The following is a 44,751-nucleotide window of genomic DNA, read 5'->3' as shown; positions in this document are numbered from 1 at the left end:
ACTGCGACGACAAGTGGTTTAGCTCGACAGAGGACGAATCCAGCGAGGTAGCGATGGCACTTGCTGGTGCCATCGCGGGGTTTCGTGTGGCAGAGTTCGCCAGCGTCAGCGTGTGGACAACCGTGGTAATGGATATCGACGAAGTCGAGGCAGATGATCCTTGGGCCGGAGCCGAGGATCATCGCGGCTTGTCGAGCGAAGATGTCGTTGACGGCGGCTTCAAGGTGATCCGCTGGAACGGTGTGGAGCTGTTCGAGAGTGTAATCGTCGGAGTAGGTTCCACGAGTGGTTCGGTGACGGCTTTGATGGACTTCTGATCGACAGCGGCTTGCAGAATCGTTTGACGGATGATCCTAGAGTCGAAGCCGCAGCCTTTGACTCCGAGGATCGGAATCTCTGCGAGCAGATCAAGCGCTAAGGTTTCAAGGTCAGAGGCCGTAAGAACAGTGTCTGGATGGTATAGGAAGTTCACAACATCCATCCAGACGCTTTCTGCGAACGTAACCTCGTCAGTCGTGACTATCAGCTGACTCGATGGGAACTACCGACAGTGACAGACGGCGTTCCAGCACCATTAAATAACGGTGAGAGCAATCCACCGACGATCGATGGTCGAGTTGTCGACGTTGTTCACGCTCTCGCTCGTCGTCGGGACGCTCATCGTCGTACGGTCGCTGTACAGGGTGCTGGTACCGGCCGGTGCAGCGGGCGACGCGTACGGGCAGATGTTGCAGATCCAGGACATCAAGGATTCGGGTCACCGCCGTCCCGACGAACCCTCTCCGGTCGTGACGAGTGGTCACTACGCCTACCCGTACTTCGTTCTCTGGCTCCTCTCGTACCTTCCCCGCTCGCTGCTTGTTCGAACCGAACGGTACTTCAGCGCAATTATGGATCTCGTGTTCGTCGTGGTAATCGCGGCGCTGGTGCCGCTCGAACTGCTCTCTGTATCCCAGTTGTCGTTCGTCATCCTCTTGCTGGTCGCAACGCCTCAGTTTATGCGGCCAGACCTAGCGCACGGCCAGGGATTGAGTTCGAGAAAGCCCGGGCAAGTCCTCACTACTGCGAGCATCTTCGCCTTCGTCCTCTGGGTGGACACCGGATGGCTCGGTTGGCTCGCGACAAGCGTAGTGCTCGGCGGACTAATGTGTCTCTCTAGCAAGTTCAGTCTTCAAGCGTACCTGTTCGTCATCGTCGGCTTCTCGATCGTGCTCTCACCGATCGCACTCTTTCTTGTCCCGGGATCAATCCTGGTTGCCGCTGTCCTCTCCGGCGGCCGATATCTTCGGATCCTCCGTGGACACGCCGAGCACGTGTATGACTACGCGGTTCGAAAGCAGTACAAGATGTTCGATCACTCGTTCCCGGACCCCATCGGATGGTTCCGTAGAATCGTCGGTGTCCGATCAGGTGACGACGTGCTTGAACTGTTCAACGACAGTCGGTTCCTCAGACCGTTTATCGACAATCCGTTCGTGATCGCGGTCGTCGCTGCCCTGGTCGCAACGACGCTCTCGGATCCATCAATTACGACCCTGGACGGTGTCCGCGCGTGGATCGTCGCCTGCCTGTTCGCGTTCGTCCTGACGTCGCTCCCACATTTGCTCTTTTTCGGGCAGGCCGAACGCTATTTGGAGTACATCTTCCTACCGAGTGCGCTGCTCATCGTTGAGGGACTCTCGACGTTTGGGGCCTGGTACACGTGGCTGATCGGCGTGGTGATCGTCAGTGGCCTCGCGGTCGAAGCCGTCTATGTGTGGGCATACAAGAATATCTTCCACTCTCCCGACCGTCAGGAGAAACTGGACGGTGTAATCAAGTTCCTTAAAAGTCGGGACGCTGGTGTCGTCGTCGCACATCCGACTTACATCTCCCGCGAAGTCGCTTGGAGAACGCCACACAAGGTCGTCGAGTTCATCGGCGGCAATGCGACGACAACCGAGCGAAGCGTGGAGGAACTGAACCGGCTGTTCCCCGACCAGTTTAGTTTCGTCACAAACGATGTGGACTGGCTCGCGACGGCGTTCGACCCGGACTGGGTCGTCTTCGATCTAGAGAAACTGGCGGAAATGGACCGGCCGACTGACGACCTCGAACAGCCGTCGGCCGATCCGTCGTTCTCCAACGACCGCTTCGCAGTGTATCCGTTCGAGGTGCTCGTATCGGCCGCCGGGACGACGGCGACCAACGAGTGATCGCTTACGTATCGAAAACATATAGAGACGTCTGCGTCTTGTAAGGGAACAAAGAATGACTCGCCGCCCGAACGTCGTCTGGATAACGCTGGATAGCGTCCGTCAGGACCACACGTCGATGGCAGGATATCGGCGGGATACGACCCCCCACTTGGAACGTATCGGGAACGGGTCGGCGAGTCAGTCGTTCTCGAACGCTTTTTCGCAGGGAATCTGGACTCTCGCTTCGTCGGCTTCGATCCTGACCGGCACCTACCCCTCACACCACCGGGTCGGGTTCGACAGCGAACGTCTCGGGGACGAACTCCGGACTGTCGCAGAGCTGTTCAAAGACGAGGGATATCACACCGCTTGCCTCTCGCGGAATACGCATCTGAGCTCGGCGACGAATCTCGACCGTGGATTCGACGACTTCAAGTGGATCGCATCGTCGACGCTACTGCGTGAGGCCGGGTTTAAGACAACACTTAAGTACCTCCTGAATATCCGCCGTCATTCGGCCGGATTGACGCGGGATCCAGCGAAGCACGCGACGCCGTTCGTGATGAACGACCTCGCAAAGGATATGCTGGACCGCTACGGGTCGCAGTCCGAACCTTTCTTCTTCTATCTTCACTACAACGAACCCCACCGACCGTACTACCCACCGCTCCCGTTTCTCAACCGCTACACGGAGGACATCGAGATGTCGCCGAAGGAAGCAGCCGACTTCGCAATGTGGATGCACTACAATCTCCACGAGGCGGTCGCGAACGGCTGTGACTTCACCGACGAACAGTGGGAGGCTCTCTTTGCGATGTATGACGCGGAGATAGCGTACACTGACGAGTGCATCGGACGTCTGTACGACTATGTCCAGTCGCTCGACCTGGACCACACGATATTTGTCGTCACGGCGGATCACGGCGAACTGTTCGGAGAGGGCGGGATGCTCGCCCACAAAGTCCTCCTCGACGATGCGCTGATCAACGTACCGTTGATCGTTGACGGACTTGATCTCGATGCCGAGGACTTCGTGCAACACGTCGACATTATGCAGACTATCCTCGAACGGATCGGCGCCGACACAACGCAGTTGCAGGGCTTCAGTCTCGACTCGTCGACCCGTGACCACGTGATCACCCAGCGGGGGGCTGCAGAGTTCGACCCGTTCCTCGAAGCGAACCCAGACTTCGACGTGTCGCGCTATCACGAACCGCCGCTCAGTTGTCTGCGAACGAGGAAGTTCAAGTATCAACGGAGCGCTGACGGTGAGGATCTCTATCACCTTCCAGACGAATCGGCGGACGTCGCCGAGATGTATCCGGAAGTTCACGACGAACTACGGTCACGACTGGAGGTGTGGCTTGAGACTGATGGGGCGCCCGTGTCGACAGTCGCGGAAGCAGAGTTCACCGACGCGATGAAACGACAGCTCCGAGACCTCGGGTATGTCGAGTAACGATGCGCCTGGCGAAGACGACGGTCGCGTACTTCCTCGCACAGGTCGGTAAGTCGCTCGCTGGATTCGTCGCGACGCTCTACATCGCACGGGTCCTCGGCCCGACCCCGCTCGGACAGTATGCGGTCGTTCTGGCGCTCTCGTTCTGGCTGGCGCTTCCGGCCGGTGCGATATCGAGTGCGATCAAGAAGCGTGTCAGCGAGGGCACCGATCAGGCCGAGTACCTCTGGACAGGCGTCGCAATGAGCGTTACGATCGCGGTGCTGTTCGCCGTCGTCATCGTAGCGTTTCGTCCGTACGTCAACGACTACATCGGTACGGATGTCACCCTGCTATTGGGAGTACTGATCGTTTCGAAGTCGCTCTTCCAGACGACGTCTACGGGGCTCCACGGTCTCAAGATGGTCGCAAAAGGTGGATACTCCCAATTCATCGAGCGTCTCCTCCGGACGGGACTCCAGATCTTTCTCATCTGGTTGAGTTTCGAGGTGTTCGGTCTGGTCCTCGGTCACATACTGTCGCTCGCTGCAGCGACGGTCGTCGCAGTCCTCTGGTCAACCGTCGGGGTCTCCCTCCCGAGTGTCGATCACGCAAAGGACCTCTACTCGTACGCGAAGTACGCTTGGCTCAGTTCCCTCAAGGGACGCGCTTTCAGTTGGATCGACACGATCGTCCTCGCACTGTTCGTCTCGTCGTCGCTCATCGGGATCTACGAGGTCGCGTGGTCGCTGGCGTCGATGTTCGCACTCGTCAGCATCTCGATCCACCAGACCCTGTTCCCGGAGTTCAGCGACTTGGAGACGGACGGTAACTTCGACCAGATCCACCACTACCTGAACGAAGGGTTGGTCTTCATTGGCGTGTTCGCGATACCGGGATTGTTCGGCGGAACGGTCATTGGTTCACGAGTGCTCGAAATATACGGAAGCGAGTTCAGCAAGGGAAGTCTCGTGTTGGTAGTGTTGATCGCGGCCCGACTCCTCGCCGCGTACGAACAGCAGTTCCTGAGTGTTATCAACGCGATCGACCGGCCGGATGTCGCATTCCGTATCAACGGGCTGTTCGTCGTGGCTAACGTCTCGCTCAATCTCGGACTCGTATACCTCTACAGTTGGATAGGCGCTGCTGTCGCGACGCTCATCTCGGTCGTCATCACTACTGTCGCGGGCTATATCGCCCTTACCAAACTCATTGGCCGGCCGGACGTTCCATACCCAGAAATCGCACAAGAGATAATCGCGGCACTCGTGATGGTAGGAGCAGTTATCCTGATCGAACCGACAGCCCCAGAGTCGGTCGCAGGGACGGTCGCCCTTGTCTTGCTCGGTGCTGGAGTCTACGGAACTATACTCGTCGCGATCTCTTTTCGGATCCGGCAGAAGACCCGATCTGTCGTCGTTTCGCTCGTATAGGGCCTCATATGTAGCCGAGGTCCTCAAGTTGGTCTTTTACTCGCGCGGATTGTTTTGCGTCTCGCTCTCGGTTGATGTCCCGCGGTGCGGGTACGTGTCGGCCGTCCGAAAGTGCCGCTTCGATCGTCTCGCGTACATCAAGGACACTCTCAACACCATCTACGAGCGCCGGGTCGGTACTTGCCACCATCGCGGTGTCGGTGTGGAGGCCATCCTGAAGCCCATGGTCACTCACCAGTAGAAGTTCATCGTCATCATCGAGGTCTTCAACAAGATCCGCGACAACTCCGTCGACCACGTCGTACGCGGTTTCCTGTAATCCGGGCCAGTCGTAGGTGATATGACCGATCAGGTCAAGGCCACTTGTGTACCCGAAGACGAGTTCGTGCTGGCTCGAATAGTGCGCAGCCCTGGTACGAGCTGCCCGGACCATAATCATTTCTACGCACTGGTCGTAGAAGGTCAGCGGATCGGCCGAACTGTGGCCGCCGGTCGCGTCAGGGTCGCGTTCGAACAGGTCTCCCATCGACTTCCGCAACTCGTGTTCCCTGTCCGTCTCGTCGGTGTCTGTGACGTAGTTCGGAACACCGATGGCCGTGGCTTCGTGTCCGTCGAATACTGTTGAGAGGTTATGCTCGCCGTAGTACGTCGCGGGGGTCCGGAACGCATCTTGGTCAGTCGTGTTGAGTAGCCACATTCCGATCTTTGTGCGTACGGATTTCGGCAGGACACCCTCCGCAAGATCGCTCGCGAGGTTCAACCACTGATTGTCCCACGCGACGCCGTCTTCGATGACAAGTCCGTGCTCATCAGGATGAAGTCCAGTGATGATCGTTGGCCACAGCTCGTGCGTGTTTGGTTCACCAGATGCGCTGATGATCGTTTCAATCGGTCGATGACTATCCAGTGTGAGATGTGGGTGGCGATCTGGTTCGACGAGATCGGGGTCCATTGCGTCGATCCCGAAGACGATTAGAGTCATAGGAAAGTATAGACAAACCCTTCGTTTATCCGTTACGCAGCGTGTTCTTCCAGTGCTGCCAGTGCGTCAGCCGGAATCTGTACCTCTCCAAGTCTGAAATTGCCGGATTTCGGGCCGTGACAGTCGGAGCCACCGGTTTTCAAGAGGTCATACCGCTCGGCGAGTGCAGCAGCGTCCTCCTCTGTGATATCGGCATACTCATCACTCGTCTCAGATCCGTATGGGTACCAGACTTCAATCCCGTCAAGCCCAGCATTGGCGAGTGTCTCAACCATCTGCTCAACAGTGGAAGTATCGCTCCGGATCCGTCCCGGATGTGCGAGCGAACAGACTCCACCTGATCCGTGGATCGTCTCAACCACTTCCTTGTAACCGAGTCGTTCCATCGGAACGAATGCCTCGCCTTCCTTGGCTAAATACTGCTCAAACGCCTCACCAATCGAATCAACGACCCCGCGTTCGATGAGGACCTCTGCGAGATGGGGACGACCGAGATTCCCCTCAACCTCGGCGTTCAGTGCCTCGTAGCAGAGGTCAAGATCTGCAAAGGCCGAGAGATTCTTCACTAGTTTACGATTACGTTCAATTCGGAAACTACGGGCTCGTTCGAGCATCGTCTGAAGTTTCGGATCGTTTGGATCGACAAAATATCCAAGAATTTCGATCTTCGTATCGAAGAGGTCGGCGCGGACTTCGACACCAGTGATAACTTGGACGTTCTGCTGAGTCGTACTCCTTGTTTCGAACCACTCGTCAATGACATCGTGATCCGTAATCGCGATTGTTTCCAGTCCTCGGTCTGCTGCAATCGTAACGCGCTGATCCACACCGATCGTCCCATCTGAGGCGGGAGTGTGCATATGTAGATCAGCAGCTCCGTCGCTGTGACTCATTTGAATTTGGTTATAAGCGAATGATTTTAAATAGTGGCATTGAGCATCCACCCGTATGATCGAACCGCACGGAGGTCGATTGGTCGACAAGGTCGTCGGCGACAAGTATGCCGACCAGTTGCGGAACGAAGTGGGTAGTGGGCCTCGAATTGATCTGAGTGTGAGTCAATATCAAGACGCTATCAACATCGCGACCGGGCGGTTTAGTCCGATAGATGGTTACCTCACACAGAACGATTTCCTGAAGGTTGTTCACGATATGACGCTTGAGAATGGCGTCACGTGGCCCTTGCCGATCACGCTCGACGTGGACTCAACTGTTGCCGAAGATTTGACACCGGGAGAGAAGGCACTCCTTCGTAGTCCAGCAGAGGAACCGATTGGAGTTATTGCTGTCGAGGAGGTGTACAAGCATAATAAAGATGATACCGTTGAGTATGTGTTCGGGACTGCTGATCAGGATCATCCCGGCGTCGCCAATTATCTTAATCAAGAGGACTTTCTCGTCGGTGGTCCGATCTATCTTTTCGACGAGCACCGCTACAACAGCCGCGATCTTCTCCCCGCAGAATCCCGCGTCCTATTTAGTCACCGCGACTGGGAGACTGTCGCAGGATTTCAGACACGAAATGCACCACATCGAGCGCATGAATACATCCAAAAATCTGCACTCGAACAAGCTGACGGTCTCCTGATCCAGCCGAAACTCGGTGACAAGAAAGTCGACGATTATCGCGACGATACGATCCTCGGTGCGTACGAGACACTCATAGAAGAGTACTACCGAGAGGGTATGGTTGCGCTATCAGTGTTCCCTAGTCAGATGCGCTATGCGGGACCCCGTGAAGCGATCTTCGATGCAATCGTCCGCAAGAACCAAGGGTGTACGCACTTCGTGGTCGGTCGAGATCACGCTGGCGTCGGAGACTACTATCACGAATTCGGAGCACAGCGCATCTTCGATGATATCGCGGACATCGGTATCGAGCCACTATTCTACGACTATGCATTCTACTGTCACAGCTGTGATGGAATGACCTCCGAGAAGATTTGTCCCCATACGAGTGAAGAGCAAGTCCACCCGAGTGGGAGCAGGATCCGCTCACTTATTGGAGAGGGAGAACAACCATCGACAAAGATGATGCGCCCGGAAGTCGCGTCGTACGTGATGAATGTGGACGAGCCTTTCGTCACAGAGGATGCTCCGGTTGGAGGCGTACAATGACGTTCACGCTGTGGTTTATGGGTCGGCCCGCAGCCGGGAAGTCAACGCTTGCGAGTCGGACAGAGACATTCCTTCGCGACCAAGGCATCCAAGTTGAGAATCTCGACGGTGACGAGATTCGTAAGAACCTGCACCCAGACTTAGGATTCTCCCGTGAAGACCGCGAGATCAACAACCGTCGAACGGCGTTTATCGCCAAACTGCTGAACAGAAACGGGATTGCGACGGTGACGGGGATGATCACGCCATTCCGTGATTCACAAGCAATGGCGCGAGACATTGTAGAACCGGACGGAGATTTTGTTCTCATATACGTAAAGTGCTCTGTCGACGAAGCAGCACGGCGAGACCCAAAAAACCTCTACGAAGAGGCTAGAGCGGGCAAGATCAAGAAGTTCACCGGTATTAATCACCCATTTCAGGAACCGCACAATCCGGATATCATCGTCGATACAGAACAGAACACTGTCGATGAGAACCTTGCGCACATAAAACAGCAATTGCATAATCTGGGCCTTCTTGACGGTGATTCCGAAGGAGATTACGGCGTCGATATGGATCGACAACAAGAACAAGAGGTACTTGATCGGTTGCACTCCCTCGGCTACATCAAGGACAGCAGGGAGTAATCAGCACTCAGAGATAGTAAGTCGCGGTCAATACCGTCAAGTGCGAAGCCAAACTGTACTTCGAGTTCGACTCGGCCGTGGAAATCACTTTGTAAGGTCAATTCCCGTCAATACACAATCTATTGTCAGCGGTTGCAATCATAGCTCCAAGCATTTGCTGCCTACTTCAATCAGCTAATCTGAACAATGCCTCAAGAGGGCGTTCTCGTCAGATCTCCCAAGATGGATATCTATTCCCCACCCAAGGAGGAGACAACGACGTCTTAACAAAAGGCTTATTCGCGCTTTCCGAAACATTCCGTGCATAATGGGTTCGCGTAGCGAAACTGACGACGGAGGAGGTCAGTCCGTCCTCGACATCGTCGAAGACTGGTATCAGGTCCCTGCTCTCCTCCTCGTGGTAGTCGTAATGTTCGCCTGGCGGATGCAGTCGTATTCGAACTTCATCCGCAACGGCGAGGTTTACTTCTCCGGCAACGACGCGTGGTACCACTTCCGGGAAGTGATGTACACAGTCAAGCATTGGCCCTCTACCATCCCGTTCGATCCGTGGACATACTTTCCCTACGGGACGTTCGTCGGCCAGTTCGGGACGCTCTACGATCAGATCGTCGCAACCGTTGCACTAGTCTTAGGACTCGGGTCTCCGAGTCAAGCGCTCATCGGCAAGACGCTTCTCGTCGCCCCAGCTGTCGCTGGCGCGCTCGCAGCTATCCCGGTATACTTCCTCGGTAAGCGGCTTTCCGGCCGACTCGCCGGTCTCTTCGGCGCGGTCGTTCTGATGCTCCTACCGGGAACGTTCCTTGGGCGTACGCTCGCTGGGGTGGCCGACCACAACGCGGTCGAACCGCTTGCGATGGCGCTGGCCGTCCTCGGATTCGTCATCGCTCTCCAGAAGGCCAAATCAACGATGCCCGTCTGGGAAGTCGTCAGGGAAGAGCTTCTCGAAAGCCGCAGCCTCAATACACTCAGTGAACCACTAAAGTGGAGCCTCCTTGCTGGATTCCTTACCGGACTCTATATCTGGACCTGGCCGCCAGGTGTGATCCTCGTGGGTATTATCGGCGTCTTTGCCCTCGTCAAAATCCCGAGCGACGTCGTCAACGGCCGTACGCCAGAGCCAACGGCGTTCGTCCTCGTGGCGAGTATGCTTGTTGTGACAGTAATGTCGCTCATCGTCGTGGAAGACGTTGGGTTCAATACGACGGTTCCTTCCTTACTCCAGCCTGCGTCCGCACTGGGCGTCGCTGCCGCTGCGATCGTGCTCTCGTGGCTTGCGCGGGTCTGGGAAGGGTCCGATCTCAACGCATCACTCTATCCCGCCGGAGTCGGCGGCATCTTGCTCGTCGCTCTCGGTGTTCTCGCAGTTCTCCCGTTCGGTCTTCTTGACCTCATCGCCAGGAATCTCCTGCGTATCGTCGGGTTCTCTGCCGGGGCGACCGCCCGAACTATCGGCGAAGCGCAACCGTTCATCGCACAAAGCACTCTCCAACGATATGGCGTTGGTGCCGCTGGCCGGATCTCTCTCGAATACGGTCTAACCTTCTTCACCGGTCTCGTCGCCGCCGTCTGGCTCCACGCTCGCCCGCTCATCGATGAGGGAACCCAACGAACCTACGGCTACATCGCAGGCTCGCTCGCCATCATCGCGCTCATCTTCCTCGCGCCGTTCATCCTCGGCGGCATCGAGAGCGTCACCGGCATCGACGAACAAGTCGCCGGTCTCCTCATCGTCTCGGCGCTCATCATCGGCGCGACCTTCTTAGCCGACTACGACGCCGACAAGCTGTTCCTGATCGTCTGGGCGGTGTTCATCACCTCGATGGCGTTCACCCAGGTGCGGTTCAACTACTACCTCGCGATCGTCGTCGCGGTTTTCAACGCCTACCTCTTCGGCGAGATCCTCGGCTGGCTCAATCTCCGAAAGTCGATAACCGAGATCGCCAACAACATCGATGGCTACCAAGTGCTCGTCGTCGTTGCCTCCGTCCTCCTCATCCTCGGCCCAGCGCTCACTATCCCAATCACCGTCGGCAACGTCCAGGCGTCGCCGGCCTGGCAATCGAACACCAACGGCCCCGGTGCGGTCACCGTCTGGGACGATTCGCTGGAGTGGATGCAGAACAACACCCCCGAGGAAGGCAACTTCGGCGGCGCAGGCAACGCCGATCAGATGGACTACTACGGCACCTACGAGCGCACCAGCGACTTCCAGTATCCCGAGGGGTCCTACGGCGTGATGTCGTGGTGGGACTACGGCCACTGGATCACCGTCGAAGGGAAGCGCATCCCCAACGCCAATCCGTTCCAGCAGGGCGCCACCACGGCCGCGAACTTCCTGCTCGCGCCGAACGAAACCCAGTCCCAGAACATCCTCGAAAACCTCGGCTCCGAGAGCGAGGAGACGCGCTACGTGATGGTCGACTGGCAGATGGCGACGCCGGGCTCGAAGTTCGGCGCGCCGACCGTCTTCTACGACGCCCAGGAGAACGTCTCACGGTCGGATTTCATCCGGACGCTCTACCGGTTCAACAGTCAGGGACGGTTCAGCGGGACCGGGAGCGTTCGCACCCAGCGCTTCTACAACAGCACGATGACGCGGCTGTACTACTACCACGGGAGCGCGCGTCAGCCCTCGCCGGTCGTCGTCGACTGGGAGCCGCGGCAGGTCCAGACCGGCAGCGGCGAGACCGTCACCGTGCCCGCGAACCCGCGCGGCAACAACTCGTTCGTCCGCGTCTTCGACAATATGAGCGCCGCCAGAGAGTACGTCAGCGACGATCCGACCTCGCAGATCGGCGGGATCGGTCCGTATCCCAGCGAGCGCGTCGAGGCGCTCAACCACTATCGGCTCGCGCACGTGAGCAACACCTCGGCACGGAACTCCATCCTCCGGACCACCTACCGGAACTCCCAGACGCTCGGCATTAATCCGCAGGTGACGGTCCCGAGTAGTCCCGCGTGGATCAAGACCTTCGAGCGCGTGCCCGGCGCGACCGTCCGAGGAAGCGGCGCGCCCGCGAACACGACGGTGACCGCGAGCGCCGAGCTCCGGATCCCGAACACGAACTCGACGTTCACCTACACGCAGCGGGCGCAGACGAACGCCGACGGGGAGTTCACGATGACGCTCCCGTACTCGACGACCGGCTACGACGAGTACGGTCCGCAGAACGGCTACACGAACGTCAGCGTGCGCGCGACGGGCCCGTACACCCTCTCGACGACGCCGACGTTCCAGAACGGCTCGATCGTCGCCTACCGATCGAACCTCACCGTCTCGGAGGGCGACGTCAACGGTGATCTGGACGGCACCGTGCGCGTCGAACTCGAACGCACCTCCCAAGAACTCACGATCGGGGGCGGCGACTCCGGCTCCGATTCCGGCGGTTCGTCCGGTGACAGCTCCACCTCCGACGGATCGACGTCGGACGGCTCCACCTCCGGGACGAGCACGCAGTCGCTCCGGACACCGGCCGTCGCGGTCGGCGCTGTGCGGGCGACCTGAACGCGACGGGCCAGGCACCGCGCGACGGCGGCGACAGTTCTGGAGTCGACTACGACCTCACTCACCCGATGAGACGGAACGAAGTCACCGTCTCGGCGCCAGTTTCATCTGTCGATGTCGTCAACGCCAACGTATGGGAACGAAACAGATCCGCGTGAGTGAAGATCTCTATGCCCGGATTCAGAGCGAAAACCGGGACGGTGAGACGCTCGGTGAAACGCTGGAGCGGCTCGTCGACGACTACACGCTGGAAGACTTCGCTGCGGATGCGGCCCCCGCAGCCGACGCGTGGGATACCGAGGAACTAGAGGCGGATCTCGAGGAATCCGACCGGCAGAACCGTGACGAACTGGACGAGCAGCTGCCGTGATTCTGGACACCGAGTTTCTCGGCAACGTAGTCGAACAGAAGCCGGGAGCGCTCGTGAAGTCGCGGGAGATCAACCGGATGGAAGTCCCGCAGCGGATCCCGTCGGCCGTTTACTGGGAACTGTTCTACGGCCTCGGCAAGATCTCGGATGAGGAGAAGCATCGTCGTCTCAGGGCGGCCTACGAGAAGCTGATGCGATCACGTGCGAGTCTCGATCTCGATGAAGCCGTTGCACGTCGGGCGGGAACGCTCCGAGCCTCGTACGAACTCTCGAATCGGGCGAATCTCGACGGCGCGGATTCGATCGTGGCTGCCCACGGACTGATACTCGACGAACCTGTCGTTTCGAACGACAGAGACTTCCAAAGTGTCGACGGACTCGACGTCGTCACCTACTGACGACTCGTCCTCGCAACGACGAGTCTGTGGGGGCTGGCGAGGTCACGACCGGCGCATACAAGAGTCCGATCTGGAGTCACGACACCGCAATCGAGACGGCGTCCATCCCGAAGAACGCCGTCTCGTAGCCGTCGTGCCGGGCGATCTGCGGCGGGATCGTCGGCCTGACCGTGAGCGCGTCGCCGGATCGAACACTCGAAACGGACATCCCGTAGTGGTACCCCAGTTCGGGGTCGAGCGTCCGCCGGAACCGCCCGTCGGCGACCGTCTCGCCGTCGCGCCGCAGCGTCGCCGCCAGCCCCATCATCGGCAGGACGAACCGATTGTACGGCGTCCGCGCGGAGACGTAGAGATACGGGTCGGCGCCGAACCGCTCCTCGCCCTCGTCGACGACGAACGCCTCGAAGACGGCGTCGCCGGAGCGGCCACCTCCCAGGTGATGGCCCGGGAGCGACTCGACCGCGGGCGCGCGGCCGACCGGAACGCCGTTCATCGCCATCGGGTCGATCGCGCCCCGCTCGCCCGCGTTCTCGGGGCGTTCGAAGGAGATCTCGGTCACGTCGCTGGAGTTGAACTCGAACGAGACCGTCGCCGTCCGCGCCGACTCGAAGGCGTCCGCGAACCCGCCGGTCCGGCGGAGCGACACGGCGCCGATATGCACGCGCGCCTCGTAGGCGCCCTCGCCGTCGAGCGCGTAGTTCGAGCCGTAGTGGAGACCCATCTGCTGGGAGAGCATCGGATAGGCTAACTCCTCGGTCACCAGGTCGCCGTCGCGGCGGATCTCGATCGTCACGCCCGAATCGAGCGGGAGGGCCTGCCCGGTTTCGGTGTCCCACAGCGAGACCATCAGGTGGAGGTCGTGGTCGGCCTCGACGACGTTCTTCGACAGTTCGGTCCCCGAGACCGTCCAGAACCGATGCGGGTACGAGTAGGTGAGCGCGACGCCGAACCGCCCGGCGGTCGTCTGCCCGTACATCTTCATCCCCTCGGTGACCGCCGGGACGTAGACCGCGTCGGGCCGGTCCTCGACGAGCGTCGGATCCCGCCACGCCGACTGGCGGCGGAATCCCAGCGCTCGCAGACAGCCCGCGGTGCTCAGCAGGGCGCCGGTCGCGACGCCCCCGAGGAGCGCCCGCCGAGTCGTGTGGGATCGCAGCACGTATCCAGGTAGCGACCGGACGGTGATGACGGTTCCGGACGGCTTCGAGAGGTCACCGCACGTCCTCGCGCGTCAGCCAGTCGTACTCCGCGTCCGCGCGCTCGCGGGCGTCGCTGCGGATGCCGCCGTAGTTCCGGATCAGATCCGTCGTGGAGACCACCCCGACGACGTCGATGCCGTCGACGACGACGAGCCGGTGGACGTCGTGCTCGCGGAGTTGCTCCGCGGCACGACGCGCTGACGCCTCGGGACCGATCGTGACCAACGGCGCGCTCGCCGCGCTTCGGACGGGGATGGACGACAGCGGCTCGTCCGTCAGATGGGTCGCTCTGAGCACGTCGCTCTTCGTGACGATCGCTCCGGGCGCGCCGTCGTCGGTGACGACCGCACTCCCGACGTCGGCGTCGAGCATCCGCTCTACGGCGACCGCGAGGGTGGCGTCGACGTCGACGGTGACAACGTTCCGGGAGCAGACGTCGCTGACGCGCATTGCTTCCTGGCCGTGCCACGCGAACTTAGCCCTTCCGACGAAACGCGATCTCGGTTCGGACACACTGAGCTAGTGGGTTATAGTGGGCAACAAGTAAGTAGCAGCACAGACTACGGACGGTATGGAGGTAGACGCCGACGACGTTCGGACAAAAGAGACCGACGACCGGGGACGGATCTATCTCGGAACCGAGTACGCGAACAAGCGCGTCACCGTCGCCGTCGTGGAGGTGTCTACTGATGGTCCCGACGAGGACGAACTTGCCGACGCGTATCGAGATGCGTCACAGAGTGCCGCGTCACTGGCCGATACGTGGGAGGAGACGTCCGACGAAGCGTGGGAAGATTCCCTCGAATGAGCGAGGCACCGGAGATTCGACGCGGAGACGTCGTCATCGTCCGCCTCGATCCCGCCGAAGGGCACGAGTTAGAGAAGACGCGTCCGGCGGTCGTCGTACAGAATGACGTCGGTAACGCGAATTCGAGTACGACCATCGTCGCTCCGGCGACCGGGACGCATCGAGGGTATCCGTTCGAAGTTCTCGTCGAGAGCGAGGATTCGCCGTTCGAGAAGGACTCTTCGGTGCGACTCGATCAGATCCGTGTCGTCTCGATCGCGAAACGGATTCACTCGGTCGCGGGGAGTCTCGACGCAGCAACGATGCGAGAAATCGACGACGCGCTCGAACTGAGTCTCGGACTCGACTGACAATAGTCGGTATGAGAGTCCGAGCGCCCGGCCGCGTTACAGGAAGTCCTCGATGTGGTCGGCGACCTCGTTGGGCGTGTCGCCGACGGGGACGCCCGCGTCGTTGAGCGCGTCGATCTTCGATTCCGCCGTGCCGGTACCGGACCCGGAGACGATGGCGCCCGCGTGGCCCATCCGCTTGCCCGGCGGCGCGGTGCGGCCGGCGATGAAGCCCGCGACGGGCGTGTCCATATTCTCCGCGATGAACTTCGCGGCCTGCTCTTCGTCCTCGCCGCCGATCTCGCCGCACATCACGACCGCTTTCGTCTCCGTGTCGGCCTCGAACGCCTCCAGCGCGTCGACGAACGACGTCCCGATGATCGGGTCGCCGCCGATGCCGATCGCGGTGGTCTGGCCGATGCCCCGCTCGGTGAGGTTCGAGACGACCTGGTAGGTCAGCGTGCCCGACCGCGAGACCAGGCCGACGTCGCCGGACTCGAAGATGTTGCCGGGGAGGATTCCTAATTTGGCCTCGCCGGGCGTGATGATGCCGGGACAGTTCGGGCCGATGAGGCGGGTGTCAGTCTCAGAAAGGCGCTTGTTCACCTTCGCCATATCCTGGGTCGGGATGCCTTCGGTGATGGCGACCGCGAGGTCCAGATCCGTATCGAGCGCCTCGAAGATCGCGTCTCCCGCGAACGCCGGCGGGACGAAGATCACGGAGGCGTCGGCGTCTTCGGCCTCGACGGCCTGATCGACCGTGTCGTAGACGGGGACGCCGGCGACCTCCTGGCCGCCTTTCCCGGGCACGGCGCCCGCGACGACGTTCGTGCCGTACTCGATCATCTGCTCGGTGTGGAAGTTGCCCTCCCCACCGGTGATTCCCTGTACCACGACGCGGGTGTCGTCGTCGACGAAGATGCTCATTGGCTTGCCTCCTTTGCGTTACCGACCGCTCGCTGGACCGCGTCTTCGAGCGTCGCTTCGACCTCGACCAGATCGGTGTTGAGGATCTCCATCCCCTCCTCGGCGTTGGTGCCGGCGAGGCGGACGACGACCTTCTTCGGGATCTCGTCGAACTGCTCCAGCGCTTCGTTGATGCCCTTGGCGACCTCGTCGCCGCGGGTGATGCCGCCGAAGATGTTGAAGACGACCGCGTCGACGTTCTCGTCGGCGAAGACCATATCCAGGGCGTTCGCGACGCGCTCGGCCTTCGCGCCGCCGCCGATGTCGAGGAAGTTCGCCGGCGTGCCGCCGTAGTGGTCGACGAGGTCGAGCGTCGTCATCACGAGGCCGGCGCCGTTGCCGATGATGCCCACGTTGCCCGAGAGGCGGACGTAGTCGAAGCCGTACTCGTTGGCCTTGCGTTCGAGGTCGTCCGAGGCGGCCTCGTCTTCCATCTCGGCGAGGTCCGGCTGCCGGAAGAGCGCGTCCTCGTCGATGTTCATCACGGCGTCCGCGGCGACGACTTCCCTGTCGGAAGTGACCATCACGGGGTTGATCTCGATCTCGGAAGCGTCCTTGGACTCGTAGAGGTCATAGAGCGTCGAGAGGATCGAGGCGACGTCGCCCGCGACGTCCCGGGGGATGCCCGCGTCGTAGACGACCTTGCGGGCCTGGTAGGAGTGCAGACCGAACGCGGGGTCGATGTGCTCGCGGGCGATCGCCTCGGGGGTCTCCTCGGCGACGGACTCGATGTCGACGCCGCCCTCGGTCGAGACCATCGCGACGGGTTCGCCCTCGCCGCGGTCCATCGTGATCCCCACGTAGAGCTCGTTCTCGAAGTCGACACCGGCCTCGACGAGGACCTTCTCGACGGTGTAGCCCTTGAGGTCCATTCCGAGAATCTCGTCGGCGTACTGCCGGGCCTCGTCCTCGTCGGTCGCGATCTTGATGCCGCCGGCCTTGCCGCGACCGCCGACGTGTACCTGTGCCTTGATCGCCGCCGGGAAGCCGATGTCCGAGACCGCCTCGACGACCTCCTCGACGGTCGTCGCGAGGCGGGACTCGGGCACCGGAACCCCGGCGTCGGCGAAGACGTTCTTCGCCTGATACTCGTGTAAGCGCATCGTCCGAGAGACGGGTATGCGCCCGCATAAATCCCGCCGATATCGGTCTCCCATCCGGCCCGCGACACTTCGATACGAGCATATCGGAGGCATCGGTAGGCGAGCCAATCGCCGCACGGGCGGCCGCGAGCCCGACGCCGCGCCCCTTCGCCGCACTTTATGCCGTCCCGCGTCGAACAAGAGCCCCGATGCGCGCAGTCAGATTCCACGAGCACGGCGGACCAGAGGTACTGACCGTCGACGAGGTCGACGAGCCCGACCCCGACTACGGCCAGGTCGTCGTCGACGTCGAGGCGGCCGGAGTGAATCCGGTGGACACCTACTTCCGCGAGGGCGCCTATCCGGTGCCGCACCTGCCGTTCATCGGCGGCGGCGACCTCGCCGGTACCGTCGCCGAAGTGGGAGAGGGCGTCGAGCAGTTCGCCGTCGGCGACCGCGTCTTCGGGACCGGGCTCGGCAACGGGATGCCCGGGAGCTACGCCGAACAGGCCGCCGCGCCCGCGGACTTCCTCGCGCACCTCCCGGAGGAGGTCGACTTCGACGCGGGCGCCGCGCTCGGGACCGTCGGCGCGACCGCGTGGCAGGCGCTCGTCCACCACGCGAGCGCCGAGCCGACCGAGGTCGTCCTCGTCCACGGCGGGAGCGGCGGCGTCGGCCACGTCGCGATCCAGCTCGCCGAGACGATGGGCGCGTACGTCCACACGACGGCCTCGCCCGAGTACGAGGCGGAACTGGAAGACCTCGGCGCCGACGCGGTCTTCGACTACGCCCGCGAGGACCTCGAAGACGCGGTCGTCAACGCCGGCGGCGCCGACGTCGTCGTCGACCTCCACATGGACCGGTACCTCCAGTTCAACGCGGACGTCGTGAACGCGGGCGGCCGCGTCGTCGGCATCGGCAACGACACCGCCGAGGGCGGCTTCTCGGACATCGGCGTCACGAAGGGCAAGGAGGTGCGGTACCAGTTCATGTCGATGTTCAACGCCGACGACATCGGCGCCGTCCTGGCGAAGGTGGCCGACCTCGCCGCGCAGGGCGAGATGACGCCGGTGGTCCACGAGACCTACGGCTTCGAGGACGCGGGCGAGGCCCAGCGCGCGGTCCTGGAGGACAGTTTCCTCGGGAAGCTCGTGCTGGAGCCGTAACTAGATCCGCGAGAGCGCCGCCCAGACCAGCGCGCCGACGGGCACCAGGAAGAACGGCGCGAACACCAAAGAGACGCCCCACGCCAGGCCGTCACTGACGTCGGGCGCGGCGAACAGCCCGGCGGGGACGGCCAGAAAGCAGAGCGCCAGGATACTGGCGGCGGCGATGACGGCCGGGTCCCGATCGGGCCGGTCGGTCTCCCGCACCGGCAGATCCAGTTTCTCGACGGCGCGGTCGACGTCGCGAACGGGACCGAGCCGCACGTCGCGGTCGACCGACTCGACGTCCGAGATCGTGAGCGTCCCGGTCCCGAGCAGCCGGTCGGCGATGGCGTTCCGGACCTCGAAGTCCGTCCGCGGCCCGACCGCGGCGATCCACTGCGGGGCCTCCAGCGCCGTGTCGTAGGCGACGAGGTCGTCGCCGCGGCGCTGGTACTCGACCGTGCCGTACCGGAGGAAGTAACTGAGGACCCGTGCGGACGCGATCGCGAGGATCACGAGCAGGGCGAGGGCGATCAAGAGCGGATCGCCCGCGACGACGGCGAACACGAGGAACAGGACGGCGAGCAACCCGACGCGGTTCGCGAACCCGAAGAGGACGGCCCCGACGCTCCCGAGCAACACTGACCGGGCGTCGACCGCGACGCGGTCTGTCACCTCGGCGTCCGGGAGGTCGAGCTCCGGCGGCGGCTCGCTGTCCCGCGGACCGTCGGGGAGCCACTCGCCCAGCCTGACGGGCGAGCGCCCCACGTGCTCTGTGTAGTATCGGTACGTCGACGTGGCCGTCTTCGCGATCACGACGAGCGCGAGGACCGCCAGGCCACCCGCCCGACCGTCAGCACCGGTGCCCGCGAGCAGTCCCACAGAGAACACGACGAGCGACAGCTGCGTCGGCGTCCGGACGATCTCCTGGGCCGAGACCTCGGCGTACTCGTCGCCCCCGATGTACTCGAAGGCGAAGTCCGACGCCTGCGCGACGAGCAGCGCCGCGATGCCGAGCGCCAGGTCCGGCGAGAGCGCGAACCGCAGGTCGGCCGCGAGCCAGTAGAAGACGCTCAGCGGCAGGACTGTGACGAGCCAGAAGCCGAGGATCGAGAGCGCGAACGGGACGTTCCGCGGATAGATCGGCGGCCATCCGGACCGAAACCGCCAGCCGCCGCGCTTCTCGCGGAGCTCGTGGAGCGGCTCGATCTCGCCGGGGATGCCGGGCGAGCCGCGCTCGGCGAACAGCGCCTTCGCCGCGGCCAAGAGGACGGTGCTGAAGGCTTCGGCCCAGTAGGCCACGAGCAGCGACGAGAGGTCCCAGCCCCAGGCGAACACCCCGACCAGCGGCAGGAGGTTCGCCCCCACGACGGCGACCCCGCCGAGCAGGCGCGTCGCTGTCGAGTCGGGCGGGCCGAACGGAGGGCGCATACTCGTGAGCGGATAGGGAACGGCGCGGCATGGGTGTACCGATTCGGACATTCACCGCGTCGCAGAGCGGATCGACGCGACCGGTCGGAAAAAACGGAGCAGACCGATCCACTGTATGTGTGAAATTCTCACTCGGTCCGTAGTTCCGGATCGCGCCGCTTATCAGGTGACCACCGAGTAGCCCGATGCGACTATGAGCCAACGAGAGACCTGGGCGACCCGCGCGGGGTTCATCCTCGCGGCCGTCGGCTCGGCGGTCGGACTGGGCAACATCTGGCAGTTCCCGTTCAAGACCTCCGAGTACGGCGGCGCGACGTTCCTCGTCGTCTACCTGATCGCGGCGCTGGGCATCGGCCTCCCGGCGATGCTCGCGGAGTTCGTCATCGGGCGGAAGAGCAACCTCAACGCCATCAGCGCCTTCGAGAAACTGGGCCACAGCAACTGGAAGTGGGTCGGCGTCCTCGGCGTCGGCACCGGCTTCTGGATCCTCTCGTACTACAGCGTCGTCGGCGGCTGGGTCCTCCGCTACCTCGGCGGCAGTCTCACCGGCGCGTACTTCGCGGACCCGGCGGGCTACTTCGGGTCGATCTCGGCCGGCCTCGACGCCCTGGTGCTCCACGCGGTGTTTATGGCGCTCGTCGTCGCGATCGTCGCGGGCGGCGTCGAAGACGGCATCGAGAAGGCGACGAAGCTGATGGTGCCGAGCATCGTCGTCATCCTCGGGATCCTCGCGGTGTGGGTGGTCACCCTGCCCGGCGCCGCACCGGGCTACGGCTACTTCCTCTCGCCGGACCTCTCGACGCTCAGTCTCTCGGTCTCGTTCGATCCGCTGCCCTCCTTCAGCGGCCCGCTCACGGACGTCATCCCCTTCGCCGTGAGCCAGGCGTTCTTTTCCCTCTCCCTGGGGATGGGCGCGATGATCACCTACGCCTCCTACGTCGGCGAGGACCAGAGCCTCTTCTCGGACAGCCTCACGGTCGTCGTGCTCAACAGCGCCGTGGGCGTGCTGGCGGGCCTGGTCGTCATTCCGCTCCTCTTCGTCCAGGGCATCGAGCCCGGTAGCGGCGGCGCGGGCGCGCTGTTCGTCAGCCTCGCGACCGCGTTCGGCGAACTGCCCGCGGGCCGGCTCGTCGGCGTCGTCTTCTTCGCCGTCGTGTTGATCGCGGCGCTCTCGTCGGCGATCAGCCTCCTGGAGGTCGTCACCTCCTACGTCGTCGACAACTACGGCGCGCGGCGACCACGGATCGCCAGCGCGCTCGGGACGCTGATCTTCCTGCTCGGGATCCCCTCGGCGCTGGACACGGCGTGGCTCGGGTGGTTCGACACGCTCGCGTACCAGCTGCTCCTGCCGCTCTCGGTGCTCGGCGTGCTCGTCTTCGCGGGCTGGGTGTACGGCCGGCCCGCGGTCGAGGAACTGCTCTCGGGCTCCGGGCTCGGCGAGGGCGTCGGCGTCGCGTGGCTGTGGCTCGCGCGGACGGTCGTGATTCTCGCGGTCCTGCTGACGCTGTGGCTGGGCGTCCAGACGCTGTTCGTCGACGGCGCGATCGTGCCGCCTATATAACGATCGTTCGCGGCTTTCCCGCCCGTCTCGTCGGGTCGGTGCCGGCGCCGAGAACTACGAATTGCGGTCGATCCAATCGCAGAACTCCTCGAAGTCCTGTGCGCCCGCGTTAGCTGCGATCTCTCTGAGCGTTCCGACGCGAAGCTCGTCGTGAAGCGGGACCGTCACGTGCCGCCTGTCGTCTTCGTTCGTCGGGTGCTCGTAGTACAGTCGGGCGTGGTCGCCGGTGGTCCGTCGCCACTCGAACCCCCCGGTATTGACGAGAACTTTGATGACCTCCTGCCCCGAAAACGTCCGCCTGCCCATTTACTTCAGGGCGTCCGGCGGTTCGCGTTCGCCGGTCGTGTTGTCCTCCGGATCGATGCCGGCCGCTTTCAGTTCCTCGTCTGTCGGCTCGCGGCCACGCTCGCCCTCGTAAAGGGCCACGGCGTCATCGAGATTTGCCAATGCCGCGCTTCGTGACGGCCCCTGCGTCGTAATTCCCGTTTCAACGTCTTTGGCGATCCACCCGTCGCCCTCACGCCAGAGGCGGATCTCGTCTTCGTGGTCGTCGCCCTCCCACGTCGAAGTTGCCATTACGTACTCCTACAGGATGGGCGAAGTAAGCATTTGCCCTGTTCTTCCAAAATCGCCCCGCGAGCCTAGCTCCCTTCTTCCCCGCGACACTGTCGGAGCACCTCGCCGACGACGTCGCGGTCGGCCGCGACGAGGTACCGCCGCCCGCCGATCAGTTCGGTCGAGTGCTGCACGGCGACGTGGCCGTCCGCCTCGGCGATGACGACGGAGCCCTCGGGCAAGGCGTCCGAGACGACCTCGCCCGCGGCGGGCGCGTCGTACGCGATCCGGACGTCCAGGATTTCGAGGTCGCCGGTGACCTCCTCCAGCGTGCGGACGTCGCTGCCGGTGAGCGCGTTGACCGCCGCGCGGACGCTGGCGCGCTCGGGGAAATACACCTGATCGACGTACTCCTCGTACTCGTCGCCCGCGCCCTCTTCGATCCGCGCGACCGTCCGGATGCCCGTGGCGTGGCGCTTGGCGGCCATACAGACGACGAGGTTCGTGTCCTGCTTGTCGGTCAGCGCGCCGACGACGCCCGTCCGGTCGGTGATGGCGTCGCCGAGCACCGAGGGCTTGGTCGCGTCGCCGACGACGACCTCGACGTCGTCGTCCTCGATCGCGCTGCCCGGTTCCGGGTCGACGACGGTGACGTCCCGTCCCCGGTCGGCGAAGTGCCGGGCCACCCGGTGGCCGACGCGTCCGCTCCCTGCGATCACGACGTGGTCGGAGTCAGTCATAGTTGTTCATTATAGTAAAGGCAAATAAGCGTCCGCCCGGCCAACTCGGGGTGTTCATAAGGGTTCGGCGGGCGGCCCTCGCCGGCGACGCGTGGGCGATTCCTCACGAACGACCGTGTTATCGGTCGAGGAGACGGAATCGGTCCGAAAGCCACTTACTCGGGGGCGGGCGAGTGAGAGCCAATGGCACGTGAGACCTGGGCGACCCGCGCGGGATTCATCCTCGCGGCCGCCGGCTCGGCGGTCGGCCTCGGGAACATCTGGCGCTTTCCGTGGGTGACAGCCGAGAACGGCGGCAGCGCGTTTCTCGTCGTCTACCTCGGGATCGTACTGCTCGTGGGCGTCCCCGGCCTGCTCGGGGAGTTCGTGGTCGGCCGGCGGGGGAAAAAGAGCCCCGTCGGCGCGCTGCGGGACCTCTCGGGCTCGCGCCTCTGGGGGCTGTGGGGCGTCTTCTACGTCGTGACGGCCATCGCTCTCATCTCCTTTTACAGCGTCGTCGGCGGGTGGATCCTCCGGTACTTCGGCGAGAGCGCGCTCGGTCTCGTCGGCGCGCGGCCGGCGTACTTCGCGGCGCCGGGACAGTACTTCGGCGGCGTCGCCGCCGGCATCGACGCCCTCGCCTTTCATCTCCTGTTCCTCGGCCTGACGGCGCTCGTCGTCTTCGGGGGCGTCCGGCGCGGGATCGAACTCGGGACGAAGGTGATGATGCCCGCCGTTCTCGTGCTCCTGGTCGGCCTCGCGGTCTGGGCCGGGACGCGACCGGGCGCGGCCGAGGCGTACGCCTTCTACCTCCGGTTCGACCTCGCGACCGTCCGGGCGAACTTCTTCGACGTCCTCGGACCGGCGGCGGGGCAGGCGCTCTTCACCCTCTCGCTCGGCGCGGGGACGATGATCACCTACGCCTCCTACATCGACGAGGACCGCTCGCTACCCTTCGACGGGACCGTGATCGCCGTCCTCAACACCCTCGTCGGGGTGCTGGCGGGCCTGGTCGTCTTCCCGCTCCTGTTCTCGCTCGGCGTCGATCCGGCACAGACGGCGCCCGGACCGGGCGCGCTGTTCGTCGGGCTCGCGGGCGCGTTCGCCCAGCTGCCGGCGGGTACCCTCGTCGCGACGGCGTTCTTCGGCGTCGTGGTGCTGGCGGCGCTGTCGTCGTCGATCAGTATGCTCGAAATCCCGGTCTCGTTCCTCGTCGACGAGTACGGCCTCACGCGACGGCGCGCGGTCGCCGTCGTCACCGGCGCGGTGGTCGTGACCGGCGGGATCTGCGCGATCAACCCCACGATCTGGGGCACGGCGGTGTTCGGCTTCGTCGCCGGCCCGCTCGTGGACACGCTCCTGACCGCCGGGCTGGCGGCAGTGCTTGTATTCGTCGGCTGGGTGATGGGTCGGGACGCCGTCTCCGAGTTCCGCTCGGGCGCGGGGGACCTCGCGGCCGGCCTCGCCACGCCGTGGCTCCTCGGCGCCGGCGTCGCCCTGCCCGTCTTCCTGTTCTTCACGCTCCTGACGAACTTCGGCGTGGACGCCAGCCTCGGCTTCTGGCCGACGGTCGCCGTCGCCGTCGTCGCCGGCGGCGCGGCGTTCGCCGGCCTCCGGACCGACCGGTCTCTGGTCTAAAGCAAACGGCGGGCGAGAGCGCGGATCGCCCCGTTTCAGTCGCGATCGAGCGTGACCGTCCGGCGACGGATCGCTCCGCAGCCCGGACAGACGTGCCGGTACTCGACCGTCTTGCCGGAGGTCACCGCCTGCCAGGAGCCGCCGTCGTCGTCGTAGCCGCACTTCGGGCAGACGAGGTCGACCTCGCTGTACCGCGACTGTAACCGTTCGAAGGGTGACCGCGGTGTTGTGGCCATAGTCAACACGCACCACGATACGGACTGTGATAAATCATCGCGATCGTTCACGATTCCCACGCGGTGATATCGACGGACGACGAACCTTCCCTTGTCGGATTGCGGAAACCCTTTTGCCTCCCGTCGGCACGTACGTGACGATGATCGGAGGTGGTCCGACGTGACGATGGAGGACCGGATCGAGGAGCTACGCGAAAAGCGCGAGCGCGCGCTGAAGGGCGGCGGCGAAGACCGGATCGAGGCCCAACACGACAAGGGGAAGATGACCGCCCGCGAGCGGATCGACTACTTCCTCGACGACGGGACCTTCAACGAGATCGACCAGCTCCGCACCCACCGGAACCACAACTTCGGGATGGAGGAAAAACAGCTGCCGGGCGACGGGGTCGTGACCGGCTACGGCGAGGTAGATGGAAGAAAGACGTTCGTCTTCGCCCACGACTTCACCGTCTTCGGCGGCTCGCTCGGGGAGGTCTTAGCGGAGAAGATCACGAAGGTGATGGACAAGGCGGTGGAGGTCGGCGCGCCGGTCGTCGGCCTCAACGACTCCGCGGGCGCCCGCATCCAGGAGGGCGTGGGGGCGCTCGCGGGCTTCGGCGAGATCTTCCGCCGCAACACGGAGGCTTCGGGCGTCGTCCCGCAGATCTCGGCGATTATGGGGCCCTGCGCCGGCGGCGCGGTCTACTCGCCCGCCCTCACCGACTTCACGTTCATGGTGAAGGACACGAGCCACATGTTCATCACCGGCCCCGACGTGGTCGAGACCGTCACCGGCGAGGAGGTGAGCTTCGAGGAGCTCGGCGGCGCAGTCACCCACGCCGCCACCTCGGGCGTCGCCCACTTCGCCCGCGACTCCGAGGAGGAGGCCCTCGACGACATCCGACGGCTGCTCTCGTACCTGCCGCCGAACAACGTCGAGGACCCGCCGCGCGTCGAGCCGTGGGACGACCCCGAGCGCGCCGACGAGTCGCTGAACGACGTGGTTCCGGACGAGCCTCGCAAGCCCTACGATATGCACGACGTGATCGGGGGCGTCCTCGACTCCGATTCCTTCTTCGAGGTCCACGAGGGCTTCGCGAAGAACGTCGTGGTCGGCTTCGCCCGCCTCGACGGCCACTCGGTCGGCGTCGTCGCCAACCAACCGAGAGTCAACGCCGGCACGCTCGACATCGAAGCCTCCGAGAAGGCCTCGCGGTTCGTCCGCACCTGCGACGCCTTCAACGTCCCGATCGTCACCTTCGTCGACGTCCCCGGCTTCCTGCCCGGCACGGACCAGGAACACAACGGCATCATCCGCCACGGCGCGAAGCTCCTGTACGCCTACTCCGAGGCGACGGTGCCGCTCTTGACTGTGATCACCCGGAAGGCCTACGGCGGCGCCTACGACGTGATGGCCTCCAAGCACCTCGGCGCCGACGCCAACTACGCGTGGCCGACCGCCGAGATCGCGGTGATGGGGCCGCAGGGCGCGGTCAACATCCTCTACGACGACGAACTGGCCGCGGCGGACGACCCCGACGCGCGCCGCGACGAACTGATCGAGGAGTACAGGGAGGAGTTCGCGAACCCCTACACCGCCGCGGACCGGGGGTTCATCGACGCGGTCATCGAGCCGCCCGAGACCCGGGCGCGACTCGTCTCGGACCTCGAACTGCTCCGCTCGAAGCGCGATTCCCTCCCCGAGAAGAAACACGGGAACCTCCCGATCTGAGCGATGCCCGAAGACCTCACAGAGCGGCTGTCGCTCCCCGACGACGCCACCGACGAGGAGGCGGCGGCCATCGCCGCCGCGGTCGCCGCCCACGTCGCGGACGGAGAGCGAGCCGCCGTGGCCGCTGCGGCAGCAGCCGCCGCGTCCTCGGGACCGACCTGGGACGGCGAGCGGTGGACCTTCGCCGGCCGCGTCGATTCGACGAGCGGCCGACGGGTCCGCCGCGTTCCAGACGGTGCGCCGACGGACAAGTGGACGGCCGCCGGTCGCGCCGAGCGGTTCTGAACGGCACAGCAAGCGCTCACGACCGCGACACCGTCGAGAACAGAGACAGAACGGTTACGCCGAAGCCGACGAGGAGGGGTCCGAGCCGCCCTTCTTCCGCGTGATGTAGCCCGCGATCCGGTTGCGGACGCCCTTCGATTCGACGTTCGTGAGCGTCGCGACGCTTTCCTTGTTCGTCTCGAAGTCCGTGTTGAACGCCTCGGGATACTTCTCTAAGAGGAGCTTCCCGAGCTGTTTGACGTACTTGGGTTTGATCGCCATATCCCTTCTTCTGCCAGCGTCGCACTAAAACGATTCGTTCCGGCCCGCAGGAGTCGAACGTCGGCAAGGCGGTCTCGAAGCCTTCCGCGACCTTCGGAGAGAACCGACGCCCTACGGCGACCGCCCGAGCTGCTCGTCGAGGATGAGCCGCGTCTTCGTGTTCTTCACCTCGTCGAGTTCGCGTGCGCGAGTGATGAGGTCGTTCACCGCCTGGGTGTCGGCGGCGTCGACGACGAGGACGACGTCTTCCTCCCCCGAGACCTGCCAGACGAAGTCGACCTGGTCCCATTCTGTCATCTGATCGGTGATCTCCGTGGTGTCGACGTCGACCTTCACCGACACCTCGATCATCGCCTTGATGTTTCCCGTGCTCGTCGAGACGGTGAAGCGCTCGATGATCCCCTCCTCCAGAAGGCGCTCGACGCGGTTCCGAACCGTTCCCTCGGAGGTGCCGACCTGCTCGGCGATCTCCGTGTAGGGCGTCCGGGCGTCGCGTCGGAGGATGTCGAGGATCCGGCGGTCGAGGTCGTCCATACCTCGCCAACGGACTCGGAGGGCTTACCGATTGCGAAATTCGTAACTCAGCTACGAAAGTAACACTTATACCCCCAGATACCATCCGTTTCTCGTAATGTCGGACGCCTATCTGGCCCTGGAGGACGGCCGCGTGATCGAGGCTCGCGGACGTGCCTCGGGACGGACCCGCGGCGAGCTCGTGTTCACGACTGCGTACACCGGCTACGAGGAGAGCCTGACCGACCCCTCCTACGAGGAGCAGGTGCTCACCTTCTCGTACCCGCTCATCGGGAACTACGGCGTCCGCGAGGAGCGATTCGAGTCCGACCGCGTCCACCCGCGCGCGGCAATCGCCCACGAGTTCACCGAGGACGTCGTCGAGTGGCTCGAGTCGGAGAACGTCCCCGCGATCGACCACATCGACAGCCGCGAACTCGTCACCTCGATCCGCGAAGAGGGCGCGATGAAGTGCGGCCTCGCCGTCGGCGACGACGTCACCCCCGAGGACGCGAAGGCCGAACTGGAACAGTGCAAGGGGATGAGCGAGCACGTCGACATCGGCAAGCGGGTCACCACCGTCGAGCACACGACCTACGGCGAGGACGGCGACACGGACGTCGCGCTCGTCGACTGCGGCGCGAAGATGTCAATCGTCGAGTCGCTCGTCGAGCGCGACGCCACGGTCCACGTGCTCCCCTACGACACCACCCCCGAAGAGCTCGCCGACCTCGATCCGGATCTGCTCTTCATCTCGAACGGTCCGGGCGACCCGGCGAACTTCGAGGCTGCCCAAGAGCTCGTCGAGGAGTTCGTCGGCGAGCTGCCGATCGCCGGGATCTGTCTCGGCCAGCAGGTCGTCGCCCGCGCGCTCGGCGGCACGACCGAGAAGATGGACTTCGGCCACCGCGGCGTGAATCAGCCCGTCCGCGACCTCGAGTCCGGCAAGGTCGTGATGACGACCCAGAACCACGGGTACACCGTCGGCGAACCGGGCGACAAGCTCGACGTGAAGCAGGTCAACGTCAACGACGACACCGCCGAGGGTCTCGCGAACGAGGAACTGGACATCATCACCCGTCAGTACCACCCCGAGGCCCACCCCGGCCCCCACGACTCGCTCGGCTTCTTCGACGACGTGCTCGCGCTGACCGACGAGAGCGCTCACGCCGTCGCCGACGACTGAAGTCGGAACGCACGGCCCCTTCGTTCGATTTTTCGCGACCTACGTGTTCCGATAGCGCTGCGACTCCCCAACGCTAAGGTATTACGACCAGTATTACTGAATATGAGCGAGTCCACGCGCGTCACGGAGAAGGGACAGGCGACGATCCCGAAAGAGCTCCGGGAGAAGTGACAGGCGACGATCCCGAAAGAGCTCCGGGAGAAGTACGATCTGAACCCCGGCGACGAGGTCGTCTGGATGGACACCGACGAGGGGATCGTCGTCAAAAAGCGCACCCGCACCAGCGGTCGCGGGATGCTCGTGCCCGAAGACACGCCCGAAGAGAAGCGCGAAGAGATCGCCGAGGCGCTGGAACAGCGGGTCCGCGACCGTCGCGACCGCAACTACGAGGACGGCTGATGGCGACGTACACCGCCGACCCCGTCGCACTCTTGGCCTATCTCGTCGACGCGCTCCCGCCGGAGGCGGACCGAGTATTCGCCGAGGCCGAGGCTGGAGAGACGGTGATCCAGGCACCGAGCACGGCGCTCGCCGAGGTACTGTACTCGGTTTCGCGGGATAAGGACGTTCGGGGCGTGCCGCTCACGGGGACGCCCGAAGACGCCCGTCAGGCGCTGGTCGGGAGCGGGCCGATCTCGGTCGCGCCGGTCGGCGACGCCGAACTCGTCGAATACGCAGGGGTGGTCGATCGGTTCAGTACTCACGTCGGCCTGATCGTCGCCAGCCACCGAGCACGGGATACGGACGCGATCATCACTCCCGACAGCGCGATCGCCGAGGTCGACTACGAAACCGTCTGGGAGTAGGGGGCGCCCGTCGAGACCCACGGATTTATGACGAAACGCACGGAGAACGCACCTATGAGCCAACCGGAGATCGTCCAGGCCGACCTCGCCGGCGAGGACGTCGTCGCCCGAGTCGACCTCGGCGGCGAGGACGAACTGTACGTGACGCCGACGCGGACGCTCCTGTACCGCGCCGAGGGCCTGCTCTCCGACGAGTCCGTCGAGGAGTATCCGCACGAGGCCGAGCGGATCACGGTCTCGGAGGGCCGACGGAAGTCGAAGGTGACCCTCGATTACGGTCTCGACGGCGAAGCGACGATCTCGCTCCCCGCCAAGCGCCTCGACCGCGCGGTCCCGCCGATCGTCGAGGGCGTCCTCCGCGCGAACGGGATCCTCGACGACGACGAGGACATCGAGCGACTCTTCCGGTTCAGCGAGCTCACGATCGTGATCGCCGGAAAGCGCGTCGTCCGACACATCGGCGGCAACCTCTGGGACGAGGACTTCGAGTCGTACCACTACGGCGACGTCACCGACCTCGCGTTCGAGGACGGGAGCGTCGCCACCTCGGTCGTCCTCACGGTCGACGGTCGACAGGAGCGCTTCAAAACGCCGAACGAGGACGCCCGCGCGGTCCGAGCCGCCCTGGAGACGACGCTGCTCTCCTACTGGGAGGTCGACTCGCTGGGCGAACTCCGCGCGGCCGCCCAGCCCGACGAGCCCGAAGGCGAGGCCGAGCCCGAACCCGAGCCGGACAGGAACGTCTCCTTCGGCGACGGCCCCGACCCGCTGATCGCCGACCCCGAAGAGCCCGAAGAGCTCCCGGAGAACGCGACCCGCGAGTCCGACGACGGAGGCCAAGGGGGCGATCCGGGCGTCCAGGCGGACGCCGGGAGCGCGTCGGGCGGGAGCGACTCCGCGACGGGGACCGATCGGGCCACACAGCACATCGAGTCGTCGCCGGCGACTGAGGCGTCGGCCGGCACGCGATCTGATCGTCAGGAAAACGGGTCGAGCGGCGCCTCGGCCGACGTTCCCGGATCCGAATCCGCACGCGGCGGGTCCGAGACGGAGACGGAGCCGGAGCCGGAAACGGCGTGGGCGGACTCGATACAGGAGTCCACCGGCGCCCCGTCGGCCGAATCGCCGCGGCGAGGCCAGGACGCCCCGACGACCCACGAGGAACCGCCGCGCGGCAGCGGCGGGTCCGAGAGCCCCGAAACCGGATTCGAGGGCTCGGGCTTCGAGTCGGCGGCGCCCGCCGACGAAAAGCTCCGCGAGGAGCTCGCCGAGCTGCGCGCGGCGGTCGAGCGGCAGAACCAGGAGTTGCGCGCCCAGCGCGAGCTAGTGGAGCAGCTCATCGAGGAGCTCCGACGCGGGCGGTAATCCCCCGCGACGCCCCTCAGTCACTCCCGTCCGAGCACTTTTCGCACGCACGACGGCCCGAACGGCCCCAGTTCGCCGGATTCGAACCGCACGAAGTGTCCCGTCGAGAGCCCCGCGCCGCAGCGGCGGCACTCGTAGTCCCCGTCGCGCCGGACCACCTGCTCGCCGAAGGAGACGAACGTGCCGCCGCGGCGCGTGCGGAGGCGACCGTTCTCGCGCTCGATGACGCCCCTGAGTTCGGCCGTATCGAGGATCTCGCGGGTGAGCTCGGGGTTCGTCGTGACCGTCTCGATCCGGTCGACCGCGGCCGACAGCGGGAGCGAGTCGACTTCGAGGTGCGCGAGGAGCTGGACGCCGACCTCGACGCGCGCGTCTCGATCGAGGTCGTCGAAGGCGGTCGCGTCGGAGTTCGGACTGTCCGTATCGTCCACGCGCGCGCCGCTCGCCCGACACGAGCGGTCGCCGGCGTCGCTACTGTCACCACCGCCGTCTTCGCCGTCACCGCCGCCGTCGAACGCCCCGAGGTCCGCCTGGTCGTCCTCGCTCACACCAGCCACTCTGTCGGCGCGGTCAAAATAGTTGCTCGTCGTCGCCCGCCGGACTGCCGGCGGTCATCAACTGTTATGCCGCGGGGGCGGAGAACCGATGACGATGGATCACAGCCGACTCCGGGCGCGGGTCGTCGCCGGCGCGGCGCTCGCTGTCGTCGCCGCCGCCGCGCTCGCCGTCTCGCCCGACGTCGTCTTCGCGCGGGCGGCGTGGCTGGCCGCGGAGCCGATCCGACTCGTCGCCGCGGCGGTCGTCCTCGCGGCGATCCGGCCGCTCGTGGCGTGGCCCACGACGCTGCTCGCCGTCTTCCTGGGATACGGGCTGGGCGCCGCCGGCTTCCCGCTCGCGCTGGCGCTCGTCACGCTGACCAGCGTGCCCCCGTTCCTCCTGGCGAAGCGCTACGGTCGGATCGGCGCCGCCGCGGACGCCGGCGAGGCGTTCGTCGATCGGACCGGGGACCTCCGGAGCGTCGTCGCGAGCCGGTTCGTCCCCGCGCCCTCGGACGTCGTCTCGGTCACCGCCGGCGTCGCCGGCGTGCGTCTCCCCACGTTCCTCCTGGGGACGGCCATCGGCGAGATCCCGTGGGTCGCTGCCGGCGTCCTCGCGGGCGCGTCCGCGGAGCGACTCACCGCCGGGGCCGTCGCGGGCGCGGTCGACCCCCGCGTCGTCGCGGTCGCCGGGCTCACCGGCGTCGCGCTCCTCGGCCCGACCGCCTACGGGTGGTATCGGGAGCGGGGGCGCGGGTCGTAGACCGCCGGACACCGCCGCCGTCGTCGGACTTGCGAAGGTTTAAGAACGTCATCGAACAACGGAGAAGTGAGCCCGGGTGGCTTAGCTGGACATAGCGCCGCACTCATAGGGTTTCCTGAGATTCGGTGCGGTACGCCTTGGAAGCCTCCGCCGCTCCCCACGGGGCCCGCCGAGCCTCGGACCTGGGACATGCGGAGATCGTGGGTTCGGAGCCCACCCCGGGCACTTCTCACAATGGCCAGTCTCGTCTCTTACCGGTGATCGCCGTGACCGTGGGTGGCGATCACCGGCAAACAGTGAGACTAGTCAGTATCAGACGGAATCATTCTTAGCGCAGACCCGATAGCCCACTGCTCGTTTCTCCTCCAGTCGGTGAACGATCGACAGACGCCACCGACTGATTGCGCTCGTCTCTGCCGGCCGAACACCGCCAGCGGGAGCAGCGCTCGGCGGGAAACGGTGAGAGCAATCGGTAGCCGGCAGTATTTACCTGCCACGGACCGGTTGAACGAGTATGGACTCGCACCCTGGCTTTCACTCGCTCGAGGAAGAGCGGGCGACGTCCATCGCTGTCGAGGGATCGCTACCCGGGTGGTTGACTGGGAGTCTCATCCGCAACGGCCCGGGGACCTTCTCGCTCCCGGGCGGCGGGAGCGTCGATCACTGGTTCGACGGTCTGGCGATGTGTTACCGGTTCACGTTCGACCCCGGCAACCGGGCCGGGGGTTCCGTCACCAGAGCGGAAGACGCCGTCCACTACCGGAACCGATTCCTCGAGACGGACGCCTACGAGGAGGCCCAGACGGGGGAGTTCACGGGCGGGTTCGCCACCGGTGAGACCACGCTTCGGGAACGCCTCAAAGGGCTCGTTACCGAGCCGTACGACAATACCAACATCGTCGTCGAACGGGTCGGCGACGGCTACCTCGCGCTGACCGAATCACCGCGCGCCGTCGTGGTGGATCCGGACACCCTCGAAGTCGAGGGACACGTCCAGTACGACGGGCCGGAACCCGCCGGGCAACTCGCGTGTGCGCACCTGAAGCGCGATCCCGCCACGGGGACGCTGTTCAACGTCGAGACCGCGTTCGGCCGCACCAGTAGCTATCACGTACACGCCCTGACGGGCGACGGCGGACGGCGACACGTCGGAAGCGTCGAGACGGACGCGCCGGCGTACATGCACAGCTTCGCGTTGACGCCACGGTACGTCGTCCTCACGGAGTTCCCGCTCCGGGTGAACCCGCTCACCTTCCTCAAACCGGGACGGCAGGCCCCGTTCATCGAACAGTTCGAGTGGCAGCCAGACCGCGGAACGCGGGTGATCGTGATGGACCGATCCAGCGGCGACATCCTCGCGGAGCCCGTCGCGGAGGCCGTGTTCGGCTTCCACCACGTCAACGCGTTCGAGCGGGACGCCGGGACGGAACTGGTCTTCGACGTGGAGACCATTCCGGACGCGACCGCCATCGGGAAACTCTCCCTGGACAGCCTCCGAGACGGCGATCTGAACGCCATCGCGGGGCGCCTCGAGCGGTTCACCGTCGACCTCGGGGGCGTGACGGGACGGGCCCGGTACGGCACCGGAGACGCGACCGTGAGCCGGGAAATGCTGTACGACGACGGCACGGCCCTACCGACAGTCTCGCCGGCGCGCTGGTGTCAGTCGCATCGCTACGTCTACGCGATGAGTATGGACCAGCCGGCGACCGAGTGGGCGACCGGCGTGCTCAAGTACGATACGGAAACCGGCAACGTGACCGAATTCGATCGCGGCGGCGACTACTTCGGCGAACCGATATTCGTTCCCGGAGACGGCGCTGCCGAGGACGCCGGCGTGGTGCTGACGGTGGCGCTCGACGTCGACGCGGGCCGCTCGCGCCTGCTCGTCCTCGACGGCGAGCGGTTCGAAGAGCGGGCGCGGGCCGCCCTCCCGCACGCCGTCCCCTTCGACTTCCACGGCCGGTACTTCCCCGAGATCCGGGCGAAGCCCGCCGGCTGACCACAGCTCGCGGGACCCACCGCCGTCGCAGGATGATAGGTCCCTCGCCGCTCACCGCGACAGGAGCGTCGACACCCGCGCGTTCTCCTTGAGTCTGATCCCCGCACCGCCGACGGTGAGCGGGATGCGAGAGAGCGTGTCCACCCGAAGCGACGGATGGGACGCGCCGCGTTCGAGGATCTCGGTCCGGGGCTGGAGTAGCGCCTCGTCCGACAGCGACTCCCCCGCCAGGGACTCATTGTACTCCAGGAGGTACGTGCCGGCTTCGAGGTGCCACCACTGATACTCGTCGCCCTCGTCGCGCCAGGTCCGGCTGTGCGGGACGACATCGGCTTCTGTGAGTTCGCCACCGCCGAAGTCGACGCGGCCGGGGCCGTGGACCTCGTAGATCTCGGCCACCGTGAGATCGACCGCGCCGTCGCGGACCTGCGTCAGTTCGTGGACGATGCCGTCGACCGCCTCGGCGAGTTCGGGCATACGCACAGGTGTGGACGCGGACGACAAAAACGTCGGTCCCGGGAGCTACCGGAACAGGACCGTCGGACCGCGCTCTGCGTCCCCGACCGACGTGTCGTCGTCGATCGCCGGGAGCCGAACCGTCGCAGTCGTGCCGGCGACTTCCCCGTCCGATCGGACCTTTTCCCCTTGCGTCGCCTCAATCTGGAAGGAGCCGCCGTACCGCGTGACGATCCAGTTGATCAGCCACAGCCCGAGGCCGGCGCTGTGCTGGAGCGCGGTCTCGTTGCCCATAGAGACCACCGCGGCCTCCATCTCGTCGATTCCGGGCCCGTCGTCGGCGATGACGACCTCGATCCACGCCCCGTCGCCGCGGACCGAGACCGTCGCGGCGGGATGCTCTGCGGGGTTGTGCTTGATCGCGTTCTCGATCAGTTCGGCGAGCGCCTGCCGGAGTTCGGCCCCCGCACAGATCCCCCGGTCGGTCTCGACCGCGACGTTGATCCTCGCCCGGGGGTGGTCCTCGCGGGCCGCCGCGGCGACGCGCGAAAGCAGGGTCGCCGGATCCAACCGCGCCGGATCGCGCTCGCGACTGGCGTGGCGTTCGAGGTCGCGGGCGTGCTCGCTGACGCTCATCAGCCCGCGGGAGATGCGCTCGATGCGGCGCCCGGCCTCGGCGACCTCCTCGGCGTCCCCGCGGCGCACCACGTCGGCCCAGCCGGCGAGTGCGGTCGTGTCGTTGCGGAGATTGTGCCGGAGCACGCGGTTGAGCAGGCGGATCAGCGTGGCCGTCCGCTTGCGGGCGGTGACGTCCTTCTGGATGCCCAGGTAGTGCGAGAGGTCCCCCACCTCGTCGAAGACGGGGCTGAGTTGCACCTGATTCCAGAAGGGCGTGCCGTCCCGGCGGTAGTTGACGAGTTCGACCTGGACGGGCTCTTCGACCTCGATGGCCTCTGCGAGTCGCTCGATCTTCTCCCCGTCGGTCGCTTTCCCCTGGAGGAAGCGGCAGTTCCGCCCCTGGATCGACTCGGCGTCGTAGCCGGTGATGCGCTCGAACCCCTCGTTGGCGTACACGATCGGGAGGTCCGACCGAGACGGGTCCGCGATCGTGATCCCGACATCGGCCTCGTCCATCGCCCGCGTCTTGGTCCGGAGCTCCCGGGTCCGCGCCTTCCGCGCGGTGATGTCGCGGCCGACGCCCTGGATCCCGACGACGTCTGGACCGTCGAAGATCGGCGTCGCGTTGATCTCGATGATGACGCGCTCGCCCGTCCGGTCGAGGAACGTGAGTTCGAGCCGCTCGACGCGCTCGCCCTCGCATACGCGAGCGTACGCCGCCGTCGCGCTCTCGACGTCGGCGGCGGCGATGAACTCGATGAACGGGCGGTCGGTCAGCGCCTCGGGATCGTAGCCCAAAACGCGCTCGACGGCGGAGGAGACGTACGTGAATCGTCCGTCCGGACCGACGCGGAAGATGATGTCGAAGCTGTTCTCGGCGATCCCCTCGAACCGTCGTTTCTCCCGTTCGAGGTGATCGGCCCGGGTCTGGAGGCTCCGTTCGTACTCCCGGCGCTCGACGAATCCCCCCACGAGGTTCGCCAGCAGTTCCAAGAACAGCTCTTCGGTCTCCGAGAAGGCCGCGTTCCGCTCGTCGTGGTCCGCGAAGCAGACCGTCCCGTAGACCTCGCCGTCGACGACGACCTTGGAGCCGATGTAGGCCCCCAGGTCGAAGGCCTCGATCGCGCGTTCGTCGATCGGCGACTCCGACGCGTGCTGGACGGCGAGGGTTCCCTCGCGTTCGATGGTCTCCCGACAGTAGGCCCGATCGAGAGGGCAGGTCTCGCCCGGCCTGATGCGGTCGTGGTCGCCCGTCGCACGGACGATCTCCTGGGTCCTTTCGTCGATCCGGGTGAAAAATCCGATCGGGAGGCCGAGGTAGTCGACGCCGATTTCGAGCGCTCGGGTGATCGGGTCCTCGTCGTCCCGCGTCGCCTCGGCGAAGACCTCGTAGAGACGCTCGCGGGCAGACGCGGAGTTCATACGTACGCTTCGGTTACATACACTTAAACGGCGCGCCGAATCATTACTGTTGATAGCGAAGCACAAATCGCAGTAACACCCGTGTCACCACCTGATACCGGTGTCCGCGAGCGTTTAAGCGGATCGCGGTACTACGCCGTACTGTCGTAACCGACGCTACTCGAATCCATGTCACAGCAGAAAGCCGACTACCTCGACGACACCGACATCGACACGGCGCTCGACCGACTCCCCGACGACGAGACGATCGAAGAGACCGTCTCGAACCTCGAAGACCGCGGCTTCGACGTCGTCGTCGTCGACGACGCAGAAGAAGCGCTCGAAGCGGTCACAGCCCACATCCCCGCGGGCGCCTCGGTGATGAACGGCCACTCGACGACGCTCGAAGAGATCGAGTTCATCGACTACCTCACCGAGGGCGACCACGAGTGGGACGCACTCCCCAACGAGATCTGGAGCATCGACGACGACGCGGAGCGACAGGCCGCCCGCCGCGAGTCCCAGACCGCGGACTACTTCCTCGGCGGCATCAACGCCATCGCGCAGACGGGCGAACTCGTCGCCGCGGACCTCTCGGGCAGCCGGATCGGCGCGTACCCCTTCGCGGCGAGCAACGTCGTTATCGTCAGCGGCGTGAACAAGATCGTCCCGACGCTCGACGACGCGCTCGACCGCCTGGAGTCCGTCGCCTATCCCCTCGAAAACGAGCGCGCACAGGAGGCCTACGGCGTCGAATCCGCGATCGCGAAGCAGCTCATCTACCGCCGCGAGACCGAAGAGGGCCGCACGACGGTTGTTCTCGTCCGCGACCAGCTGGGCTACTGAGACCCGTTTCGGCTCTTTTTCCGATCGACGGTCCGGTCCGATTCCGAGCGACTCCCGAAGGTGAATCGTGATGGTTCGCGTGCGGTCACGAGTATCACTCTTGATCATCGGCGGAGAATCCTTATCTCGGGACCGTGCCAACGACCCGATATGTCGGTCCAGGAACGGTGTACGTCCACGTACACGATCGAGTGGGACGGGGAGGTAGAAGCCGTCGTTCATACCTGGGACGACTTCGCGGCCAAGGGATCGTTCAGGCGCGGGTGCGAGGAACTACTGGAGATCATCGAATCGCGCGGCGCGCGGAAGACGCTGATCGACACCAGCCGGATCAGGGCTCACGACGTCGGCGACCAGGAGTGGCTGCGGGACGACTGGGTCCCGCGGACGATCGAGGCCGGCGTCGAGTACACCGCCGTCGTCTACGGGGAAAGCGCCGTCGCCAAGATCGATATGGAGGACCTGCTCGCGAATCTGGACCACCTCGACTACACGACGAAGATGACGACCGACGTCGACGACGCACGGGCGTGGCTCGCAGAGCGGTGAGACATCGCGGTTCGAAACTGCCGAACCGCGACGATACGGCGGTAGAGGCCGACTCCCTGAGAGTCGGCCCCCACGCGCCGACCGGGTAGGGGTACTCGATAGCAAGGTGATCTGGAATAAAACGGTTTCCCCCCGAGTATCGATTCGGAGATTCTGCGTACAGTAGACTGTTATCCCCGTTCGTTTGGCCGCTGAGCGTCACGGAAACTCCCGACTGGGATACGAGATCGAATCGAGATACGAGATCTATCGAATCGGGGCCGATCGAATTGAAGCCGATAGATCCGAGACCGGAGCCGTCCAGCAGTCAGCGAACTGTACAATCCGCTCGTCCCTCCGAAAAATGGAAACCGCAGAAGCGGTACTCGCTTAGTCTCGCCGGATGGCGAGTAGGGCCGCGGCGACGAGCGCGGTCAGCGCGACGACCACGCCGAAGCCGGGCGTCGAGGTCGGCGTCTCGGTCGCCGGCGCCGACGTCTGGGTGTCGGGTGCCGACGTCTCAGTCGCCGTCTCGGTGTCCGGGGCCTCCGTGCCCGGCTCGGGCGTCGCCGTGTCCGTGTCGGGCGCCGCGGTCGTCGTCGGCGTCTCGACGACTTCGACGACGGTGCCGTCTTCTGTCACCGAGTCAGCGCCATTGTTACCGTCGTTGACGGTGATGTCGTAGGTGTCGCCGACGTTCTGGCCGCTGAAGTCGAACGTGACGTTCCACGTGCGGTCACTCTGGACGACCGGCGAGGCGGTCTTCAGGAAGCTCGGCCGGACCCCATCGTCGCTGCGGATGCGGACGCTGAGTTCCGTGCCCGGAGCGAGCGTGGTCGTTCCAGTGATCGTCTGGCCGGCCGCGCTCGAGACGTTGTACGGCTCGTTCACCGAGATGGTCGGCTCGACGACCTCGTATTCGAGGAGGCGCGTCTCGTCCTCGTCGTCGTCGAGGCCCTGGGCCGCGAAGTCCGTCGAGTCCTTGTTAAAGACGGTGAAGTTCGCTTCCAGCGCCGTGTCGTCCGACACGAGGTTGTTGTTGCTGTAGTAGCGAGCGGTCTGCGTATTGACGACCACGAAGTAGGTGTCGTTGTCGCCGTCGGCGATGACCGTCGTGTTCTCCTCGGTGTAGTTGAGCATCTTCGGATCCTGATTCGCGCCAGGATCAGCCTGCTCGATCGTCAGGTTGTAGATACCACCGTTGCCACTCGTGTTCTTGTACTCGAAGAACTCCTCGGTTACCTCTTCGCTGTGCTGGGCGTTGAGGACGCCTTCGAGCCCAGAGGAGACGAGCTGGTGAACGACGTAGTCACCGTTGGCGATGTCGGACGCCTGGGTGAGTTCGTTGTTCGCGAGTGCCTCGTTGACGTCTTCGAGGTCCGAGAGGCTCGTGCTCGTTGCGGACGTCCACGAGCGGAAGGCCGTCGTGTTGCGCTCTTCGAGGATCAGCGTCGCCACGTCCGTCGACGAGCCCTGAGCGTTGTCGCCGGGGTAGACTTCGAGGTCGTACTCACCGGCGTCGATCAGGTCGTCGACCGTCGTCGTGAGATCAGCGTCGACGATCTCGTCATCGCTGTCGTCGTCGAGGCTGTAGATCGGACCGCCGTCTGAACCGTAAGTGTACGGTGCGCCGCCGTCGGTTTGGTTGAACGCCCACGTGTCGACGTACAGGGTTACCTGTCCGTCATTGTTACCGTCTTCGACGGTGACGTTCGAGACGACGCCCTGATCGGGGGTACCGACCTTGACGGTCGCCCTATCGGTACTCGACATCGTGACGGTTACTTCCGCGATGTCACCGCGCTGCTCGGTGATCGTCCCGCTCGCGAAGTTGGCGTCGTCGTCGGCCGACTCGCTAACGGTGATCGTCTCCGTTTCGACGTTGATGCCGGAGTAGTCGTCGGTCACGCGGACGGTATAGTTTCCGGTGTCGAGGTCGAGATCCGAGACGTTGAAGCTGAAATCGTACTCGCCCTGGCCGTTGAGCCGGGCCGACGAGATCGTCGCGCCGCTGTCGTCGACGACGTCGCCGCTGCTGTCGAGGAGTTCGACGGTCAGCGGCCGGTCCGACGCCCGAGCAGTGACAGTACCCTCGATGGTGTCCTCGGTGGTCACCGACTGACTGTCCAGCGAGACCGAGAGGCCGAGATTCCGGAGATTGACCTGCGTGTTCGTGATCGTGCTACCGTCGATGCTGACGTTGTACTGGCCGAGAGCCTCGTTCGTGGAGTTGAACACGAACACTTCGCTGTTGGTGCCGGTCGAGCCGCTGAAGTAGTAATTGTTGGGACCCTCGATTTCGACGTCGACGTTCGTGCTGCTGTTGACAACCGCGACATTCGAGCCCTCGTAGACGTTCTTTTTGTCGTTGACCTTGACGGTCACCGGGGCGACCGTGACCGATTGGTTGTCGGTGTCGCTGATCGAGTTGTCGTCGGCGTCTGTGATATCGCTCGACAGTTTGACTTCGACGTCACCGGTCGCGACTGTCCCGCTCGTGTTCAGGAAGTACCGGGCCGCGTCCGGGCTGTCACTCGGTGCGGGCCTGATCGTATTGATTGCGACAGTACTACCGTCATCGTAGAGTGAGACGTCGCTCTTCTGTGGAATACTGACGGGTTCGCTGAACACGAGTTCGACGCCTGCGCCCTCGTCACCGGTATCGACGTAGTGGATGGCGCTGTCGAGTTCGGGCGCGCCGGATGGTGTGTTTTCGACTGTTAGCGTTCCGAGAGTTCTGGAGCCCTCCACCGAACCGTCGGTCTCGTTGTCCAGCGCAAATATCACGTCATAGTCAGTATCGCTCGATACGTCCGGAGCCTTCACCCCGACGAGATCGAACGTGAGGTTGACCTGATCGTCGTCAGCCGATCCCGCCCCGTCCGTCGAGACGTTCACCGTGAAGTTGTTCTGGCTCGTGTCGAACGACGTTCCGACGATAGTCACGTTGTCCGTAGACGCTTGGACCGTCGTATTCGTCGTCCCGTTCAGATCGAATTTCGTGTCGAACGAGACGTTGTAGTTGACGTACGCGCTCCTGCTTGTGTTGAGCGAGGCGTTGAGCGTGATCGAGTGAGTGTTGTTACTCGTCTCGGGAACGGTCTTGTTCGTGATTTCTCCCCCATCCGCCGTTGGATCGCCGATCGCAGCGACGCTCCCCGTGAATGCCACGGTCCCAGCGAACACGCTGAGGACCAGCAGCACCGCGAGAAACACCGCGCGATGTGCGTTCGTGTTTCCTGTCATAGATTTTGATCGGTGACGACGTTGTGTGTCACCAGTGCCCCCCCTCTTAGGCCGGAGACGACAGTGACCGTCCCGGACTACTGGGGTTACCAGGCCGTGTCATCCCTGTATAAAAAAAATTGCTACACGCTGGCCGCCGTATCGGATAACGCAGCGGCTACCGGATAGCGTCGAAAGAAATCGAATCGTGGGGCCGGACGAAGTCCGGTAGTTTCAATCGCGGAATCTCCCTCGAAGAGGGAACGCGAGAACTTCGGTAGTTCTCGCTTAGTCGCGGCGTCCTCGCCGGAGGCGAGGGCTCGTGAGAACTCAGTTAGTTCTCACGGCGGACGGCGAGCAGCGCCGCGGCGATGAGCGCGGTCAGCGCGACGACCACACCGAAGCCAGGCGTGCTGGTCGGCGTGGAGGTCGGCGTCGCCGTGTCGGGTTCGGGCGTCGCCGTCGCCGTGTCGGGTTCGGGCGTCGCCGTCGCCGTGTCGGGTTCGGGCGTCGCCGTCGCCGTGTCGGGTTCGGGCGTCGCCGTCGCCGTGTCGGGTTCGGGCGTCGCCGTCGCCGTGTCGGGTTCGGGCGTCGCCGTCGCCGTGTCGGGTTCGGGCGTCGCCGTCGCCGTGTCCGTCATCACAGCCTCAACGACGGTTCCGGATTCGGTCACGTCGCTGTCGAGGAGGTTGTCCTTGACCGTGATGTCGTAGGTGTCGCCGACGTTCTGGTTGCTGAAGTCGAACGTCGTGCTCCAGGTCCGATCGGACTGGACCACGACCGTCGCGGTCTTCAGGAAGCTCGGGCTCGTCTCCTGCGTGCTGCGGACCCGCAGGTTCAGTTCCGTGCCCGGCGCGAACGTCGTCGTCCCGCTGATCGTCTGGTTCGCCGCCTGCGAGACGTTGTACGGCTGGTTGATCGTCACTTCCTCTTCGACGACGTCGTAGGTCTGGAGCGTCTCTTCGTTCTCGTCGTCGTCCAGACTCGACGGCGTGTAGTCGAAGGTACCAGCGTCGTTCGACTTGACCGTGAAGTTCGCCTCCAGCGTCTCGTCCTCGGGGATGCCGTTCGAGCTACCGTTCCGAGTGACGCTTTCGGTGTTGACGATCACGTAGTACGTGTCGTTGTTACCGTCGGCGACGACCGTCGTGTTGTCGCTTCCGAGACTGAGGTTCCAGGCCTGCTGGTTCGCACCCGGCTCAGCCTGCTCGACGTCGAAGTCGATCGGGCTGTTCGCCCTATGGATCTCACCGAGGAACTCGCTCGTGATCTGTTCGTTGTGCTGGGCGTTGAGGAGGCCCTCGAGGCCAGAGGAGTGGATCGCGTGGACGACCTTGTCGCCCTGGGCGATCGTACCCGTTTGGGTGAGGTCGCCGTCGGCGAGCGCTTCGTTGATGCCTTCGAGGTCAGACACGCTGACCGCGTTCGGCATCGTCCACGTGTTGATGCGCGTGGTGTTACGCTCCCGGAGGACGACCGTCGCGATACCCGTCGTATCGCCCGGCTGGTTCGTTTCCGGCCGGACCGTCAGGTCGTACTCGCCCGCGTCGATCAGGTTCGACACGTTCGTCGAGATGTTCTGGGAGTCGATCGTGTCGTCGCTGTCGGACGGCAGACTGTAAACACTCGTGCCCGTCGTTTCAGGCTGGACGAGTGCGGTCGTGTTGAGGTAGGCGGTGACCTGACCGTCACCGTCGTCGTCGACGAACGTGGCGTTCGAGACGACACCCTGGTCCTGCGTCCCGAAGGAGACCACCGCGGTGTCCGTGCCGTCCACGTTTACAGTGAATTCGAAGACGTCACCGCGGTGCTCGGTGATCGTGTTCGACGCGAAACTGGCGTCGTCGTCGCCCGCCTCGCTGACGGTGATCGTCGAGGTCTCGGCGGTGATCGCGGTACTGTTATCAGTCACCTGCACCGTGTAGTTACCGGGATCGAGGGCGCTGCCACTGTCGGCGTTCTGGGCGTCGAAGCTGAAGTCGTACTCGCCCTGACCGTTCAGCGTGGCAGTATCGGTGGCTACTGTGTCACCGGAACTGTCCAGAAGCTCGATCTCGACGGGACGGTTGCCGTCCGCAGCCGAGACCGTGCCCTCGATAGTGTCTTCAGTCGTGACGCTCAGATCGTCGGCCGAGATACCGAGGTTGAGGTCACGAACCTCGATGTATGTCCGGTTCGAGGCCGTGTCGTTGCCTTGGATGTAGAGTTTGTACGTTCCGACCTCACGGTTGTTCGTGTTGAACGTGTAGACGGAACTGTTGACTCCCGTACTGCCAGAACTGAAGTACGAGTTATCTTCGCCTTCAATCGTAACATCAGTCTGATTGCCTTGCCAACCGGTCGTCGAGTTCGATACATTGAACGCGATCGTGGAACCCTTCCACGCAGTAACGTTGCTTTCGAGACCAGTTGTCGGGAACGTTCCTTCCAGGTCAACTTCGACTGTGTCCGACGCGAAGGCAATGGATTTCTCACCGGGATTATCGATGGAACTACCGCTACCATCGGTAACTTGATCACTGATTTCAACGGTGAGTTCGGTTGAGGCGATCACGTCATCAGCGCCTTCTTTATAGTTAGTGTCGCCATCCCCGCTCACCACTAGATAGACCGCCCCACTGCGGTACTCTACTTGGTAGTTCGACACTTCGTCCCCATCGTCATAGAGGGTGAAGTTAGAAGTGGTGAGTGAGTTATCACTGACATCTCCGGCGAACGGTACTTCGACGACTGCATAGTCCGAGCTGTTCAGGTAATGAACAGCGTTGCCCTGATAGACGGGCTGAGCCGCAGCAGCACTCCCCGTGAACGCCACGGTGCCAGCGAAGACGCTGAACACCATAAGCGCCGCGAGGAACACCGCGCGACTCTTGTTCGTATTGTTTCCTGTCATAGTTTGTTGGGTTCGCATCGGTCGTCGACAACAGCTTTGCGCGCACCATCACGCGAGTGCGTGGGTCCGGTCGCCCGGCGTCGGCCCGCAGTACTCGCTGCTGTCTCCATAGGTAGGGGTACAGGACAATCAAGCACCACGTCCGGTAAATACTTTGTGTGTTGTCTGACGCCGAACCGACGCGAGAGGGCGCCAGACGCCGGAATTATGTGAGAACAATTCACACACCGAAATGTAAAACACGGCTTCGGATTTCGGCCCGACTACCAATCCCTTTACCCCCACGACGCCCATTCCCGCGTATGGACTCGATCAATCGGATGGCCATCGAGCTCGTCGACGAGGCCATCGACTTCGCGGACGAACTCCGCGTCGAGCCGTACGAACTGGACTCGGGGGCGACCGTCCTCGACTTCGGCGTCGACAGCGAGGGCGGTATCGAGGCCGGGATGCTCCTCGCAGAAGTCCAGACCGCGGGGCTCTCGACCGTCCAGACGCGAATGGACGACGTCGCCGGCGCGCCGGTCCCGCACGTCGAACTCCAGACCGACCACCCCGCGCTCTCGCTGTTGGGCTCCCAGAAAGCGGGCTGGGAACTCGGCTTCGAGGATCCGCCGTTCGACGGCCTCGG

At 64.1% G+C, this 44,751-nt stretch carries 43 protein-coding genes and 1 tRNA gene (1 of these 44 only partly in view); 26 read left to right on the top strand and 18 right to left on the bottom strand.

Annotated features, from left to right (window positions below):
- From ACQUQ0_RS04745 to ACQUQ0_RS04730, 4 genes are all read left to right on the top strand, one after another.
- Positions 1–317 (top strand): hypothetical protein (locus tag ACQUQ0_RS04745; protein ID WP_435183471.1); only part of this gene is annotated, 317 nt, incomplete at its 5' end.
- Between the two features lie 291 nt (positions 318–608).
- Entirely contained in the window at positions 609–2,195 is a 1,587-nt protein-coding gene (locus tag ACQUQ0_RS04740) for a hypothetical protein (RefSeq protein ID WP_435183469.1), read from the top strand.
- Between the two features lie 55 nt (positions 2,196–2,250).
- Positions 2,251–3,636: a sulfatase gene (locus ACQUQ0_RS04735; protein WP_435183467.1), complete on the top strand. Its 1,386-nt coding sequence runs from the start codon at positions 2,251–2,253 to the stop codon at positions 3,634–3,636.
- Between the two features lie 2 nt (positions 3,637–3,638).
- On the top strand, positions 3,639–5,048 hold the full coding sequence (locus ACQUQ0_RS04730; protein ID WP_435183465.1) for an oligosaccharide flippase family protein: 1,410 nt from the start codon (positions 3,639–3,641) through the stop codon (positions 5,046–5,048).
- Between the two features lie 4 nt (positions 5,049–5,052).
- Here the strand turns inward: ACQUQ0_RS04730 and ACQUQ0_RS04725 are convergent, their stop codons facing one another.
- Together ACQUQ0_RS04725 and ACQUQ0_RS04720 are read right to left on the bottom strand one after the other, a co-directional pair.
- Complete coding sequence (locus tag ACQUQ0_RS04725) at positions 5,053–6,030, bottom strand: alkaline phosphatase family protein (RefSeq protein ID WP_435183463.1); 978 nt, start codon at positions 6,028–6,030, stop codon at positions 5,053–5,055.
- Positions 6,031–6,062: 32 nt separating this feature from the next.
- Complete coding sequence (locus ACQUQ0_RS04720; RefSeq protein WP_435183461.1) at positions 6,063–6,923, bottom strand: PHP domain-containing protein; 861 nt, start codon at positions 6,921–6,923, stop codon at positions 6,063–6,065.
- Between the two features lie 55 nt (positions 6,924–6,978).
- On the opposite strand from ACQUQ0_RS04720, the gene sat reads away from it, so the two are divergent.
- From sat to ACQUQ0_RS04695, 5 genes are all read left to right on the top strand, one after another.
- Positions 6,979–8,148, top strand: a complete 1,170-nt coding sequence (gene sat, locus ACQUQ0_RS04715; protein WP_435183460.1) for a sulfate adenylyltransferase — start codon at positions 6,979–6,981, stop codon at positions 8,146–8,148.
- Entirely contained in the window at positions 8,145–8,777 is a 633-nt protein-coding gene (cysC, locus tag ACQUQ0_RS04710; RefSeq protein WP_435183459.1) for an adenylyl-sulfate kinase, read from the top strand. The genes sat and cysC overlap by 4 nt, the downstream gene beginning before the upstream one ends.
- Positions 8,778–9,084: 307 nt before the next feature.
- Positions 9,085–12,285, top strand: coding sequence for an oligosaccharyl transferase, archaeosortase A system-associated (locus ACQUQ0_RS04705; RefSeq protein WP_435183458.1), 3,201 nt, complete (start codon positions 9,085–9,087; stop codon positions 12,283–12,285).
- Positions 12,286–12,418: 133 nt separating this feature from the next.
- Positions 12,419–12,655 (top strand): hypothetical protein, encoded by a 237-nt coding sequence (locus ACQUQ0_RS04700; protein ID WP_435183457.1) that lies wholly within the window; start codon positions 12,419–12,421, stop codon positions 12,653–12,655.
- Positions 12,652–13,053: a PIN domain-containing protein gene (locus ACQUQ0_RS04695; RefSeq protein WP_435183456.1), complete on the top strand. Its 402-nt coding sequence runs from the start codon at positions 12,652–12,654 to the stop codon at positions 13,051–13,053. Before ACQUQ0_RS04700 ends, ACQUQ0_RS04695 begins: the two co-directional genes overlap by 4 nt.
- A 76-nt stretch (positions 13,054–13,129) precedes the next feature.
- Here ACQUQ0_RS04695 and ACQUQ0_RS04690 read toward each other — a convergent pair whose 3' ends face one another.
- Together ACQUQ0_RS04690 and ACQUQ0_RS04685 are read right to left on the bottom strand one after the other, a co-directional pair.
- Positions 13,130–14,209, bottom strand: a complete 1,080-nt coding sequence (locus ACQUQ0_RS04690) for a DUF7350 domain-containing protein (RefSeq protein WP_435183496.1) — start codon at positions 14,207–14,209, stop codon at positions 13,130–13,132.
- Positions 14,210–14,264: 55 nt separating this feature from the next.
- Positions 14,265–14,702, bottom strand: a complete 438-nt coding sequence (locus ACQUQ0_RS04685; protein WP_435183455.1) for a CBS domain-containing protein — start codon at positions 14,700–14,702, stop codon at positions 14,265–14,267.
- Between the two features lie 121 nt (positions 14,703–14,823).
- Here ACQUQ0_RS04685 and ACQUQ0_RS04680 point away from each other — a divergent pair, with 121 nt between their 5' ends.
- Entirely contained in the window at positions 14,824–15,060 is a 237-nt protein-coding gene (locus ACQUQ0_RS04680) for a hypothetical protein (protein ID WP_435183454.1), read from the top strand.
- Positions 15,057–15,410, top strand: coding sequence for a type II toxin-antitoxin system PemK/MazF family toxin (locus ACQUQ0_RS04675; RefSeq protein WP_375799628.1), 354 nt, complete (start codon positions 15,057–15,059; stop codon positions 15,408–15,410). The genes ACQUQ0_RS04680 and ACQUQ0_RS04675 overlap by 4 nt, the downstream gene beginning before the upstream one ends.
- A 36-nt stretch (positions 15,411–15,446) precedes the next feature.
- On the opposite strand, the gene sucD is transcribed toward ACQUQ0_RS04675, so the two are convergent.
- Both sucD and sucC read right to left on the bottom strand, forming a co-directional pair.
- Entirely contained in the window at positions 15,447–16,316 is an 870-nt protein-coding gene (gene sucD / locus ACQUQ0_RS04670; protein ID WP_435183452.1) for a succinate--CoA ligase subunit alpha, read from the bottom strand.
- Positions 16,313–17,458 carry an ADP-forming succinate--CoA ligase subunit beta gene (gene sucC / locus ACQUQ0_RS04665; RefSeq protein WP_435183451.1) on the bottom strand — a complete coding sequence of 382 codons (1,146 nt, stop codon included), beginning with the start codon at positions 17,456–17,458 and terminating at the stop codon, positions 16,313–16,315. The genes sucD and sucC overlap by 4 nt, the downstream gene beginning before the upstream one ends.
- A gap of 188 nt (positions 17,459–17,646) precedes the next feature.
- Between sucC and ACQUQ0_RS04660 the strand changes: the two genes are divergently transcribed.
- Complete coding sequence (locus ACQUQ0_RS04660; protein ID WP_435183450.1) at positions 17,647–18,603, top strand: NADPH:quinone reductase; 957 nt, start codon at positions 17,647–17,649, stop codon at positions 18,601–18,603.
- Here the strand turns inward: ACQUQ0_RS04660 and ACQUQ0_RS04655 are convergent, their stop codons facing one another.
- On the bottom strand, positions 18,604–20,016 hold the full coding sequence (locus ACQUQ0_RS04655) for a DUF6498-containing protein (protein ID WP_435183449.1): 1,413 nt from the start codon (positions 20,014–20,016) through the stop codon (positions 18,604–18,606).
- A 193-nt stretch (positions 20,017–20,209) separates the two neighbouring features.
- Between ACQUQ0_RS04655 and ACQUQ0_RS04650 the strand changes: the two genes are divergently transcribed.
- Positions 20,210–21,577 (top strand): sodium-dependent transporter, encoded by a 1,368-nt coding sequence (locus ACQUQ0_RS04650; protein WP_435183448.1) that lies wholly within the window; start codon positions 20,210–20,212, stop codon positions 21,575–21,577.
- Positions 21,578–21,631: 54 nt separating this feature from the next.
- Here the strand turns inward: ACQUQ0_RS04650 and ACQUQ0_RS04645 are convergent, their stop codons facing one another.
- From ACQUQ0_RS04645 to ACQUQ0_RS04635, 3 genes are all read right to left on the bottom strand, one after another.
- Positions 21,632–21,883 (bottom strand): type II toxin-antitoxin system HicA family toxin, encoded by a 252-nt coding sequence (locus ACQUQ0_RS04645; protein WP_435183447.1) that lies wholly within the window; start codon positions 21,881–21,883, stop codon positions 21,632–21,634.
- Positions 21,884–22,153, bottom strand: a complete 270-nt coding sequence (locus ACQUQ0_RS04640) for a type II toxin-antitoxin system HicB family antitoxin (protein WP_435183446.1) — start codon at positions 22,151–22,153, stop codon at positions 21,884–21,886.
- A 65-nt stretch (positions 22,154–22,218) separates the two neighbouring features.
- Positions 22,219–22,872 (bottom strand): NAD-binding protein, encoded by a 654-nt coding sequence (locus ACQUQ0_RS04635; RefSeq protein WP_435183445.1) that lies wholly within the window; start codon positions 22,870–22,872, stop codon positions 22,219–22,221.
- A gap of 183 nt (positions 22,873–23,055) precedes the next feature.
- Here ACQUQ0_RS04635 and ACQUQ0_RS04630 point away from each other — a divergent pair, with 183 nt between their 5' ends.
- Positions 23,056–24,489, top strand: a complete 1,434-nt coding sequence (locus ACQUQ0_RS04630; protein ID WP_435183443.1) for a sodium-dependent transporter — start codon at positions 23,056–23,058, stop codon at positions 24,487–24,489.
- A 35-nt stretch (positions 24,490–24,524) separates the two neighbouring features.
- Here ACQUQ0_RS04630 and ACQUQ0_RS04625 read toward each other — a convergent pair whose 3' ends face one another.
- On the bottom strand, positions 24,525–24,725 hold the full coding sequence (locus ACQUQ0_RS04625; RefSeq protein WP_435183442.1) for an HVO_0649 family zinc finger protein: 201 nt from the start codon (positions 24,723–24,725) through the stop codon (positions 24,525–24,527).
- A 166-nt stretch (positions 24,726–24,891) separates the two neighbouring features.
- Here ACQUQ0_RS04625 and ACQUQ0_RS04620 point away from each other — a divergent pair, with 166 nt between their 5' ends.
- Together ACQUQ0_RS04620 and ACQUQ0_RS04615 are read left to right on the top strand one after the other, a co-directional pair.
- Positions 24,892–26,436 (top strand): acyl-CoA carboxylase subunit beta, encoded by a 1,545-nt coding sequence (locus ACQUQ0_RS04620; protein ID WP_435183494.1) that lies wholly within the window; start codon positions 24,892–24,894, stop codon positions 26,434–26,436.
- 3 nt (positions 26,437–26,439) lie between these two features.
- Complete coding sequence (locus ACQUQ0_RS04615) at positions 26,440–26,721, top strand: acc operon protein (RefSeq protein ID WP_435183441.1); 282 nt, start codon at positions 26,440–26,442, stop codon at positions 26,719–26,721.
- A gap of 54 nt (positions 26,722–26,775) precedes the next feature.
- Here ACQUQ0_RS04615 and ACQUQ0_RS04610 read toward each other — a convergent pair whose 3' ends face one another.
- Together ACQUQ0_RS04610 and ACQUQ0_RS04605 are read right to left on the bottom strand one after the other, a co-directional pair.
- The gene (locus tag ACQUQ0_RS04610; protein ID WP_372391088.1) at positions 26,776–26,982 is read right to left on the bottom strand and encodes a 30S ribosomal protein S17e; all 207 of its coding nucleotides are present in this window, start codon (positions 26,980–26,982) and stop codon (positions 26,776–26,778) included.
- Positions 26,983–27,093: 111 nt separating this feature from the next.
- Positions 27,094–27,516, bottom strand: a complete 423-nt coding sequence (locus ACQUQ0_RS04605; protein WP_435183440.1) for an Lrp/AsnC family transcriptional regulator — start codon at positions 27,514–27,516, stop codon at positions 27,094–27,096.
- Positions 27,517–27,613: 97 nt separating this feature from the next.
- Here ACQUQ0_RS04605 and carA point away from each other — a divergent pair, with 97 nt between their 5' ends.
- The 4 genes from carA (at position 27,614) to ACQUQ0_RS04585 (ending at position 30,852) form a co-directional block, all read left to right on the top strand.
- On the top strand, positions 27,614–28,681 hold the full coding sequence (carA, locus tag ACQUQ0_RS04600) for a glutamine-hydrolyzing carbamoyl-phosphate synthase small subunit (protein WP_435183439.1): 1,068 nt from the start codon (positions 27,614–27,616) through the stop codon (positions 28,679–28,681).
- 180 nt (positions 28,682–28,861) lie between these two features.
- Positions 28,862–29,080, top strand: a complete 219-nt coding sequence (locus tag ACQUQ0_RS04595; protein ID WP_435183492.1) for an AbrB/MazE/SpoVT family DNA-binding domain-containing protein — start codon at positions 28,862–28,864, stop codon at positions 29,078–29,080.
- Positions 29,080–29,487: a hypothetical protein gene (locus tag ACQUQ0_RS04590; protein WP_435183437.1), complete on the top strand. Its 408-nt coding sequence runs from the start codon at positions 29,080–29,082 to the stop codon at positions 29,485–29,487. Before ACQUQ0_RS04595 ends, ACQUQ0_RS04590 begins: the two co-directional genes overlap by 1 nt.
- A 54-nt stretch (positions 29,488–29,541) precedes the next feature.
- A complete protein-coding gene (locus tag ACQUQ0_RS04585; protein ID WP_435183436.1) occupies positions 29,542–30,852 on the top strand; it encodes a DUF7115 domain-containing protein in 1,311 nt (436 codons plus the stop codon).
- A gap of 20 nt (positions 30,853–30,872) precedes the next feature.
- Here the strand turns inward: ACQUQ0_RS04585 and ACQUQ0_RS04580 are convergent, their stop codons facing one another.
- Complete coding sequence (locus ACQUQ0_RS04580; protein WP_435183490.1) at positions 30,873–31,283, bottom strand: DUF5830 family protein; 411 nt, start codon at positions 31,281–31,283, stop codon at positions 30,873–30,875.
- 220 nt (positions 31,284–31,503) lie between these two features.
- Between ACQUQ0_RS04580 and ACQUQ0_RS04575 the strand changes: the two genes are divergently transcribed.
- From ACQUQ0_RS04575 to ACQUQ0_RS04565, 3 genes are all read left to right on the top strand, one after another.
- On the top strand, positions 31,504–32,151 hold the full coding sequence (locus ACQUQ0_RS04575; RefSeq protein ID WP_435183435.1) for a TVP38/TMEM64 family protein: 648 nt from the start codon (positions 31,504–31,506) through the stop codon (positions 32,149–32,151).
- A 70-nt stretch (positions 32,152–32,221) separates the two neighbouring features.
- Positions 32,222–32,376 (top strand) — tRNA-Met (locus ACQUQ0_RS04570).
- Positions 32,377–32,665: 289 nt separating this feature from the next.
- Positions 32,666–34,153, top strand: a complete 1,488-nt coding sequence (locus ACQUQ0_RS04565) for a carotenoid oxygenase family protein (RefSeq protein WP_435183433.1) — start codon at positions 32,666–32,668, stop codon at positions 34,151–34,153.
- 51 nt (positions 34,154–34,204) lie between these two features.
- Here ACQUQ0_RS04565 and ACQUQ0_RS04560 read toward each other — a convergent pair whose 3' ends face one another.
- Together ACQUQ0_RS04560 and ACQUQ0_RS04555 are read right to left on the bottom strand one after the other, a co-directional pair.
- Positions 34,205–34,630 carry a dCTP deaminase gene (locus ACQUQ0_RS04560; protein ID WP_435183432.1) on the bottom strand — a complete coding sequence of 142 codons (426 nt, stop codon included), beginning with the start codon at positions 34,628–34,630 and terminating at the stop codon, positions 34,205–34,207.
- A gap of 45 nt (positions 34,631–34,675) precedes the next feature.
- The gene (locus ACQUQ0_RS04555) at positions 34,676–36,649 is read right to left on the bottom strand and encodes a PAS domain S-box protein (protein ID WP_435183431.1); all 1,974 of its coding nucleotides are present in this window, start codon (positions 36,647–36,649) and stop codon (positions 34,676–34,678) included.
- A gap of 168 nt (positions 36,650–36,817) precedes the next feature.
- Between ACQUQ0_RS04555 and ACQUQ0_RS04550 the strand changes: the two genes are divergently transcribed.
- Together ACQUQ0_RS04550 and ACQUQ0_RS04545 are read left to right on the top strand one after the other, a co-directional pair.
- A complete protein-coding gene (locus ACQUQ0_RS04550) occupies positions 36,818–37,474 on the top strand; it encodes a lactate utilization protein (RefSeq protein ID WP_435183430.1) in 657 nt (218 codons plus the stop codon).
- A 150-nt stretch (positions 37,475–37,624) separates the two neighbouring features.
- Positions 37,625–38,023: a hypothetical protein gene (locus ACQUQ0_RS04545; RefSeq protein WP_435183428.1), complete on the top strand. Its 399-nt coding sequence runs from the start codon at positions 37,625–37,627 to the stop codon at positions 38,021–38,023.
- 369 nt (positions 38,024–38,392) lie between these two features.
- Here the strand turns inward: ACQUQ0_RS04545 and ACQUQ0_RS04540 are convergent, their stop codons facing one another.
- Both ACQUQ0_RS04540 and ACQUQ0_RS04535 read right to left on the bottom strand, forming a co-directional pair.
- Positions 38,393–41,248, bottom strand: a complete 2,856-nt coding sequence (locus ACQUQ0_RS04540; protein ID WP_435183426.1) for a BGTF surface domain-containing protein — start codon at positions 41,246–41,248, stop codon at positions 38,393–38,395.
- Positions 41,249–41,561: 313 nt separating this feature from the next.
- On the bottom strand, positions 41,562–44,120 hold the full coding sequence (locus ACQUQ0_RS04535; protein ID WP_435183424.1) for a BGTF surface domain-containing protein: 2,559 nt from the start codon (positions 44,118–44,120) through the stop codon (positions 41,562–41,564).
- A 302-nt stretch (positions 44,121–44,422) separates the two neighbouring features.
- On the opposite strand from ACQUQ0_RS04535, the gene mch reads away from it, so the two are divergent.
- On the top strand, positions 44,423–44,751 hold the 5' end (the start) of the coding sequence (gene mch / locus ACQUQ0_RS04530) for a methenyltetrahydromethanopterin cyclohydrolase (RefSeq protein WP_435183423.1). It continues 613 nt past the right edge of the window; only the first 329 of its 942 coding nucleotides appear in the window; its start codon is at positions 44,423–44,425; the stop codon falls past the right edge of the window.

It is taken from the genome of Halobellus sp. EA9 (assembly GCF_051195055.1).
GTDB classification, from domain to species: domain Archaea; phylum Halobacteriota; class Halobacteria; order Halobacteriales; family Haloferacaceae; genus Haloquadratum; species Haloquadratum rubicundus.
The sequence above is the reverse complement of the archived record's forward strand: the minus strand, read 5'-3'. Positions and strand labels throughout refer to the sequence as shown.

Coding starts and splice junctions, on each gene's coding strand:
- ACQUQ0_RS04740 (WP_435183469.1), top strand. CDS start 609: ATGGTCGAGTTGTCGACGTTGTTCACGCTCTCGCTCGTCGTCGGGACG.
- ACQUQ0_RS04735 (WP_435183467.1), top strand. CDS start 2,251: ATGACTCGCCGCCCGAACGTCGTCTGGATAACGCTGGATAGCGTCCGT.
- ACQUQ0_RS04730 (WP_435183465.1), top strand. CDS start 3,639: ATGCGCCTGGCGAAGACGACGGTCGCGTACTTCCTCGCACAGGTCGGT.
- ACQUQ0_RS04725 (WP_435183463.1), bottom strand. CDS start 6,030: ATGACTCTAATCGTCTTCGGGATCGACGCAATGGACCCCGATCTCGTC.
- ACQUQ0_RS04720 (WP_435183461.1), bottom strand. CDS start 6,923: ATGAGTCACAGCGACGGAGCTGCTGATCTACATATGCACACTCCCGCC.
- sat (WP_435183460.1), top strand. CDS start 6,979: ATGATCGAACCGCACGGAGGTCGATTGGTCGACAAGGTCGTCGGCGAC.
- cysC (WP_435183459.1), top strand. CDS start 8,145: ATGACGTTCACGCTGTGGTTTATGGGTCGGCCCGCAGCCGGGAAGTCA.
- ACQUQ0_RS04705 (WP_435183458.1), top strand. CDS start 9,085: ATGGGTTCGCGTAGCGAAACTGACGACGGAGGAGGTCAGTCCGTCCTC.
- ACQUQ0_RS04700 (WP_435183457.1), top strand. CDS start 12,419: ATGGGAACGAAACAGATCCGCGTGAGTGAAGATCTCTATGCCCGGATT.
- ACQUQ0_RS04685 (WP_435183455.1), bottom strand. CDS start 14,702: ATGCGCGTCAGCGACGTCTGCTCCCGGAACGTTGTCACCGTCGACGTC.
- ACQUQ0_RS04680 (WP_435183454.1), top strand. CDS start 14,824: ATGGAGGTAGACGCCGACGACGTTCGGACAAAAGAGACCGACGACCGG.
- ACQUQ0_RS04675 (WP_375799628.1), top strand. CDS start 15,057: ATGAGCGAGGCACCGGAGATTCGACGCGGAGACGTCGTCATCGTCCGC.
- sucD (WP_435183452.1), bottom strand. CDS start 16,316: ATGAGCATCTTCGTCGACGACGACACCCGCGTCGTGGTACAGGGAATC.
- sucC (WP_435183451.1), bottom strand. CDS start 17,458: ATGCGCTTACACGAGTATCAGGCGAAGAACGTCTTCGCCGACGCCGGG.
- ACQUQ0_RS04660 (WP_435183450.1), top strand. CDS start 17,647: ATGCGCGCAGTCAGATTCCACGAGCACGGCGGACCAGAGGTACTGACC.
- ACQUQ0_RS04655 (WP_435183449.1), bottom strand. CDS start 20,016: ATGCGCCCTCCGTTCGGCCCGCCCGACTCGACAGCGACGCGCCTGCTC.
- ACQUQ0_RS04650 (WP_435183448.1), top strand. CDS start 20,210: ATGAGCCAACGAGAGACCTGGGCGACCCGCGCGGGGTTCATCCTCGCG.
- ACQUQ0_RS04645 (WP_435183447.1), bottom strand. CDS start 21,883: ATGGGCAGGCGGACGTTTTCGGGGCAGGAGGTCATCAAAGTTCTCGTC.
- ACQUQ0_RS04640 (WP_435183446.1), bottom strand. CDS start 22,153: ATGGCAACTTCGACGTGGGAGGGCGACGACCACGAAGACGAGATCCGC.
- ACQUQ0_RS04635 (WP_435183445.1), bottom strand. CDS start 22,872: ATGACTGACTCCGACCACGTCGTGATCGCAGGGAGCGGACGCGTCGGC.
- ACQUQ0_RS04630 (WP_435183443.1), top strand. CDS start 23,056: ATGGCACGTGAGACCTGGGCGACCCGCGCGGGATTCATCCTCGCGGCC.
- ACQUQ0_RS04625 (WP_435183442.1), bottom strand. CDS start 24,725: ATGGCCACAACACCGCGGTCACCCTTCGAACGGTTACAGTCGCGGTAC.
- ACQUQ0_RS04620 (WP_435183494.1), top strand. CDS start 24,892: ATGGAGGACCGGATCGAGGAGCTACGCGAAAAGCGCGAGCGCGCGCTG.
- ACQUQ0_RS04615 (WP_435183441.1), top strand. CDS start 26,440: ATGCCCGAAGACCTCACAGAGCGGCTGTCGCTCCCCGACGACGCCACC.
- ACQUQ0_RS04610 (WP_372391088.1), bottom strand. CDS start 26,982: ATGGCGATCAAACCCAAGTACGTCAAACAGCTCGGGAAGCTCCTCTTA.
- ACQUQ0_RS04605 (WP_435183440.1), bottom strand. CDS start 27,516: ATGGACGACCTCGACCGCCGGATCCTCGACATCCTCCGACGCGACGCC.
- carA (WP_435183439.1), top strand. CDS start 27,614: ATGTCGGACGCCTATCTGGCCCTGGAGGACGGCCGCGTGATCGAGGCT.
- ACQUQ0_RS04590 (WP_435183437.1), top strand. CDS start 29,080: ATGGCGACGTACACCGCCGACCCCGTCGCACTCTTGGCCTATCTCGTC.
- ACQUQ0_RS04585 (WP_435183436.1), top strand. CDS start 29,542: ATGAGCCAACCGGAGATCGTCCAGGCCGACCTCGCCGGCGAGGACGTC.
- ACQUQ0_RS04575 (WP_435183435.1), top strand. CDS start 31,504: ATGGATCACAGCCGACTCCGGGCGCGGGTCGTCGCCGGCGCGGCGCTC.
- ACQUQ0_RS04565 (WP_435183433.1), top strand. CDS start 32,666: ATGGACTCGCACCCTGGCTTTCACTCGCTCGAGGAAGAGCGGGCGACG.
- ACQUQ0_RS04560 (WP_435183432.1), bottom strand. CDS start 34,630: ATGCCCGAACTCGCCGAGGCGGTCGACGGCATCGTCCACGAACTGACG.
- ACQUQ0_RS04555 (WP_435183431.1), bottom strand. CDS start 36,649: ATGAACTCCGCGTCTGCCCGCGAGCGTCTCTACGAGGTCTTCGCCGAG.
- ACQUQ0_RS04550 (WP_435183430.1), top strand. CDS start 36,818: ATGTCACAGCAGAAAGCCGACTACCTCGACGACACCGACATCGACACG.
- ACQUQ0_RS04545 (WP_435183428.1), top strand. CDS start 37,625: ATGTCGGTCCAGGAACGGTGTACGTCCACGTACACGATCGAGTGGGAC.
- ACQUQ0_RS04540 (WP_435183426.1), bottom strand. CDS start 41,248: ATGACAGGAAACACGAACGCACATCGCGCGGTGTTTCTCGCGGTGCTG.
- ACQUQ0_RS04535 (WP_435183424.1), bottom strand. CDS start 44,120: ATGACAGGAAACAATACGAACAAGAGTCGCGCGGTGTTCCTCGCGGCG.